A 57671-nucleotide genomic window follows, 5' to 3' on the forward strand; every position below is an offset into this window, starting at 1 on the left:
CGGACCTGCGCGGCCTGCTGGCTCCCGCACGCCGCGTCGAGGAACACGCCGGAGGCTACCGGTGCGGCGGCTGGCGAGGCAGCGTGCGCGGGCGCGAACTGCTGCTGACGGGGCAGGGCGACGCCGAGGACGCCCTGTGGGCGGCGTGCCGGGCGGCGTGGTCGGCGCCCGGCCCCACTTCGGCGGACAGGGTCCTCGCGGTCCTGGCCCGGTGCGTACGGACGTGACACCGGCCGGTCACCGGTCCCGCGCCCGGAGGTCAGCGCGGCGGCTCGCCCACGCGCCCGGGAGGGCCGTCACCGAGCCCCGCCCGGTGCCGCACGTGGTCGGCGACCTGCGCGTGCGTCGCGTACCAGACGTCGGCGCGCCCGCAGACGTGCTCCATCAGCTGCTCCAGGAGCACGATGCGTGAGCGGTGGCCGATGACATGGGGGTGCAGGGTGATCTGGAAAAGACCGCCCTCGGCGTAGGCGGCGTCGAACTCGTCCCGCCACAGCGCCAGTACGTGCCGCGGCATCGTGTACGGGCGCACGGCGCTGTAGCGGTCCATGTTGAAGTAGACGGCGTCGTCCCGGATCCACTCGGGCGGGATCTCCACCAGACCCGTCGGTTCGCCGTAGGCGAGGATCTCGTACGGGTCGTCGTCGGCCATCAACGACGAGTCGTAGGACAGGCCGAGTTCCAGGGTGATGTCGAGCGTGTGCTCGCTGAAGTCCCAGGAGGGCGTGCGGATGCCCACCGGTCGCCGGCCGGTGAGCTGTTCGAGGACCTCCGCGCAGCGGAAGGCCAGCTCCCGCTCGTCCCGCCGGCCGAGTTCCATGTTGCGCTCGTGGATCCAGCCGTGGAGGGCGACCTCGTGACCGCTTTCCACATAGCCCCTGGCCTCCTCGGGGCGGAGCAGCGCGGACACGGCCGGCATGAAGAACGTCGCGGGCAGGGCGTGCCGGTCGAGCAGCCGGAGGATGCGCGGCACGCCCACCCGGGCCCCGTACTCGCCCTGCGACAGCTTCCCCGGCATCACCTCCCCGTCCCGCAGCGGAATCGTCTCGTGGTCGGGGTCGAAGGAGAACGCCACCGCGGCCCTGGCGCCGTGCGGCCACCGGTCCGGTGTGAGGCTGCGGCCCGCGCGCACCCGCTCGACGTGCCGGCGCCATTCCTCCTCCCGCCACTGCCAGGGAGCCCGTGGTGCCTCTCCGGTGTCCGCGCCCGACTGGGTCATAGGCGTCCCTCGCTCCTTCTGCGGCTCGACGGGTGAACCCCATGAGTGGGCCCACGAGCATGCCAGGGCCCCGAAGCGGGGACAGGAGCGCGAACAGGACAACGCCGCGCGGCAACACGCTGACCGAAACGCGGCCCCCGGTGCCGAGGCCGTCTGCCCGGCACCCGGGCACTTTCCCTACTGTGGTGCCGTCGACACTGTGGTGACGTCGCCGCTGTGAAGGGGAGTCAGCATGATCCTGGGCGAAGCCCGGCGGTACCTGCCCGACGCGGTGGCGCTGCGCCGCGCCCTGCACGCCTGGCCGGAGACCGGCCTCGACCTGCCGAAGACCCAGCAGCGCGTGCTGGAGGCGCTGGACGGCCTGGGCCTTGACCTGCGCACCGGCCGACGGCTGTCGTCGGTGACCGCGACGCTCGACGGGGACCGGGAGGGCCCGGTGGTCCTGCTGCGCGCGGACATGGACGCGCTGCCGGTGACCGAGGCCACCGGCCTCGGCTTCGCCTCGCGGGTCCCCGGGGCCATGCACGCCTGCGGGCACGACGCCCACATGGCCATGCTGGTCGCCGCGGCCCGGCTGCTCGCCACGCGCCGCGCAGAGCTCGCCGGCCGCGTGGTGTTCATGTTCCAGCCCGGCGAGGAGGGCCACCACGGCGCCCGTCACATGATCGAGGAGGGGCTGCTCCGCCTGGACGGCCGCGAGGTGGACGCCGCGTTCGCCCTGCACGTCATGCCGGGACTGCCGAGCGGCAGCCTGTGGCTGCGGCCCGGCCCGCAGATGGCCGCCTCCGACCGGCTGCGCATCGTGGTCCGCGGCCGTGGCGGGCACGCGTCGTCGCCGCACACGGCGTGTGATCCCGTGCCCGTGGCCTGCGAGGTCGTCCTCGCCCTGCAGACGGCCGTGACCCGGAGTGTCGACGTCGCCGATCCGGCCGTCGTCACGATCAGCTCCCTTGCGGCGGGTTCGCTGCCGGGCATCATCCCGGAGTCGGTCACCCTCGGCGGGACCCTGCGCACGCTGACGCGGGAGACGCGCGCGCAGGTCCACCGAACGGTCGCCCGGGTCGCCCGAGGCGTGGCCGCGGCGCATGGGGCGGCGGCGGAGGTGTCGATCGAAGCGGGGTATCCAGTGACGCGCAACGACCCGGCGTTCACCGATCTCGTGCTGCGTACGGCGGCGGAGGTGCTCGGCGCCGAGCACGTCGACGTGCTGCCCGCACCCGCGATGACCGCCGAGGACTTCTCCTACGTCCTGGACGCCGTACCGGGTGCCCTGGCCTTCCTGGGCGCGTGCCCGCCCGGCCTCGAACCCGGGCGCGCGCCCGCCCTGCACTCCGAGCGCGCGGACATCGACGAGGACGCCCTCGCGGCCGGCATCGCCTGTCACGCGGCCGTCGCCCTGCGCCGCTTGGGCGCCGGTGCGAAGGCGGACGCGTCTTGAGCGGCCTGCGGATCCGCCCCGCGCGCCACGACGAGCTGGACCGCGTGGAGGGCCTTTGGCTGGAGGCGAGCCGCTGGCTCGCCTCCCGAGGGATCGACCAGTGGCAGTACCCGCCCCGGCGCCGGCGCATGGCGCAGGCCGTCGGCGCGGGTGACTGCCACCTCGCGTTCCGGGACGGCCGGCTGGTGGGGATGGTGACCGTGCAGCGTCACGCCGATCCCGAATGGTGGGCGGACGACGACCCCGACTCGGCCCTGTACGTCCACGACCTGGCGGTGAGCAGAGCGGCCGCCGGGCAGTCCGTGGGCGCGCGGTTGCTGGACTGGGCGGGTCGGGTGGCGGCCCGGGGGGAGAAGCCCTGGCTCAGGCTGGAGGCGTGGAAGACCAACCACGTGTTGCACCGTTACTACCTCAACCAGGGGTTCGAGCTGCTGCGGATCGTCGACCTGCCGCACCGCAATTCCGGTGCGCTGTTCCAACGGCCCTCGGGCATCACCGTCGCGCCGGGCGCCGCCGACACGTGACGGCTCTTCGTACTGTCCCACTTGGTCACCCGTACTGATTCATCCGCGAGTTGACGGAGGGACGGAGTCAGGCTGAGTGGAGCTAGGTTTGTTCGCGGTCGCAATTCTCCGCCGTGTCCGGAGGTTCGGCCTCCGTCCGGCGAGCGCGGTGCGCTCCACCAGAAGGAGCCGTCTCATGAGGCGTGGACATCTCGACCGGCGGGCCGTGGTGTCAGACGGACGCGGTGACTTTGCGGACCCGATGGCGGTCGGTCTCCGCGATGAGGAGGTCGCCGCCCGCCGTCACGCGCACGGCCCGCGGATAGCGCAGCAGCGCCCCGGTGGCCGGGCCGCTCTCCCGGTCGTCACCGGGAGGCCCGCCGGCCACCGTCACGAGGCGCCCGTCGGGCAGGACGAGGTGGACGCATTCATTGAGGGAATCGGCCACGTAGAGGCGGCCCGCGCCATCCAGGTCGACGCCGCGTGGCTGGTGGAGCGGGCTCTTGGTGGCCGGCAGGCAGCCGTCGTCGTAACCGGGCTCCCCGGTCCCCGCCACGGTCGTGATCAGTCCGTCGGGCGACACCACGCGCACCCGGTGGGACCAGCAGTCGGCGATGTACACGCGGCCGACGGCGTCTGTGACGAGGTCGATGGGGTGGTGCAGGTCGCTGTCGAGGGCCGGCACGCCGTCCGCCCCGGAGCCGGGCTCTCCGGTGCCCGCGACGGTGGTGATGCGGCCGTCGGCGCCGATGGCACGGACCCGGTGCCCCTTCCACTCGGCGACATACAGGGTGCCGGCGCCGTCCAGGGCCAGCCCTCTGGGCTCGTTGAGGACGGCGCGGGTCGCGGGCCCGCCGTCCCCGCCGTATCCCGGTTCGCCGGTGCCGGCGACGGTCGTGATGGAGCCGTCCGGCGCGATCCTGCGCACCCGGTGGTTCCAGTAGTCGGCGACGTACAGATGCCCCACGGCGTCGCGGACCAGGCCGCCGGGTTCGTTGAGCGCCGCCTCGGTGGCCGGCCCGCCGTCCCCGCCGAACCCGGGTTCGCCGGTGCCCGCGACGGTCGTGATGGAGCCGTCCGGCGCGATCCTGCGCACCCGGTGCCCCTTCCACTCGGCGATGTACACAGCGCCCGCCGCGGCGACCGCCAGGGCCCGGGGCTGGTTCAGCGCCGCCCGCACGGCGGGGCCGCCGTCTCCTCGTGAGCCGGCCTCGCCGGTGCCGGCGACGGTGAGGATGACACGGTCCGCCGCGAGGTGCACGGCCCCGGTGCCCGAACTCGTCCTACCCGTCATACCCGCCTCCTGGCCAAGGGTCGGAGCGCAATGCAGCCGTGGAAATCGAGCGATTTCGCGCATCGCCGACCCACCGTAGAGACCGTTCGCGGACCTGGGTAGAGAGCCCCCGGCCGGTGCCGGGCACTTTCCGGTCACCGGCCGCTCGACGGCCGCCGTCCGGTTCCCACGCAACCGCGGGGACAACAAAAACACTCTGGTGCGACCGAGGGGCCGTCGTTAGAATCGGGAAACTCGTGCATTCGCGCAGAGGCCATCTCAGGGATCATTGGTGACGCCTCGGAAGATATGCCCTACCGCTCTCCCCCATCGGCGGGGGTGGTCGGCGGCATGACATCGCAGTGGATATGGGTATCCGGCTGAGCATGCCTGATCACCCCTAGGTACTCGGCCCCCGAATGCCACACGCTCGCGGGCCATTCCCTGGGGTCGGCATGGAAACTCTCCGCGCATACCGCAGCTGTCGGCTCGCGGTACGGCTGCGGTACTGGTGATCGGGGCGCTGGCCAACATGGTCTGGCAGCTGCGCCTCACCCGGGCGCCGGCCCGGCGCGGCGGCGGCTCGGTGCGGGATCGCCCGCGGCGTCGCCCTGACGGCCTTCGGATTCGTGCCGCCCCTCCTGGTGTGCGGTTCCGGCACGCCGGGCGGCTGGGGCGCGGCCGCGCGCAATGCCTGCCCGCGCCCTGGTGGCGGCCGATGGCCCGGCGGATCGGCCTGCGCGCCGGATGCGGGTGCTGTCGCGCGTACGTCCCCACCCGTTGTCAGTCAGGGCGCGGCCTGGGCGCCCACTGCTCCGCAGTGCGCACAAGCCTCAGGAAAAACAGGCGCCACAAGGGCATCTTCACCGGCCTGCGCCGTCAATGAATGGCCGTGCATTCGGATGTGGCGCATTCCCTTCCTTGTGCTGCCTGTTACGGAACCCTAGCCTGGGTGCTGGAGCAGTTCCGTGCGCCACAGCAGTTCTCAAGGATCCGGTCCCGGCGAGACAGCGTCACGGAGGCGTCTTGGAAACTTTTCCGGATCGGTTTCCTGACGGCTCCCCACCATCGCACAGCTCTTGGCCTCCCAGCCCGGTGGTGCCGCTGCACATCGTGTACGACGACGTACCGAGAACGCTCTGGCTGAAACTCGAAGCACATAACCTCTACGGTTCCATAAAGGGGCGCACCGCATTCTCTCTCTGGCAGAGCGTGAAAGACCGCATAGACCCCCGCATCGGATTGATAGAATCCACGTCGGGAAATCTCGGTCTCGCCCTGGCCGGTCTGGCCGCCGCCCTGCACGTGCCTTTCACCGCCGTCGTGGACCCCCGGGTCAGTCCCTCGGTGCAGAACGCCATGCGCGCGACGGGTGCCCGCGTCGTCATGGTCGATCAGCCGGACGGAGCCGGCGGATTCCTGCTCAACCGCCTCGCCGACGTCGCGCGGCGGGTGGACCGCGAACCGGGGCTCGTCTGGCCGAACCAGTACACCAATCCGGCCAACCCCGCCGTACACGCCCGGTGGACGGCGCCGGAGCTGTCCACCCAGCTGCCCGCCACGCCGATGAGCGTCCTGGTGGCGGTGTCCACCGGGGGCACCCTGGCGGGTTTCCGCGACTACGTCCTCGCCCACGGGCCGGCCTGGGAGCTGATAGGGGTGGACGTCGTCGGCTCGATGGCCCTGGGCGAGGCGCACGGCGAACGTGTGCTTTCGGGAATCGGGGCGAGCCGCCGGTCGACGTTCCTGCCGGACGGATACCGGCCCGCCGTGCACATCGACGCGCCGGAAGCGGTCAGCGCCTGCCTATGGCTTAAGGAGGCGACCGCTATCGCCGTGGGCTCCAGCTCCGGTGCGCTCGTCGCGGCGGCTCTGCGGCTCTTTCGCGAGAGCCCCGAGCGCACGGATGTCGTCTGCCTGTGTCCGGACGGCGGAGACCACTACCTCGACACCGTCTACTCACCACTGTGGCGCTCCCGGCACGCCCTGGCCCCGGTCGACGTAGCCGACGGGGTCACGTGGGACCGGTCCGGCGCGCAGGGCCCCGCCCGAGGCGAGGTGACGCGGAGTTGAGCGCGCAGGAACGGGACTGGTACCAGCGTGCCGGGGTCCGCAGCGGTCCCCGGCGTCAGTTGCGGGACGAACTGGAGACCGGGCGCGCCTTCTTCCCTCCGGCCCTGGTGCCCTACCTCGACCATCCCCTGGTGGCGCGGCTCGGCGAGAGCGGCCGCAGCCAGCTCCTGGCCCGGCACCTCTTCCAGTACCTCGACTTCACGGCCCAGTTCGAGACGCGGGTGGTCAACCGTGCCACGGAACGCATCGCGGGCAACCGGTGCGGAGTCGAGACGGACGACGCCGTCCGACTGGACGCCTACCGCATCTACTGCGACGAGGGGTACCACTCCCTCTACAGCTTCGACGTCGTCCAGCAGGTCTCCCGCGCTTCGGGAGTGACGCCGTTGGCCTACGACTTCGGCCCGTTCCTGCGACGGCTCGACGCGGTCGGCACCGAGGCCCTGCCGTACGAGCCGGCCCTGGCCCAGCTGCTGCAGGTCGTGGTCTTCGAAACGCTGATCACAGCGGTGCTCAACGACATACCCAAGGATCCCGACGTGCTGGGCGTCGTCCGGGACATCGTCCGGGACCACGCCAAGGACGAAGGCTGGCACCACGCCTTCTTCTCCCAATTCTTCCGGGAGTTGTGGACGCGCGAGACCGTCCGCTCGCGTGGCCGCATCGCCCGCTGCCTGCCCGATCTGGTCCGGTGCAGCCTGCTCCCCGATCTGCGGCCCGTACGCGCGTCGTTGGCCGCCGCCGGACTCGCTCCCTCGGCCGTCGAGGACGTCGTACGCGACTCCTACCCGGCGGCCTCGGTCGGCGAAGGCATCCGCAGGGCGTCCCGGCACGCCGTGCGGCTCTTCGAGGAAGTCGGGGCCATGGCCGTGCCGGGCGGCGCCGAGGCGTTCGCGGCCGCCGGTCTGCTGCCGTGAACCCGTTCGGGCCGAGGACCACGCAGACCGAGAGGTGACGATGTCGGAGCAACTCCTCTTTCTGGACAGGGAAGCGGTGCTCGCCTGTCTCGCGCGGGTGGATGTGTGCGCGGAGACCGCGAAGGTGCTGTGCCGGCATGCCGAGGGCCGGGTGGAGCTGCCCCCCGAGGGCTATCTGCCCTGGGTCAACGGTGAGGGCGCCTACTGCCGTTCCCTGGCCATGCTCGGCGCGGTGGAGACCGACGGCGGACCGCCGTTGCGGGGGATGAAGCTCATCAACGCCGCGACGAGCAATCCGTCGCACGGGCGGGAGCGGGCGGCGGGCCTGATGATGCTGTTCGACCCGGACACCGCCCGGCCCCGGGTGCTGGCCGAGGCCGGCTGGCTGAGCGCGACCCGGACGGCCGCCTACACGATGGTCAGCCTGCGCCACCTCGGCCCGGAGCGGTGGGGGACGACGGCGTTCCTCGGCTGCGGGATGCTCGCCCGTGTCCATGTCGGGCTGCTCGCCACGACGTTCCCCCACGCCACCCGCGTACACCTGTACGACACCGAGCCACGGCGTGCCGAGGAGCTGGCCGGCTGGGTCCGGGAGCGGCACCCGGACCTCACCGTCCGGGTGGAGCCGGACGCCCGGCAGGCGGTGGCCGCGGCGCGGGTGGTGGTGACGACGACCACCGCCGACCGCGGCTACCTTCCGGCGGCGTGGCTCGCGCCCGGCACCTTCGTCGCCCACGTGTCGCTGGCCGACCTGCTGCCCGACGCGTTCCTCGAGGCCCAGGCCGTGTTCGTGGACGACGTCGCCCTGGTCGCCGACAACCCCCGCAGAGTCCTCGGGCGCCTCATGCGCGAGGGGCGGATCACGGACCGACCGGCAAAGGACGGCGACCCGGCCCGCGTCCTGAACGGCACCCTCGGCCAGGTACTCGTCGGCGAGCGGCCGCCCGTGCGGCCCACCACGTCCCATGTCATCAGCAACCCCTTCGGCATGGCCGTCCTGGACGTCGGGCTGCTCGGCGCGGTGCACGACGCCGCCGTCGGCCTGGGGCTCGGCCGGTCACTGACTCTCTACTGACCATTGGCCCTCTACTGAACCGGGACAGCATGGACAATCACTTCTCCTGGGCCGGCCCCACGCCCGCACGCGGCCTGTTCTCCCTCGCCGAGCCGGAACCCGCCGTGATCAGGAAACTCGCCGTGCGGTCGGTGGAACTGTTCCGGGACCCGCGCGCGCACGACCGGCCCCTGTCGGGCAGCGTCGCCGGTGTGCTGTTCACCAGGACCTCGACCCGCACGCGTACGGCCTTCACCGCCGGCGCCATCAGGTTGGGCGCGGCCCCTGTCACGTACGGCCCGCGGGACCTCCAGTTGAACACCGGCGAGTCACTGGCCGACACGGGGCGGGTCCTCGGCAGCATGCTCGACCTCCTGGTCGCGCGCACCTCCGGCCCGCTGGACGAACTGCGGGAACTGTCCCGCCAGGGCGGCCTGCCGGTGATCAACGCGATGGCGGCCGAGGAGCACCCCACCCAGGCGGTGACCGACCTGGCCACCCTGCACCTGGCGCTCGGGGATCCGTCCGGAGTGAGCGTGCTCTACGTGGGCGAGGGCAACAACACGGCGGTGGCCCTGGCCCACGCCCTGGCGGCCGTGCCGGGGGCGCGCGCCACCTTCAGCACTCCGCCCGGCTACGGGCTGCCGGAGGCGGAGTTGACGCGGGCGTCGCGGCGGGCCGAGGAGGTGGGTGCCTCGCTGGCAGAGGTGCATGATCTGGCACGTCTGCCCGATCGGGTGGACGTCGTGTACACCACCCGCTGGCAGACGACGGGCACCGCGAAACCCGACGCCGACTGGCGTGAGACGTTCCGCCCGTTCCATGTGGACGCCGCCTTGCTGGCCCGCTGGCCGCAGGCCCTGTTCATGCACGATCTGCCCGCCCACCGGGGCGACGAGGTCACTGGTGAAGTCCTGGACGGGCCACGGTCGTTGGCCTGGACCCAGGCGGCCATGAAGCTCCCCGCGGCCATGGCCGTCCTGGAGTGGGTGGGCGGACAGCACCCCGACACGAGCTGACGCGCCGCGCACCGCACCGTCCCCCGCCCGCCTCCCCATGGATCGAGGCCCGCCCGTGAGACCGGCCCGTGTCACCGCCTACCGCCATCTGACCCCCCGCGACCTGACGCCGCCCTCGTCGCCGCAGGTCTTCTTCGAACCGGCCGACACCGAGATCGGCGTGTGGGTCGCGCAGGACCTCATCGGCGAGGGCTGCGCCGTCCTCGACCTGGGGTCCGGCAGCGGCGCCGCCGCCGCTGCCATGGCCCGCGCGGGGGCGGCCCGGGTGCACGGCGTCGACTCGGGAGCGGACACCGTGGCCTGGGCGCGCGGGCACTACGCCTCGTGCGACGGCGACCGTCCCGTCACCTTCTCGCACGGCGACTTCACCGCGCTCTCCCCCGCCGAGCTGCTGGCGACCGCGCCCGCCCCGCTCCCCCGCCCCCTGGTCGTCACCAGCAATCCGCCCTACGTCCCGCTCTCCCCCCGGGTCGACGCCCTGCGCCGGTCCGTCGGCGGGGGCCCGGACGGTCTGAAACTGATCCCCGCCGTCATCGCGCACGGCCGTGCGCTCGGAGAGGGCCTGGGCATCACCATCGGAAGCTACTCCAGTCCCCAAAAGGCCGTCGCGATGCTGGAAGCGGCCGGCTTCGCGGTGCACGCGGTCACCTTGTGCCCGCTGCCCTTCGGGGACTTCACCCGCGACCACCCCGATCAGGTCTTCCTCCTCGAGGAGCGGGGTGAGGCGGTGATCTGGCGCTCGGGCCCGTATCCACCGGCGTACTTCATCGTCGGCCTGGCCTGCCACAAGACCACCGGGGGCGAGGTCCGGCCGGGCCATGTGGCCGGTCGGCCCGGGGACGCGGACGCGGCGCCGCGAAGGGGCCGGCTGACCGGCGAGGGGCTGATGGGGCTGCTGCGTGCCGCCGCCCGCTCCCGCACCACCCGGTTGGAGGCCCTGGACGAGGAGGCCTCGCACCCCGGGGAGGTTCTTGTGCGCGTCGTGGATCTGCCCCAGCCCGCCCTCCGTCGGCACTGGTGACCCGCGCCCACCGGCCGGTGGGCATCTCGTCCCGTCGAGCAGAAAGGCCGTTCATGGACACCGCTCGGTTCGTGCCCGTCTCCCCCGTCAGCGTCACCACCGGCGCTGTCGAACACAGCGTCGACTTCATCCGCCCACGGCTGCTGGCGACCGGGCACGACCGGGTGTCCCTGTACGCCGGTGTCCAGATCAACGGCGCCCCGCACCTGGGCACCAGCGTCATGCAGACCTCCGCGTTCCTGCTCGCCCGGACGGCGCGGGAGAGGTTCGGCGTCGACGTCGGCCTGCGGTTCGGCGCCCTGGACAACGCCGGCTGCGAGACACGCCGGTGCCCGCGGACCGGGACCCTGTACGAGCGTTCCTTCCACCACGCGTTGGGCGCCGAGCGGATAGCGGAACTGACCCGGACCTACTACGGCGGTTTCTTCGACGCACTGTCCGCGGCCACGGGCGTCGCCTACGAGATCGAGACCTACACGCGGCAGCAGGGCCGGTGGGACTTCCGGCAGGAGTTCCTCGACTCGCTGACCCGGATGGACACCCTGCGGTGGGTGCTCGCGCCGTCGCACGGCCAGGTGCCCCTGAGCCCTCCCTGCCCGCGGTGCGGCTGGGCGCAGAAGCGGGGCGAGCACACCGAGGTGGGCACGGCCGGGCCCGACCAGGCGGAGCTGGCGGCGGTCTGCCTGGACCACGGCCGATACGTCGTGCGGATCCGGGCCGACGAGGCGGCCGGGGCGTACATCGGCTCGGGCACGCTCCACCGCAACCTCCTCAAGGAGCGGGTGGCGGCGCGGGAGGACGCGCTCGCCGTGGTGGTCAAGGGCGCCGACTGGGCCGCGGGGTGCCGTCTGCTCGACGAGGCGTTCCTGTGCTGTGCGGGGGCGGCGCTCCCGGTGCGCGTGTTCACCCCCGTGGTGCTCTCCGCGTCCGGGGCCAAGCTCTCCAAGTCGCTGATCCGGGCGGGCGGGGCGGAGGCGTCGGCGGGCAGTGAGCCCTGGATGCTCGACGCGAGCGCCTGGCCGGGAACGGTCGAGGAGTACGCCCGGCTGCTGCTGGGGCTGGTCTCTTTGATGCTGTCCGAGCCGTGCCACTTCGAGCGCGGCTACACCACGCTCGAAGTGGCACGGCTCATCGACGCGGCCGGTCTGCGGATCGGGGCAGCGGCGTGAACTCCCGGTCGGCGAGGTATCCCGGCCGTTGCTGCGGCGCGGCGTACGGCGTGGTCAGCGGGTTCTCGACGCTGTTGTAGACGACGAAGAGGTTGGTCCTGGGGAACGGTGAAACGTTTCCTCCGGAGGCGTGCAGGCAGTTGCAGTCGAACATGACGGCAGAGCCGGCCGCTCCCGTGAACTGCCGGATGCCGTGCCGTTCGGCCAGTGCCGTCACGGCGGGACGGTCGGCCGGCCCGGCGGGCAGGTTCTTGCCCAGCAGCGAAAGCCGGTGATAGCCGGGAGGGGTCCGGCCGACCGAGGGCACGAAGGTCCGCTGGGAGCCGGGGATGATCATGAGGGGGCCGTTGAACGGGAGGTTGTCCGTGAGGGCCACGGAGAAGCTGAGCGCGCGGGGCGCGGGCATGCCGTCCTCGGAGTGCCAGGTCTCGAAGTCCGAGTGCCAGCCGAACTTCGAGCCGTCGAAGGCGGCCTTGTAGTTGATCCTGCTCTGGTGGACGTAGACGTCCGAGCCGAGGACCTGCCGGGCGCGGTCGGCGAGGCGGCCGGACCGCACCAGGTGCTCGAAGACCTGGCTGAGCCGGTGCACCTCGAAGACGGAACGGATCTCGTCGGAGTCCGGTTCGCGGACCACTCGCCCGGAGGAACGCACGGCGGCATCGGAGGCCATGCGCCGCATTTCCTCCCGGCACTCCCGCACTTCGGCGCGCTCCAGCAGGGCGCCGAAGGCGAGGAAGCCGTCCCGGTCGTAGGCCGCCACCTCCTCGGCGGACAGCGGGCCTTCCGTGCCGTCGCCCCACACCACGGGATGACGGCGCCCGAAGGGCACCGACTCGGTCACGAAACGGGTCGGATAGAGATCTTCCCTGAATTCCCCGGACTCGACGCATTCCCTGGACTCGACGGATTCGACGGACTCGGCCATATTGATTTCCTCCGCGGCGGGCAGTGGACATTTTTCCCCTGCCCGCAGTCATGTCCGGAGAAACTTTCGCCGGAACACGTCCGTCGAGTCCTCGCCATTTCCTTCACGCGGAATGTGTCGCAATTCGACGGGCGACATACGAAAGGAGGAGGCACGTGATGATGTACAGGGAACCGACCACGGAGAGAACGGGTAGATAGGGGTAGCCGTAAGGAGTCGCCGTGTTCTGTGCCAGGAGTTTTCCGGCGTAGAGGAGTTCTTCGTACATGATGAAGAAGCCGAGTGAGGTGTCCTTCAGCGTCACGACCATTTGGCTGATTATGCTCGGCAGCATGGTCCGCACCGCCTGAGGCATGACCACCGCCGTCATCACCTGTGCCTTGCGCATCCCCAGCGCGTATCCGGCCTCGAACTGCCCCTTGGGGACGGCGCCGACCCCCGCCCGCAGGATCTCCGCCTGTGCCGCGCCGTTGTACAGGGCGATGCCGATGGCCAGGGCCCACAGGGTCGGGCTCGTGAAGTTCGCCGCCACCCATTCCCCGGGGCTGCCCAGGTACTCGCGCAGCAGATCGGCGACGGCCGTGGTGGAGGTGCGCAGCAGGTCGGTGGCGTACAGGGCGAAGACCGTGATGATCACCGGCACGGCGCGGAAGAACTCCACCAGCGCCCCGGCCGGCCCGCGCACGAGGCGGTGCGAAGAGAGCCGGCCCGCGGCGAAGAGGAAGCCCAGGAGCAGGGAGAGCACCACCGCGAGGACGAACGCCTTGAAGGTGTCCACCATGCCGGTGAGGACGCGCACCTGCACCCCGCGGTACTCGAACGCCTCCCACATCCGCGCGTCGAACTGCCCTGCGTCGGAAAGCCGCAGCAGGATCCAGCAGAGCGCGCCCCCGGTCACCGCGGCCACCGCCAGCGCGTACCAGCCGTGGCGACGGCGGGCACGCGGGCCCGGGGCCTCGAACAGGGCCGACTTCATCCGGGCACCGCCAGACGCCTTTCCAGCAGCCGGAACGCGGTGCTGATGATCGCGATCAGCACCAGGTAGGCGACGGTCACCCAGAGGAAGACGACCGCCACCGCGTAACCGCGCTCCACCAAGGTCTTCTCCGTGCTGAACAGTTCGTAGACGCTGAAGCCGCCGGCGAGCGCGGAGTTCTTGACCAGAGTGATCATGACGTTGCCCAGTGGGGGGACCGCCGCCCGCCCGGCCTGGGGAAAGACGATCAGCACGGTCGTCTGCGCCGTGGACATGCCGAGGCTGCGGGCGGCTTCCGCCTGACCGATCTCCACCGTGTTGATGCCCGAGCGCAGCGCCTCGCACACGAACGCCGACGCGTAGGCCCCCATCACCAGCACGGCGAGCGTGAAGTAGTCCGCTCCGGTGAGGCCGAGCATGGGCAGCCCGAGCGTCACCCCGAAGAACAGGACGGTGAGCGGGGTGTTGCAGAGCACCGTCACGACCGTCGCCCCCAGCGCGCGGCACAGCGGCACCGGGCCGACGCGCAGGGAGACGAGCAGGACTCCCAGGGCGAACGCGAGCAGGGTGCTCAGGCACATCAGCCGAATGGTGCCCAGGAACCCCTGCCAGAAGAGATCGGCATTCTCGGTCAACACCTCCATGGGCGCCTCCATGCTGACGCGGTGGCGACGGTGAACGGCCCGGCCAGACGCCGTCGAGGGCGGACGACCGTCACGGGTCAGTACCGCTGTACCGGTGGCGGCGTCGGTGCCGCGACGCCGGAACGGCCGAGGGTGGCGCGGTACGCCCGGAGCCAGTCGCCGTTGCGGACGTGGTGTTCGAGAGCGTCGTTGACGGCGTCGCGGAGGACCGCGTCCCCGCGTGCGAGGCCCACGCCGTAGGGCTCCTTCGAGAAGGGTCTGCCGAGGACCCGCAGACGGCCCTGGTTCTGCGCCGCGTAACCCTTCAGGATCGTGTCGTCGGCGGTGACGGCGTCCACCACGTTCATGATGAGGTCCTGTACGCAGTGCGCGTAGCTGTCGTGGGAGACGACGGCCACCCCGAATTCCGGCCGGCGGATCCGCTCGAAGGGCGTGGACCCGGTGACCGTGCAGACCCTCTTGCCGCGCAGTTCCCTCGGGCCCCGGATGTCCCGGTTCTCCTTCGCGACCAGCAGATCCTGCCCGCCCAGGTAGTAGGGACCCGCGAAGGAGACCTGCTTCTTTCTCTCCTCGTTGATCGTGTAGGCGCCCACGTACAGGTCGACGTCACCTTTGGATATCGAGATCTCCCGCACCTGCGGAGCCACGGTCTTCCATTCGATCTCGTCCGGACCGAACCCCAGATACGCGGCGACCATGGTCGCGATCTCCACGTCGAATCCCGAGCGCTGTCCGGTCACCGGATCCTCGAACCCCATGAACGGGTGGTCGGACTTCACCCCGATGGTTATGGTCTTCTTCGCGACGGCACGCGAGAGGCCCGCGGAACCGACGGCGTCGGGCTTCATCCGGACGGGATATTCGAGGCGGGGGGCGTCGGCCGTCAGCGCTCCGACACTCCCCGGGACACTTCCTTGCCTGCCGCACCCGCTCAGAACCGGAAATAACAGCAGCACCAGGAAACCCAGCCGACGAACCCGTGCTCGCATCTTCCCTCCTCAGGGCGATGGCACCGCCGGTACGAGGACCCGAAAGGACATGCGTCGAAATGGAGTGGCGTCCGCCCAGTATCAGTGACACCGATGTGCCGCGCTACCGATTCGGCGCCGGAGGACCGGAACGCCCCGGCATCAGTGACGGCTCACCGGCGTCACCGCGGGCAACAGCCCGTCCGCCTCGCGGAGCGGACGGGCCGTACCGGTCCCGTCAGGTGCGGTACGCGAAGTAACGCGCGTCGGGGTACGACGCGAGGACGCTCGCGAGCGACCTTCGGTAGGTGTCGGTGGAGTGGTAGGTGAGGTACGGCATGCCCCGCCGGTTGTCGCGGTACGTCACCAGCATGGAGTGGTCCTTGGACCCGTTCTTGTCGAAGTCCACCTGGAGGACGTCACCGACGTCCAGCTTGTAGACGCTCGACAGGTTGGGGGCCCGCCGGTTGGACAGCGTGAACCACGCGAACTCGTTCACGCCGACCCAGGAGGTGCTCTGCTTCGTGCCGTCGTACCACCAGTTCCGGTAGTCGGAGGCGGAGCCCGGGACGGACTTCCAGCCGCCCGCCTTCAGCGCCTGGCTGACGAAGTTGGTGCAGTCACCGCCGGCTCCGTTGAACTTCCGGTACGCCGGGTTGTAGCTGTACCAGTACTTCTCCGCGTACCGCGCCATGGCGGAGTAGTCATAGGTACCGGCCGTCTTGCCCGAGGGCAGCGGCGAGGAGGGGTACTTGGTGGACGCCGGCGTACCGTCCGGGTACTGGTTGCCGTCGTCGACGGTGTTCACGCGGGCCACCGACGGTTCGGCGACCGCGACGGGGCCGTCGTCGCGGGAGGTGATCGCCGTCAGCTTCCAGCCGCCGTCCTTCGTGCCGGCGAGCTTCAGCTCCTGCCGCGTCGAGAACGCGGTGGTGTCCGGTTCGTCCCCGCGCAGCTTCTTGTACGTGAGCGTCGATTCCGCGGTGACCTGGACGGTCGCCGTGCCACCGGTGATCGTGGCGCGCTCCACGACGACGCGGGTGTCCGCCTTGGTGTAGGCCTCGCCGAGCTTCGCCAGTCGCGACTTGCGGGCGCGCAACGACCGCAGCGCGGCGTCCTCGTCCTTCTTCAGCCGGCCGGACATGCGCGTCGCGGAAGCGTCGGTACCGGAGTCGCCGCGTCCCGCGTGCTTCTCCACCAGGGCCCCGGTGCGCCGGGAGAGGACGTCGTCGGCGATGCGGGCGAAGGTGGCGACCGTCTCGCGGTCGGCCTTGCGGGGCTGTTCGCCGGCGGTGTCCGCGTGCGCGGGGGACGCGAGCAGGGAGCCGGACGCCACGGCCGCGGCCAGACTTGCGACGGCGGCGGGTCTGTATCTCTTGGGTATCACTGTGTTTCCTCATTTGTCGCCTGATCACCCCGGTTGGGGGACGGAATCTTCGCACAACTCCGCGCCGTCCCCGCGCCGTTCGTTTCGCGCGGGGCCAGGAGGGCGACGTACCGGCCCGCGAGAGCCCCGGCGGCGGCGCCCCGGGTACCTCTAGGGTGTGCGGCAGAGCGCAGCAGAGGAGGCACACGGGGTGGGTGGGCGCAGGATAGCCGCAGGTGAGGGATCCGTGGAACGCCGGGCTGCACCGGGGGGCCGCCGCGCGGCGACCGGCCGGCGCAGGAAGGCCGCGGAGCGGCGCGGGGCGTGGTCGGACGGCACCATGTCCAGTGCCCTCGCCGGGGTGCGCGGCCGGCTCCGATGGCTGCGCCCCGCCTACCCCCGGCCGGGCCGTGCCGGATGGCGGCGGTGGATACCGTCGTGGCGTCAGTGGCTGGGCGCCTTCCTGTACTTGGTCCTCGGTGTGACCGGCTTCGTCACGATCGCGTACGCCGCCACGGACATACCGGATGATCTCAACTCGTTCGCCACGCAACAGGACAACGTGTACTACTGGTCCGACGGCACCGTCATGGCCCGCACCGGCTGGGTCATCAGGCAGGAGATACCGCTGGACAAGGTGCCGCCGAAGGTCCGGGGGGCCGTCCTCGCGGCCGAGAACGCGAGCTTCTACTCGGATTCCGGCGTCTCGCCGAGCGGCGTGCTGCGGGCCGCGGGCGCCGCGCTCACCGGAGGGGAGACCCAGGGCGGGTCGACCATCACCCAGCAGTACGTGAAGAACGTCTACCTCAGCCAGGACCGCACGCTGTCCCGGAAGTTCACCGAGGCGCTGATCGCCGTGAAGCTGGACAACCGGACGAGCAAGGACAAGATCTTCCAGGACTACCTGAACACGAGCTGGTTCGGGCGTGGCACCTACGGCATCCAGCGCGCCTCGCACGCCTACTACGGCAAGGACGTCTCGCGGCTCAACGCCAGCGAGGGCGCCTTCCTCGCCTCGCTCCTGAAGGGCGCGGGGCTCTACGACCCGGCCCTCGGCAAGGAGAACCACGAGCGGGCCGTCGAGCGGTGGAACTGGATCCTGGACCGCATGGTCGAGACGGGCCATCTCACGCAGGCCGAGCGTGCCACGTACAAGAAGTTCCCGGAGCCCACGAAGTCGGGCTCCGGCACCACCCCCGGCGCGCAGACCGGCTACCTGGTGGAGCTGGCCAAGCGGAACGCGATCAAGGCCGGGCACATCAAGGCCGCCGACTACGACCTCGGCGGCTACCAGATCCGCACGACCTTCGACCGGGGCCGCACGAAGGCGCTGACCGCCGCCGTCCGGGAGGCCGAGAAGGACTTCGACGCCAAGCGGCGGCCCGAGAACGACACGTACGCGAGGATCGGCGCGGCGAGCGTGGCCCCGGACGGCCGGCTGCTCGCCGTGTACGGCGGCCACGACTTCCTGAAGCAGGGCTTCAACCAGTCGAACGCGACGACCATTCCGGCCGGCTCGGCGTTCACCCCCTTCGTCTACGCCGCCGCGCTGGAGGACGGTGTGCGGCGCACCCGGGAGGGGGGCCGCACACCGGTCTCCCCGGCCAGCGTCTACGACGGCGACGACGGGATCGCCGTACGGACGCCGGAGGGGCCGTACTGGGACCGCAGCGGCAAGGTGGTGAAGGGACAGAACGAAGGCGGCCGCGACTGGGGCGAGGTGACGCTGCGGCGGGCCGTCGCCGACTCGGTCAACACGCCCATGCTCCAACTCGGTCTCGACGTCGGCCTCGACCGGGTGGAGAAGTACGCCCTGCGATCCGGGCTGCTCGAATCGAGCCTCGGGGAGCGGATCCCCGCCTTCGCGCTCGGGGAGAACTCCACGCCCAGCGCCATCCGGATGGCCGGCGCCTACCGGACCTTCGCCGACGACGGCATGCACACCGACCCCTACTCGGTGCGCTCGGTCACCCGGGCCGGGGACGCGGTGCCGCTCACCAGGCCGAGGCCCGCCCGCGCGATGTCGAAGGAGACCGCCCGGGCGGTCACGGACGCCCTGCGGACCACCATGACCGACGGGTCGGCCGAGGCGGCGGGCGGGGCGCACGCCGGCGCCGTGGGCAAGACCGGGACGACCACCGCGAACACGGCGGGCTGGTTCGTGGGGGGCACCGAGGACGAGACGACGGCCGTGGTCGTCTACCGCATGTCGCTGAAGAACCTGGTGCCGCTCCCGCTGACGGGGCTCGGCGGCGACGCCCCCGGGACGCTCGGCAGCGAGCGGGCGGTGCGCCTGTGGGCCGACTACGTCAAGGCGGCCAAGTAGCGTCGGGCGACCCCGGCGGCACTACTTCACCAGTGACTTCCAGTCAGGCGCCTGCGCGGGGTCGAGCAGCCGCAGCCGGTCCAGGACCTTCGGGTCCTGGACGTCGAGCCAGTCCGCCAGCTCCCGGAAGGACACGCAGCGGACGCCCTTGCGCGGGCAGACCTCCCGCATCACGTCCTCGACGGCGTTCATGTAGATGCCGCCGTTCCAGTCCTCGAAGTGGTTGCCGACGAACATCGGCGCCCGGCTGCCGTTGTAGACGCGGTTGAAGCCGTTCATGTACGACTTGCGGACCTGCGCCTCCCAGGCCGGGTACTTCGCCGGGTCGCCCTGGGTGCTGTCGCCGGACTGGTGGTAGAGGAAGTTGAAGTCCATGGAGAGGACCTGCACCTCTTTGCCCTCCATGGGCAGGAGTTGGAGGGGGAAGTTCCAGATGGAGTCGACCTTGGACGGCCAGATCTGGAAGTCCCCCGAGGAACTCGCGTCGTAGCGCCAGCCGAACGGCTTGATCGCGGCCAGCAGGTTCTTCTGCCCCTCCAGACAGGGCGCGCGGCCACCGACCACCTCCCGGTCGGGGTCGAAGGGCAGGGGTGCCTCCTGGGTGAAGCCGGTGTTGGTCTTCCACTCCTTCATGAACGCGTACGTCTGCTCGATCTCGCTCTTCCACTCCCCGGTGCTCCAGTCACCGCCGCCCTTGGGGCCGCAGAAGTGGCCGTTGAAGTGCGAGCCGATCTCGTTGCCGTCCTTCCAGGCGCCGCGCAGCTGCTCCAGCGTGGTCTGGATGTGCGGGACGGTGGGGTACGAGATGGCGGCCGACCCCGGGTTGTGCTGCGGCGGGCGGTAGAGCGATTTCTTGCTCTCCGGCAGGAGGTAGATGCCGGTGAGGAAGAACGTCATGTGGGCCTTGCTCTCCCGCGCCACCTGGCGGAAGTGGGAGAAGCGGTGGTCGTCGCCCTCCAGCGCGCCGTCCCAGGAGAAGACCACGAACTGCGGCGGCTTCTCACCGGGCTGCAGCTTCTTGGGCTTGAGCTGCCCGGGCTGCGGCCCGGCGTACGAGGTGGAGCCGTCGCCCAGCACCCGGACCTTGCCGTCCCACTTCTCCTCGTTCTTCTTCGCGCGCTTGGCGGCCCGCGCCTTCTCCGCCGCGTCGCCCGAAGAGGTGGCCGGGGTGTGCCGGGCATCGCCCCGGCTCCCGGAGGAGTCCCCGAAGGCGAGAACGCACGTGGTGGCCACCCCGCCCAGGCCGAGCACGGCCGCCACCACGGCCATGCGCCTGCGCTTGCGCGCCTTCTCGCGCGCCTTGCGGGCGGCGCGGGACTCGGTCCAGGCGGGTTCAGTGCCGGCGGGTTCGCTCACTGCGGTCCTACCCCGTGTTCATCGCAGCAGGGCCGCGCGTGAATTGTTTGTATGAATATAGGACCGACCGAGTGGTCTTCAGTACCCCGATCCGCTCACACCGCCCTTTCGGGACCGTGACACGGAGGCGAACACCGGGAGCAACGGTGCCAATGGGGCTGGTTTGTTCCGGTATGCACGGCGCATCGCATGTGCGTGTGAACGCCCCGTGAGCACGCTGTGCGCCCTTACGGTTCCTAGGGGTGACGTAAATGCTGGGCACACCGCACATGACTCAGGTGACCCCCGATCCCCCGGCCCCCGCGGCCGGGCGGATCGGCGGCGGAAGGAGTGCACGGTGTTGCTTCTCATCTCCCCGGACAGCGTCGAGGAGGCCCTCGACTGCGCGAAGGCGGCGGAGCACCTCGACATCGTCGACGTCAAGAAGCCCGATGAGGGCTCCCTCGGCGCCAACTTCCCGTGGGTCATCCGGGAGATCCGCGCCACCGTTCCGGCCGACAAGCCGGTGTCCGCCACCGTGGGGGACGTGCCGTACAAGCCGGGCACGGTGGCGCAGGCCGCGCTCGGCGCGGTGGTCTCCGGCGCGACGTACATCAAGGTAGGCCTCTACGGATGCACGACGCCCGAGCAGGGCATCGACGTCATGCGCGCGGTCGTCAGGGCGGTGAAGGACCACCGGCCCGACGCACTCGTCGTCGCCTCCGGTTACGCCGACGCGCACCGCGTCGGCTGCGTCAATCCGCTCGCCCTGCCCGACATCGCCGCCCGCTCCGGAGCCGACGCGGCCATGCTGGACACCGCGATCAAGGACGGGACGCGGCTCTTCGACCACGTTCCGGCGGACGCCTGCGCCGAGTTCGTCCGCCGCGCGCACGCGTCCGGCCTGCTCGCCGCCCTCGCGGGCAGCGTCAAGCAGGCCGACCTCGGTCCGCTGACCCGCGCCGGGACGGACATCGTGGGGGTGCGGGGAGCGGTCTGCGCGGGCGGTGACCGCAATGCCGGACGGATCCGGCCGCAGCTGATCGCCGCCTTCCGGGCGGAGATGGACCGGCAGGCCAGGGAGTACGCCGCCGACGTCCCGGCCACGAACTGACCACCGGGATGCGGAGAGCCGAAGTCGGCCGCGCCCCGCGCGCCGGGGCCGGATGGCCCGGCGGCCCGGCCGCCCGCACCACCGGGACGCGCGCCACGGCCGATGTCGTCGGGGCTCTCGGAGACGGTCTCGCACCCCGGACCCGGCAGTTCGGTTCCGTCCTTGCCACCGTCCCACCCGCACACGTCCCGGCCCTCGTCACCCACCGTGGCCCCCGAGGCGGTTGTGACCTGGGCGGACGCGCCGGGCCGTACCTCGCCCGCTGCCTGCGGCAGGCGTGGCGATGAGGTGCCGGGCAGCCGTACTGCGCGCGTACGACGCCCCGTTCACGGTCGAGGACGTGGTCCTGAGCAGCGAGCCGGCCCCCGGCGAGCTCCTGGTCGAGATCGCGGGCTGCGGGATGTGCCGGACGGATCTCGCGGTCCGGCGGTCCGGCGGCCGCAGCCCGCTGCCGGCCGTCCTCGGCCACGAGGGCGCCGGGGTCGTCGTGGGGGCGGGGAGCGGCCCTGACGCCGCATTCGACGTGGGCGACCACGTCGTGCTGAGCTTCGACTCCTGCGGGCACTGCCGCAACTGCCTGGCCGCGGCCCCCGCCTACTGTGACTCCTTCGCCTCCCTCAACCTCTTCGGAGGGCGCGAGGAGCGACCCCCGCGGCTCAGCGACGCGGCCGGTGCGGCGCTGGCCCCCCGCTGGTTCGGGCAGTCCTCGTTCGCCGAGTACGCGCTCGTCCCGGCTCGCAACGCCGTCCGGGTCGACCCCGCCCTGCCGCTCGAACTGCTCGGGCCCCTCGGCTGCGGCTTCCTCACGGGCGCCGGAGCCGTCCTGAACACCTTCCGCGCGGGTCCCGGCGACACCCTCGTCATCCTCGGCGCGGGGGCGGTGGGCCTGGCCGCGGTGATGGCGGCCACCGCCGCCGGCGCGCTGACCGTGGCCGTCGACCGGCGGCCCGGGCGACTGGCCCTGGCCGAACGGTTCGGCGCGATCCCGCTGCCCGCCGCGACGGCCGCGCTGCCCGAACGGATCCGCCGGCTGACCGACGGCGGCGCGCGGTACGCCCTGGACACCACGGCCTCGGGCCCGCTCATCAACGCCGCGCTGCACGCGCTGTGCCCCACCGGCAACCTCGGCCTGGTGGCACGCCTGCACACACCCCTGGCCCTCGAACCGGGCACGCTCGACCGGGGTCGCGGCGTCCGCCACATCTGCGAGGGGGACGCCGTGCCCGCGCTGTTGATCCCGCGGCTGACCGGCATGTGGCAGGCCGGTCGCTTCCCCTTCGACCAGCTGATCCGCACCTACCCGCTGGCCGACATCAACGAGGCCGAACGCGACTGCGACGCGGGCCGCGTGGTCAAGCCCGTCCTCCTCCCGGAGGGAACGAGATGAGGCGCGGCACGCGGAACCACGGCTTCCCCTCATGGCACACACAGACACCCCAGCCCTCACTCCCGTCAACGGAGGAACCATGGCCGGCACGGCGCCGCAGCGGACCGACGCGGAAGGTGTGGACGGAGGTGTGGGTCTGACCGCCCTCCTGGTCGCCGCCGCACGGGCGATCGAGACCCACCGCCACGACAGCCTCGCCCAGGACCCCTACGCGGAGCACTTCGTGCGCGCCGCCGCCGCCTGTGCGCGCTGGCCGGTGCGCATCGAGCAGGTTCCCGAGGGAGACGGCGACCCGCTGTGGGGGCGCTTCGCCCGCTACTTCGGCCTGCGCACCAGGGTCCTCGACGACTTCCTCCTGCGGTCGGCCCGCGCGGACGCCCGCCAGGTGGTCCTGCTGGGGGCCGGGTTGGACACCCGGGCCTTCCGGCTGGACCTGCCGTCCGATTGCGTCGTGTTCGAGATCGACAGGGCGGGCGTCCTCGCCTTCAAGCAGCGGGTGCTCACGGACCTGTCGGCCGCCCCGAGGGTGAAGCGCGTCGCCGTACCGGCCGACCTGCGCGCGGACTGGGTCAGCGCGCTGACCACCGCCGGCTTCGACCCCGCCGCACCGAGCGTCTGGCTGGCCGAGGGCCTCCTCTTCTATCTGCCGGGCCCCACCGAGACGTACCTCGTCGACACGGTGGACAGGCTCACCACCCCGGGCAGTGCTCTTGCCTTCGAGGCCAAACTGGAGAAGGACCTGCTGGCGTACCGCGACAGCCCGATCTACGTGGCGACGCGCGAACAGATCGGCATCGACCTGCTCCACCTCTTCGACGAGGGGCCACGGCCCGACTCCGCGGGCGACCTGACGGGCAAGGGCTGGTCCACCTCGATGCACACGCCGTTCGAATTCACCCGACGGCACCGGCGTGGCCCCCTCCCCGAGCCGAACGACGCGCTGGAGGGGAACCGGTGGGTGTTCGCGCACAAGCGTCGGCCGAACCGCTGACGGGCCGGCTCGGACGTGCCGGGCGGCCGACTCCCACGTAACCGTGCGGGAGGACAGGCGCGCGGGTGAAGCGCGTTTCCGCACCGGAAAAGGTGAGTTCACCGGCCGGGCGCCGGCACACCGAGGCCCTTGCTGCGGGTGGCCGTCACCGCGGCGAGGGCCACCAGGGCGGGGAAGACCAGCATGGCCGGTGCCGGATCGAAGCGGGCCAGGAGGGCACCGGCCAGGGCGGGGGCGAGCGCGGCGGCGGACCCCGCGGCGAACAGCACGCCGCTGACCACGCGCCCTTGCAGGTGGTCCGGTGTGACGGCGGCTTGGTGGGCGAAGAGCGCCGCGTTCGCCGTGGGCCCGAGGAACACGGCAGCGGCCAGCGGGACGGCGGCCAGCACGCTGCCGGCCAGCAGTGTGCTCACCGCCATCAGCGCGGCGGTCGTCCAGCACAGCACCCTCATCAGGACGGGCAGCCGCAACCGGCGTTGCAGCGCGGGGGCCACGAGGGCGCCGAGGAAGCCGCCCAACGCGAAGATCGTGCCGGCGAGTCCGACCAGGGCCGGGGGGACGCCCGCGTCGAGCAGGGCGAGCGTCATCGCGAAGATCATGCCGGTGAAGGCCATGTTCAGCGGCGCGGCGATCACCAGCAGGGCGCGCAGGAAGGGATGGCCGAGGAGGAAGCGCAGGCCCTGCGCCGCGGAGACGGCGGCGGGCCGGGCCGCCTCCTGCCGGGCCTCCTGGAGCGGCCGCCGGATGCAGGTGACGGCCACGAGGGAGAGCAGATGGCTCAGCGCGTTCCCGAGGAAGGGCAGGGCGCGGCCGAGCCCGAACAGCAGGCCGCCCAGCGGTGGACCGGTCAGCGAGACGGCGTACGCGCGCGCCTCGTTGCGGGCGACGGCGGCGGTGAGTTGCTCGGGGCGGACGAGGTTGCGCACCGAGGCGTGCTCGGCGGTGCTGAAGACGGCCGTGGCGGCGGCGCCGGCGATCACCACCGCGACGATCACCGGCAGGCTCGCGGCGCCCGTGGCCACCGCCCAGCCGAGCAGCGCGTACCCCGCGAGCCGCAGCACATCGCAGACGATCATCAGGCGGCGCCGGTCGACGCGGTCGGCGAGGACCCCGGCCGGCAGCCGGCACACCAGGGTGGTGACGAGACCGGCGGTGCCGACGAGCCCGGCCTGCGCGGGGGACCCGGTCTGCTGGAGCACCAGCAGCGGCAGCGCCAGTTCCACCATGGCGCCACCCAGGTCGGACAGGCACTGCCCGCTCCACAGCAGGTTGAAGTCGCGGTTGCGCCACAGCCCCGGCGGCCGGTCGCCGTCCGCCGTCCCGACGGTGCCCTCACCGACGGACGGTCGGCTCACACCGGGTCCCCGGCGGACGCGGTCCCGGGTGTCCCGGCGGCGCCCTCCGTGACCGGGATGACCATCATCTTCGTGACGGAGCCGTCGTCGCCGACGACATCCCGGACGTGGCGGAAGCCCATGCGGCGGCACAGGGCGAGGCTGGCGGTGTTCTCGGCGCCGACCATGCCGTAGGCCTCGCTGAGCCCGAGGGTGTCGCCGGCGTACCGGAGCAGGCCCCGTACGGTCTCGCCGCCGAGGCCGCGCCCCCAGTAGGCGGGGGCGAGCGCGGTGATGAGTTCATGGCCGTCGACGTTGCCGGTGGGTTTCACCTCGGCGTGACCGACGTAGGCGTCCGCGAGCCACAGGCCCCACACGTCGAACCGGTGCTGGGGGTAGACATCGGTGAGGATGGCGCGGAACACCTCGCGCAGTTGTGCTTCGGGCGCACGGTCCTGGCCCATCCAGCGGCACACCTCCTCGTCCCGCAGCAGCGCGACGAAGTGGTCCTCGTGTTCGGGTCGGTAGGGGACGAATTCCAGGCGTTCGGTACGCAGGACGGGGGTCATGGCGGCTCCTCGGGGGTGTTGCCGTGCGGTGGTGGGCCGAGGGCGGTGGGGCGCCGGAACGGCACTGGGCGGGGGGCGGGCGCCGGGCCGGCGCGGGTGCGGCCGGCCCGGCGGGTGGAGCGACGGGCGGTCAGGCCCCGGCGTTCTCCATGCGCTCGCGCAGGCTCTTGGGCCGCATGTCGGTCCAGACCTCGTCGACGTAGGCGGAGCACTCGGCCTCGGTGCCCTCCTTCCCGACGGGCTGCCAGCCCGCGGGCACCTCGATGTCGGCGGGCCAGAGCGAGTACTGCTCCTCGTCGTTGCGCAGCACCTGGTAGCGGGTGTTCTCGTCCATGTCGCCTTCTCTCATTGCCGGTTCGGGTGGTCGCTGGGGTTCGGGTGGTTGGTGGGGGCCGGTCGGGGCGCGGGGTGCGCGAGGGCCGTGCCGGGCGGTGCGCCGGGGCGGTACCTCGCGGGACCGGAGTGGGGTCACCGGCCTCCCCGGGCGTGCCGGGCGAGGTGGCGCAGGGCCTCGGCGAAGTCCTCGGCCGCCCGGCGCACGGCCGCCGTGTCGTGCAGGCCGGGCCGGTGGTGCCAGGTGAAGGCGAGCCGGCCGTGCTGCACCGCGCCCACCACCTCCACCGGGTGCGAGCCGGGGTCCCTCGGGTCGTGGTCCTGTCCGAAGGAGCCGTGTTCGGCGCGGACGAGGCCGCCGTCCGCCGTCTCGGGGCGCGCGTCCCACTGGCCGAGGTAGTTGAACACCACCTGGCTGTGGGCCTGGGCGCCGAGGCGTTCACGGACCTCGGCCGGGCCGAAGGTGCGCAGGGCGCCGTAGCCGATGCCGTTGCCGGGCACGGCGCGCAGCTGGCGGCGGACCGCCTTGACCAGGGACCGCCAGTCGCGGTCGGGGCCGAGGTCGCCGGGTCCCGGCACCTGGATGGCGACCGGGTAGACGGTGGTGAACCAGCCGACGGTGCGCGAGAGGTCGACGCCGTCGAGCAGGTCCTCCCGGCCGTGGCCCTCCAGGTCCAGGCGGACCCGGTCGTGGCCGGTCCAGCGGGCCAACGCGAGGGCGAGCGCGGCGAGCAGGACGTCGTTGACCCGGGTGCGGTAGGCGGTGGGCGCGGAGCGCAGCAGGGCCGTGGTGTCGTCCTCGTCGAGTTCCACGCTCACCGTGGCGGCCGGTCCGCCGCCGCTCGCCGTGGCCGGGTCCGCCGGGGCGGGCTCGGCGCCCACCGTCTGCTCCCAGTGCGGCAGTTCGCTGTCCAGGCCGCCCTCGGCGACGTGCGCGGCCAGGCGCCGGGACCACTCGCGGAAGCTGGTGCCGCGCTCGCCGAGCGCGACCGGATCGCCCTGGCGGGCCTGTCGGTAGGCGCTCTCCAGGTCGTCGCGCAGGACGCGCCAGGAGACGGCGTCCACCACCAGGTGGTGGGCGACGAGCAGGAGGTACGCGGGCCGCTCCGGGTCCCCGGTGAACAGGGCCGCCCGCAGGTGCGGGCCGCGGGCCAGGTCGAAGCCCGCGTGGAGTTCGTCGGCGGCCTTGGCCATCGCCGCGTCGGCGTCCTCGGTGGACAGGCCGGTCAGGTCGTGGCGCACGAGGATGTCGGCGCCGGGGGCGGGCGGCGGGTTGAACTGCCGCCAGCCGTGCTCGTCCCGGGTGAAGCGCATGCGCAGGGCGTCGTGGTGTTCAAGGAGGGCGTCGAGCGCGGCGCGCAGCGCCCGGGGCTCGGGGAGACCGTCGAGTTCGAGGAGCGCCGACTGGTTGAAGTGGTGGTGGGCCGCGCGGGGTGTGGTCAGGAACCACTCCTGGATCGGGGTGAGCGGCACCTCGCCGGTGACCGGGCCGTCGGCGGAGGGCCGGGGCGCGGCGCGGACCACGGTGGCGAGTTCGGCGACGGTCTGGTGCGTGAACAGGTCCCGGGTCGCGACGTGCAGTCCGTCGCGGCGCATCCGGGAGACGACCTGCATGCTGAGGATGGAGTCGCCGCCGAGCGCGAAGAAGTTGCCGTCGGCGCCGACCTCCTCGATGCCGAGCACATCGGCCCAGATACGGGCGATACGGCGTTCGGTGTCGGTGCGCGGCGCGGTCCGCGGGCCGTCCACGGCCTGGGCGGGCCCGGGTGCGGGCAGCGCCCGCCGGTCCGTCTTGCCGCTCGGGGTGAGCGGCAGCCGGTCGAGCGGTACGAAGACGGAGGGCACCATGTGCGGGGGCAGCGTCCCGGCCAGGTGCAGCCGCAGTTCCCCGACGGGCAGCGCGGTCCCGGCCGCTCCGCTGGCCAAGGGGCCGGTGCCGGACGGTTCGGGGTCGGCGGGTGCGGGGGCGGGGGCGGTCGGCGGGGCCGGTACGACGTAGGCGACGAGCCGGGCCGGTGCGCCGGGCCCGTCCCCGGCGCGGACGACCACGGCCGCGTCCCGCACCAGTGGACTGCGCCGCAGGGCGCTCTCGATCTCCCCGGGTTCGATCCGGAAGCCGCGCAGTTTGACCTGGTCGTCGGCGCGGCCGGCGAACCGCAGCCGGCCGTCGGCGGTCCAGCGCACCAGGTCCCCGGTGCGGTACATCCGCTCCCCCGGCGTGCCGAACGGGTCGGGCAGGAACCGCTGGGCGGTGAGTCGCGGTCGGCCCAGGTAGCCGCGGGCGAGGCCGGGCCCGGCGAGGTACAGCTCGCCGGTCACGCCGGGCGGTACGGGACGCAGAGCGGCGTCGAGCACGTACACGCGGGTGGCGCCGGACGGGCGGCCGATGGTCGGCGTGCCGGTGCCCGCGGTCAGCGGGCCGGTCCAGGAGGCGACCACGGTGGCCTCGGTGGGGCCGTAGGAGTTGACCATGCGGCGGCCGGCCGCCCAGGTGTCGACCAGGTCGGCCGGGCAGGCCTCGGCGCCGACGATGAGGGTGCGCAGGTGGGGCAGGTCGGCGGCGGTCTCCGGCGCCAGGGTGGCCAGCGCCGCCGGCGGGACCAGCGTGTGGCTGATCCGCCGGTCGGCGAGCACCTGCGCCAGCCGTTCGCCGACCAGGGGCCCTTCCTCGCCCGTGACCAGCGCGGCCCCGCTGAGCAGGGAGACGCACAGTTCCAGTACGGACGCGTCGAAGCTCGGGGAGGCGAATTGGAGCACCCGGTCGCCGGGTCCCGCCGCGTACTGTTCGGCGGCCGCCGCGGCGAAGGAGGCGAGGCCCCGGTGGGTGACCACGACGCCCTTGGGCGTGCCCGTCGAGCCGGAGGTGTAGATGACGTAGGCGGGGTGGGCGGGGGTGAGCGCGGTGGTGCGGTCGGCATCGGTGAGCGGCGTGTCCGGCCCGTCGGTGGACCACACCTCGGCCGGGTCGTCGATCACCAGGTGGGCGCCCGCGTCCTTGCTCATGAACTCCCGCCGGTGCGGCGGGTAGTCGGGGTCCACGGGCAGGAAGGCCCCGCCGGCCTTGGCGACGGCGAGCTGCGCCACCACGGCGGCCGCCGAGCGCGGCAGGGCGAGGGCGACCACGCGCTCCGGTCCGACGCCGTCGCGGACGAGTCGGTGGGCCAGCCGGTCGGCGGCCCGGTCCACGTCGGCGTAGGTCATCTCCCGGTCGCCGTCGATCAGTGCCGGGGCCTCCGGGGTGCGTGCCGCCTGCTGTGCGAACAGGGCGGGGAGGGTGGTCTCGGCCACCGGGCGGAAGGTGCCCCGGCCCTGCGCCAGCAGGTTCTCTCGTTCGTCGTCGGAGGCGAGCGGGAGCGCGCCGAGCGGGCGGCGGGGGTCCTCGGCGACGGCGTGCAGCAGGGCGCCGAGCTGTCCCGCCATGCGTTCGGCCGTGGCCGCGTCGAACAGGTCGGTGTTGTAGGTGAGCAGGGCGTGCAGTTCGCCCGAGTCGGTCTCGGCGAACTCCAGGGTGAGGTCGAACGCGGTCTGCTCCGAGTCCGGTTCGACGTCGGCGACGTCCAGGCCGGGCAGGTCGAGGGCGACGGCCGGGGTGTTCTGGAGGACGACCATGACCTGGAAGAGCGGGCTGCGGCTGGTGTCGCGGACGGGCTGCACCTCGTCCACGACGCGTTCGAACGGTACGTCCTGATGGGCGAAGGCGTCCTGGACGGTCTGCCGTACGTCGCCGAGGAACGCGGTGAAGGGCCGGTCGGCCTCGGCCCGGGAGCGCAGCACGAGGGTGTTGACGAAGAAGCCGACGAGGGCCTGCGTCTCGGGCCGGTCGCGGCCGGCGTTGACGGTGCCGACGGTGATGTCCTCGGCGCCCGACAGCCGGGCGAGGTAGGTCTGGGCGGCGGCCACGAGTGTGGTGAACAGGGTGGTGCCGTGGTCCCGGGCGAGCCGGGTGAGCCGCCGGGCGGTCGTGGCGGGCACCACCAGGCGGGCGGTCGCGCCGGAGCTGGTGCGCACCGCGGGCCGGGTCCGGTCGGTGGGCAGCTCCAGCGGTGCGGTGTCGGCCAGTTGCTCCTTCCAGTAGGCGAGATGCTCGGCGGTCTCGGTGTCGCCGGCGGTGCGCTGCCAGTGGGCGTAGTCGGCGTACTGCACCGGCAGCGGCGCCAACTCGGTTTGCACGGCGCCCAGTTCGGCGCGGTAGAAGTGCGCGAGGTCGCCGAGCAGGACGGAGGTGGACCAGCCGTCGGTGACGATGTGGTGCAGGGTGAGGGCGAGTACGTGCTCGTGCTCGGCGAGCCGGAGCAGGCCGGCGCGCAGCAGCGGTCCCTCGCGCAGGTCGAAGGGGCTCAGGCGTTCCTCGGTGAGCAGACGGCGCAGGGCCGGTTCCCGCTCCCCCGCGTCGAGCCGGGACAGGTCCCGCAGGGGCAGGGGTACGTCGTGGGGCGGGTGGACGCGCTGGATGCCGTGTCCGTCGACGCTGTCGAAGGTGGTGCGCAGCGACTCGTGCCGGGCGACCACGGCGCCGAGGGCGGCGCGCAGTGCCCCGGTGTCCAGGGTGCCGCGCAGCCGCAGGGCGAGCGTGGTGACGTACTCGGCGCCCTCGGGCTCGAACTCGTGCAGGAACCACAGGCGTTGCTGGGCGTGTGACATCGGTGCGACCGCGTCACGGGCGACCGGGACGAGTCCCGGGCGACCGGTGCCGCGCCGCTCGCCGAGCAGGCCGGCCAGGGCGGCCGGCGTCGGGTGCGTGAAGACGGCGCGCGGGGTGACGTCGGCGTCGAAGGCCTCGGCGAGGCGGGAGGCGAGCCGGATGCTGAGGATCGAGTCGCCGCCGAGCTGGAAGAAGTCGTCCTCCACTCCGGGCGGTTCGCTGCCGAGGACCTCGCCGAAGACGTCCGCCGTGCGGCGCTCGGCCTCGGTGCGGGGCTCGACCCGTTCGCGGCCCGGCACGGCGTCCGGGGCGGGCAGGGCGGCCCGATCGACCTTGCCGTTGCGGCTGAGCGGCAGCGCGGCGAGCGGGACGACGGCGGTGGGCACGAGGTAGTCGGGCAGGATGCGGGCGGCGAACGTCCGCAGCTCCTCGGCGTCCTCGCCGGCCGGTCCGACGACGTAGGCGACGAGCCGCTTGGCGCCTGGGCGGTCCTCGCGGGCGAGGACGGCCACGTCGACGACATCCGGGTGGGCGGCGAGCGCGGCCTCGACCTCGCCGGGCTCCACCCGGAAGCCCCGGATCTTGACCTGGTCGTCGGCGCGGCCGAGGAACTCGACGGTGCCGTCCGGGCGCCGCCTGGCCAGGTCGCCGGTGCGGTACATGCGGGCGCCGGGCGGGCCGAGCGGGTCGGCGAGGAAGCGGGCGGCGGTGTCGCCGGGGCGGCCGAGGTAGCCCCGGGCGACGCCCTCGCCCGCCAGGTACAGCTCGCCCGGGCAGCCCGGCGGTACGGGCCGCAGCCGGGTGTCGAGGACGAGTGCCCGCATGTCGTCCAGCGGCCGCCCGATGGGGATCGTGCCGGGCACCGCCGCCGGGTCGCCAAGGGCGTACGAGGTCGCGAAGGTGGTGGTCTCGGTGGGGCCGTAGCCGTCCACGACGGTCAGGCCGGGGCAGGCGTCGAGGACGCGGCGCACGGCCTGTGCCGGTACGACGTCACCGCCGGTCCACAACTGGGCGAGGCCGCGGAAGCAGTCGGGCGCGTCCTGGGCGAGCAGCCGGAACAGTCCGGCGGTCAGCCACAGCGCGGTCGGTCCGCCGTCTGCGGCGGCGAGTCGGCGCAGCGTGGCCGCGTCGAGGCTGTCGCCCGGGGCCACGACCACGCAGCCGCCGTTGAGGAGTGGCGCCCACACCTCGAAGGTCGCGGCGTCGAACGCCACCGGTGAGTGCAACAGCACGCGGTCGCACACCCCGCCGGCGAACCGGCTGTCGGTGGCCAGCGCCGCCACGTCCCGGTGCCGTACCGCGACCGCCTTGGGCAGTCCGGTGGAGCCGGAGGTGAACATCACGTAGGCGAGCCGGTCGGGATCGGCGGACGGCAGAGGGCCCGTCCCGGCGGGCTGCGCGGGCCGCGTCTGCGGCTCCGGCGTCCCACCGTCCCGCGGCTCCGTGGTTCCGTGGCGGGCCGCCGCCACTTCCGGGGCGGTGAGCCTGCGGGTGGCGCCCGCCTGGGTGAGCAAGGTACGGCGGCGCTCCTCGGGGGCGCGGGTGTCGACAGGGACGTAGGCGCCGCCGGCCAGGAGCACCGCGAGCTGGGCGACGACCAGTTCGGCGGAGCGGTCGAGCAGGAGCGCCACCCGGTCCTCGGGGGCCAGTCCGTCGGCCCGCAGCCGGTCAGCCAGCGCGCTTGCCCAGTCGTAGAGTTGACGGTAGGTCAGGCGGCTCTCGCCGTCGTGGACCGCGGGCGCGTTCGGGGTGCGTCGGGCCTGTTCGGTGAACAGGTCGACGGGGCTGCGCGGCACGGCCCGGCGGGCGGTGGTGTTCCAGGCGGCCAGCAGTGCGCGGTCGGCCGGGGCGAGTACGTCCAGGTCGGTCAGGTCGGTGTCGAACCCGTCGGCGAGGGCGGTGAGCAGTCCGGCAAGCCGGTCCGCGGCGCGCTCGGCGGTGGCGGCGTCGAACAGCTCGGGGTCGTAGGACAGGTCGAAGCCGAGCCGTTCGGCCAGGTGGGCGCGGAGGCACCAGGGGAAGGTGGTGGCGTCGTCGGTGCGGACCTCCTCGACGCGGACGCCGGTGCGGGCCGTCGCCGACTCGTCCACGGGGTAGTTCTCGAACACCAGCATGCTGTCGAACAAAGCCTCGCCGGACGGTACTTCGCTCACGGACTGGATGCGGGGCAGGGCGAGGAAGTCGAAGCGGCGGGCGTCGCTCTGCCGTTCCTGGAGGTCGCGCAGCCAGGGCAGCACCGGCCCGGCGGGTATGCGGACCCGGGTCGGCACCGTGTTGATGAACATGCCGATCATGCCTTCGACGCCGGGCAGTTCGGCCGGGCGGCCGGAGACGGTGGTGCCGAAGACCACGTCGTCGCGTCCGCCGGAGCGGGCCAGGAGCAGCGCCCAGGCGCCCTCCACCACCGTGTTCACGGTGAGTCCGGCGCGGGCGGCGCTCTCCCGCAGTCGCCGCGAGAGGCCGTCGTCCAGCTCGTGGTGGACGGCCGCCGCGGAACGGGCGCGGTGGGCCTCGGCGGGCGTGCGGTCGTAGGGCAGCGGCGTGCGGGCGGTGAACCCGGCGAGGGCGTCGGCCCAGTGCCGCTCGGCCGCCGTCTCGTCCTGCTCCCGCAGCCAGTGCAGGAAGTCCGCGAAGGGCCGTCGGAGGGGGGGTGCCTGGTCCGGGCCGCCGGTGAGCGCGGCGTAGCGCTCGCAGACCTCGGTGAGCAGCTGGCCGGTGCTCCAGCCGTCGAGGACGATGTGGTGGGTGGACCACACCAGGAGCACCTCGTCGCCGGGCAGGGCGGCCAGGGCGAGCCGGGTGAGCGGTGCCGTGCCGAGGTCCATGCCGGCGGCGCGGTCCTCGGCGAGCAGCCGCTCGGTGGCCTCGGTGCGCTCGGCGGGGGTGAGCGCGCGCCAGTCGAGGTGGCGGACGGGCAGTTCCGCGTGGTGGTGGACCACCTGGACGGGGTGCGGCAGGCCGTGCCAGTGGACGCTGGTGCGCAGCGCCGGGGTGCGGTCGGCGACCTGCTGCCAGGCGGCGGCGAAGGCGTCCGGGTCGGCCACGCCGGACAGCCGTACGGCCGTGCGGTCGAAGTAGGCGTGCTCGGTGTCCACGAGGCCGTGGAAGAGCATGCCGGACTGGAGCGGGGTGAGCGGCAGGACGTCCTCGGCGTGCGGGCCGGCGCCCAGGAGCCGGTCGAGCTGTTCCTGGCCGAGGCCGGCGAGGGGGAAGTCGGAGGGGGTGCGGCCGCCCGCCTCGGGGCGGGCGCAGTGCGCCACGATCTCCCGCAGGGCCGCGAGGGTGTCCTGTGCGAGGCGGTGGACGGTGGCCTGGTCGTAGACGGCCGCGGGGTAGGTCCAGCCGAGTTCGAGCCGGCCCTGTTGGACCACGCCGGTGATGTCCAGGAGGTAGGGGCGGGGTTCATCGGGGTCGGTGTCCTGGCCGGCCGGGGGCAGGGCGCCGTGGAACAGGCCGCCGGTGCCGGTGCCGTCCGTGTCCCATTGGCCGTGGTAATTGAAGCCGATCTGCGGGGCGGGGGCGGCGGCGAGCGGGCTGTCGGGCACGAGGTGGCGCAGGGCGCCGTGGCTCAGGCCGTGCAGAGGTACCGCGCGCAGCTGTTCCTTGACCGAGCGGAGGGTGTCGTGCCAGCCGGCGTCCGGGGCGACGCGCAGGGCGAGCGGGAACTCGGCGGTGAACCAGCCGACGGTCCGCGACAGGTCCACGTCCGCGAACAGCTCCTCCCGGCCGTGGCCCTCGACGCCCAGCAGGACGGTGTCGCGTGCGCACCAGCGGGCCAGGGTGCGGCCGAGGGCGCTGAGCAGGACGTCGTTGACCTGGGTGCGGTAGGTGCGGGGGACCTCGCGCAGCAGGGCTTCGGTGGTCCGCGTGTCCAGGGTGACGGTGAGGGTGGCGGCGGTGCCGTGGGTGTTCGGGCCGGGACGGCCGGCGGGCAGGGCGGCCGGCGCCGTGCCGGTGTGTGTCCAGTACGGCAGGTCGGCGTCGAGCGCCCCGGAGCGGGTGTGCCGGTCGAGGCGGGTGGCCCAGCGGCCGTACGACGTGCCGGTGGGGGGCAATTCCGCGGGCCGGCCGAGCGCCGCGGCCCGCTGGGCGGCCTCCAGGTCGGCGAGCAGGATGCGCCAGGAGACGCCGTCGATGACCAGGTGGTGGGCGGTGACCACCAGTTGGCCGGGCCGGCCCGGACCCCGGTCGAAGAACAGGACGCGGACGACCCGCCCGTCGGCGGGGTTCAAGGCGGCCTGCGCCTCCTCCGTCAGCCGCTGGACCTCGGCCTCCAGGGCCGGGTCGGCCAGGCCGGTCGCGTCGTGCCGGGTGAAGACGCCGTCCGGTGCCTCGGGCAGGACGTCCTGGCGCCAGCCGTCGGCGGTGCGGCGGAACCGGGTGCGCAGGGCGGCGTGGTGGCGTACGAGGGCGTCGGTGGCGGCCCGGAGTGTCGTCCCGGTGGTGTCCGGGGCGAGTTCGAGGCGCTGGGTCATGGTGAACCGGAGCCGCTGACCCGGGTCGCGGCCGTCCAGGTACCAGTGCTGGATCGGGGTGAGCGGCGCCTCGCCCGGTTCCTCGGCGGCTTCCTGGTCCGGCGACGACTCCGTTACGCGCAGGGCGAGTTCGGCGACCGTCTGATGGCGGAAGACGTCCTTGGTGGCGAGGGCGAGTCCGGCCTGCCGGGCGCGGGAGACGATCTGGATGCTCAGGATGGAGTCGCCGCCGAGCGTGAAGAAGTTGTCGCGGGCGCCGACCCGTTCGACGCCGAGCACCTGCGCCCAGATCGCGGCCAGGCGTTCCTCCGTGCCGGCCCGGGGAGCGACGTAGGGCGTGTCGCTGTCGGGCTGTGCGGGCGGGGCGGGCAGGGCGCGGCGGTCGGTCTTGCCGCTGGTGGTGCGCGGGATGCGGGCCAGCGGGACGAACGCGGCGGGCACCATGTGGTCGGGCAGGGTGCGGCGCAGCGCGAGGCGCAGGGCGTCCGGGGACGGGACGCGGTCGGTGGCGGGCACGACGTAGCCGACGAGCATGAGGCGGCCGGCGTTCTCGCGGGCGGCGACGGCGGCGTCGGCGATGTCCGGGTGGTCCAGGAGGGCGGCCTCCACCTCGCCGGGTTCGATGCGGAACCCGCGGATCTTGACCTGCTCGTCGGCCCGGCCGAGGAACTCCAGGAGCCCGTCCCGGTCCCAGCGGGCCCGGTCGCCGGTGCGGTACATCCGCTCGCCGGGCGCCGCGAACGGGTCGGCGAGGAAGCGGGCGGCGGTGAGGCCGGGCCGGTGCAGATAGCCGCGGGCCACCTGCGCCCCGGCCAGGTACAGCTCGCCGGGGGTGCCGGGCGGTACCGGGTTCAGGGCGGCGTCGAGGACGTAGGCCCGGAGATTGCCGCCGGGGCGACCGATGACCGGGCGGTCCGGTTGGTCGGCGCAGCGGCCGTAGACCGCGTCCACGGTGGTCTCGGTGGGCCCGTACATGTTGTACACCGCGACGCCGAGGTCGCGTTCGGCGCGCACGAGGTCGCGCCAGCCGGCCGGGGTGACGGCCTCGCCGCCGACGAGGAGCAGGCGCGGGTGGTGGCGGTCGGCGGCGAGCAGCCCGGCGGCGGTGAGTTCGCGCAGGTAGGACGGGGTGACGTTGACCAGGTCGAGGCGGTGTTCGGCGACTTGGTCACAGAAGGCGCGCGGGTCCAGGCGTACGTCCTCGTCGATCAGGTGGACCTCGTGGCCGAGGGCGAGGAGCAGCGGCCCTTCCCAGGAGGTGTCGAAGGAGAAGGAGGCGCTGAGCGCGGCCCGCAGCCGCCGTCCGCCGGCGGTGTGCGGGGCGAGCAGGCCGGCACGGTGGTCGTGGCAGAGGTTGACGAGGTTGCGGTGTTCGACGGCGACGCCCTTGGGGCGGCCGGTGGAGCCCGAGGTGTAGATGAGGTAGGCGGTGTTCTCGGGCCGCAGGGGCCGGACGCGGTCGGCGTCGGTCGGGTCGTGGGCGGGCAACCGGTCCCACGGCACCATGTCGAGGCCGGTCAGGAGGGTGCGCGGGCGGGCGTCGGCGAGGAGGAAGTCCTGCCGTTCGGCGGGGAGCACGGAGTCCAGGCAGAGCAGGGTGGCGCCCGCCTTGAGGACGGCGAGCACCGCCACCATCAGGTCGGAGGTGCGCGGCAGCCGGACGGCGACCACGTCTTCGGGTCCCGCGCCCTGGAGGATGAGGTGGTGGGCGAGCCGGTTGGCGCGCTGGTTCAGCGCGGCGAGGTCCAGCGTGGCGTCGCGGGCGACCAGGGCGGTGTGCTGCGGGGTGCGGGCGGCCTGTGCCTCGAACAGGGCGGGGAAGGTGGTGTGCGGCTCGGGCAGGTGGATGCCCTCCCCGTGGCGCAGTACGCGGTGCCGCTCGTCGTCGGTCATCAGCGGCAGCCGGTCCACGCTCTGCCCGGGGTCCGCCGCGACGGCCTCCAGCAGGACGCGCAGTCGGGCGGCGAGGCGTTGGGCGGTGTCGGTGTCGAAAAGACCGGTGTTGTACTCCAGGTGGCCGGTGAGTCCCTCCTCGCCCTCCACGAAGTCGAAGGCGAGGTCGTAGGTGGCGACGCGCACCGGCGGCGTCACGGGCTCCGCCGTCAGGCCGGGCAGGCGCAGCGGCTCGGCGCCGAGGTTGTGCAGGGCGACCATGACCTGGAACAGCGGGGTGCGGCTGGTGTCCCGTTCGGGTTGGAGGGCGTCCACCACGCGCTCGAAGGGCACCTCCTGGTGGGCGAACGCCTCCAGGGCGGTGTCGCGCACCTCGGCGAGCAGGTCCCGGAAGGGCACACCGGGGCGGACCCGGGCGCGCAGCACCAGGGTGTTGACGAACATGCCGACCAAGTCGTGCAGTTCGGCGCGTTCGCGTCCTGCGGTGACGGTGCCGACGGTGACGTCCTCCTGGCCCGCCCAGCGGGCGAGCAGCGTCTGGCAGGCCGTCACCAGGGTCATGTAGAGGGTGGCGTCGGCCTCCCTGGCCCGTTCGCGCAGCCGCTCGGTGAGCGCGGGGGGCAGGGTGAAGGTCAGCAGGGCGCCGTCGCGGCCGCGGACGGCCGGGCGCGGCCGGTCGGTGGGCAGCTCCAGCGGGCTCACGCCGTCCAGGGCCCGGCGCCAGTAGGCGAGTTCGGCGTCGGCGCGGTCGGCGCGGGAACGCTGCCAGGACGCGTAGTCGGCGTAGCGGACGGGGAGCGCGGGCAGCTGCGGGCGGCGGTCCTCCAGGGCGGCCGCGTACAGCTCGCCCAGGTCCCGGGCGAGCACACCGCTGGACCAGCCGTCGGTGACGATGTGGTGCACGGCCAGGACGAGGACGTGCTCGTCGGGGGCGGACCGGGCCAGGTGGGCGCGGAGCAGGGGGCCCGCGGCCAGGTCGAAGGGAGCGGCGGCGACCCGGTCCACGAGGGCGTCCAGGGCGGCGTCGTCCGGGAGGTCGAGCACGGGCAGGTCCACGGGCCGGGGCGGGTGGACGAGCTGGTGGGCCTGGCCGTCGTGCTCGGTGAACGTGGTGCGCAGCGTCTCGTGCCGGGCGACCAGGCCGTCCAGGGCGGCGCGCAGGGCGGCCGGGTCCAGCGAGCCGCGCAGCCGCAGCACGGACAGGGTCGTGAACTCCGTGCCGCCCGGTTCGAACCGGTCGAGGAACCACAGGCGCTGCTGGGCGTACGACAGGGGCGCCGGGGTGTCCGGGGTGGTGGCCGGGATGGCGTCGGCGGTGTCCGCGCCGCCCGGTTCGCCCAGGGCGGCGGCGAGGTCGCGGAGCGTGGAGTGGGTGAACAGCATGCGGGGCGAGACGTCCGTGCCGAAGGCGGCGCGCAGCCGGGAGGTGACGCGGACGGCGAGGATGGAGTCGCCGCCGAGGGCGAAGAAGTCGTCGTCGGCGCCGGCCTCCTCGATGTCCAGTACGTCCGTCCAGGCGGCGGCGACGAGCCGTTCGGCCGGGGTGCGCGGCGAGGTCCGCGTGCCCTCGGTGGCGAAGCCGTCGGGTCCGGGCGCGGGCAGGGCGCGCCGGTCGAGCTTGCCGTTGGCGGTGAGCGGCAGCGCGGCCATCGGCACGTAGACGGCCGGCACCATGTGCGCGGGCAGCAGCCCTTCGAGGTGGGCGCGGAGTTCGGCGGCGGGCGGCGCGGTGGCGCGCTCCCCGGTGCCTATGCCGGTGCCGCTACCCGTACCGGTTCCGGTGCCGACGACGTGGGCGACCAGGCGGCGGGTCCCCGCGCTGTCCTCGTACACGCCGACGGCGGCCGCGCCGACGCCGGGGTGGGCGTACAGGGCGGCCTCGATCTCGCCGGGTTCGATGCGGTAGCCGCGGATCTTGACCTGCTGGTCGGCGCGGCCCAGATACTCCAGGGTTCCGTCGGCCCGCCAGCGGGCCCGGTCCCCGGTGCGGTACATGCGGGTGCCCGGCCGGCCGAAGGGGTCGGCGAGGAAGCGGGTCGCGGTCAGTCCCGGCCGGTTCAGGTAGCCGCGCGCCAGGCCCTCGCCGGCGACGAAGAGTTCGCCCACGGCGCCCGGGGGCACCGGCTGGAGCGTGTCGTCGAGGACGTAGAGCCGCAGGTCGGGGATGCCGGTGCCGATGGGGCTCGCGGCGCCGGGCCGGGCGGCCGCGCGGTCGAGGCCGGCGTAGGTGACGTGCACGGTGGTCTCGGTGATGCCGTACATGTTCACCAGGCGGGGCGCGGTGTCCGGGTGGCGGGCGTACCAGTCGGCGAGCCTGCCCACGTCCAGTGCCTCGCCGCCGAAGACGACCGTGCGCAGGGCGAGGCGGTCGCCCACGTCGGGGAGTTCGGCGTCGGCGCGGATCAGTGGGTAGAACGCGGACGGCGTCTGGTTGAGGACGGTGACCCGCTCGTCGGCGAGCAGGCGCAGGAAGTCCTCCGGGGAGCGGGCGGTGTCCTCGGGGACGATCACGAGGCGGCCGCCGTGCAGCAGCGGGCCCCACAGCTCCCACACCGAGAAGTCGAAGGCGTAGGAGTGGAAGAGGGTCCACACGTCGTCGGCCCCGAAGCCGAACCAGTGCCGGGTGCGGGTGAAGAGCCGGACCACGTTGGCGTGCGGGACGACGACGCCCTTGGGGCGGCCGGTGGAGCCGGAGGTGTAGATGGCGTAGGCGGGGCTCTCGGGCAGCGCGCGGCCCGCGGGTCCCGCGGCCGGGCGGCGGGCCAGGTCGGCGCGTACCTGCGCGTCGTCGAGCAGCAGGCGGGGTACGTCCGGGCCGGCCGCCGGGGTCTGCCGGGTGGTCACCAGTGTGACCGGCGCGGCATCGGCGAGCAGGTGCCGCACGCGCTCCGCGGGCAGTCGGGGGTCGATGGGCAGGTAGGCGGCGCCGGTCTTGAGGACGGCGAGGACGGCCACGACGAGGTCGGTGGAGCGGGGCAGTGCGAGAGCGACGAACGTCTCGGGCCCGGCGCCGAGTTCGGCGAGGCGGTGGGCGAGACGGCCCGCCCGTGCGTCCAGGCCGGCGTAGTCGAGCCGTTCGTCACCGCAGGTGAGGGCCTCGGCGTCGGGGGTGCGGGCGACCTGGGCGGCGAACAGCGCGTCCAGGGTCTCGGCGGGCCTGCCCTCCTCGGTCCCGTTCCAGTCGGTGAGGAGGCGCCGCCGTTCCTCGGCGGTGGTCCAGGCCAGGCAGCGCACGGGTCGCTCCGGGTCCTCGGCCAGCTCCGTGAGCAGCAGGCAGAGCCGGTCGGCGAGAGAGGTCACGGTCGTGGCGTCGAACAGCCGAGGGTCGTAGGCGAGGTCGAAGCCGAACCGCTCGCCCTGGTAGGCGCGCAGGACCAGCGGGAAGTTGGTGGCGTCCCGGGAGGAGACGTCGGCCAGGCGTATCCCGGTCGTGGCCGAACGCGCCTCGTCGAAGGGGTAGTTCTCGAAGGCCACCATGCTGTCGAAGAGGGGGCTGCCGGCCGGCACCTCGCTCAGCGACGTCAGCTCGGCGAGGGAGACCGCCGCGAACCGCCGTGCCTGCGCCTGCTCTTCCTGGAGGTCCCTGAGCCAGGCGGCGGCGGTGCGGTCGCCGTCGACGTGGACGCGGGTGGGCAGGGTGTTGATGAACATGCCCACCATCGACTCGGCGCCGGGCAGGTCGTCGGGCCGTCCGGAGACGGTGGTCCCGAACAGCACGTCCCGTTCGGCGCTGTAGCGGGACAGGAGCAGCGCCCAGGCGCCCTGCACCACGGTGCCGAGGGTGAGTCCGGCGCTCCGGGCGGTGTGGGCGAGGCGGGCGGAGACCTCGTCGGACAGCGCGGCCGTGTGCACGCCGGCGGACCGGGTCTCGTGGCCGGGGCGCCGGGCGCGGTCGACGGGCAGCGGGGTGGGGGTGGCGAACCCGTCCAGGACGGTCCGCCAATGGGCGTGGGCGGCTTCGGTGTCCCGGTCGGCCAGCCAGCGCACGTAGTCGCCGAACGGCCTGCGGGCGGGCGGCCGGGGCTCGGCGCCGGTGGTGAGCGCCGCGTACTCCTCGGACACGTCGGTGAGCACCTGGGCGAGGCTCCAGCCGTCCAGGATCAGGTGGTGGGAGGTCCACAGGAGGTGCAGCCGGGCGTCGGGGAGCCGGACGAGGGTGAGCCGCATCAGGGGTGCCGTGCCGAGGTCGAGGCCGCGGGCGAGGTCGTCGGCGCGCAGTCGGCCGAGTCGCTCCTCCCGCTGCGCCGCGTCCAGCTCGCGCCAGTCCAACCGGACGACGGGGACCTCGACGCGGCGGTGCACGACCTGGAGCGGCACCGGGACGCCCTCCCACACCACCGAGGTGCGCAGGGCGGGCGTGCGGTCGGTCACCCGCTGCCAGGCCAGGGCGAGGGCGTCCGGGTCGCTGACGCCTTCGAGCAGCAGTGCGGCCTGGTCGACGTACACGTCGTCGGCGCCGCCGACCAGCCGGTGGAAGAGCATGCCTTCCTGGAGCGGGGTGAGCGGCAGCAGGTCCTCGACGTCGCGGCCGTCGCCGGCGAGCCGGTCCACGCCCGCCTGGTCCAGGCGGGCCAGCGGGAAGTCGGAGGGCGTGCGCCCGCCCGCGCCGGGGCGGGCGCAGTGCTCGGCGATGGCGGTGAGCGCCCGTGCCATGCCCGCGGCCAGCTCCCGCACGGTGTCCTCGCGGTGCACCTGGTCGCTGTAGTGCCAGGTGATCTCCAGTTGACCGTCGGTCACCAGGGCGGACACGTCGAGGAGGTGGTCCAGCGGCGCGCCGGGGTCCATGTCCCGGCCGGGTACGTCGGCGGTGGGCGCGAAGTCGCCCCCGGCGGACGCCTCCCACTGCCCGTGGTAGGTGAAGCACACGTCGGGCAGCGGCAACCGGCCGAGCGCGCGGGCCTCGGGCCGGGGCGAGCCGAGGTGGCCGAGCGCCTGGTAGCCGAGGCCGCGGCGGGGCACGGCCCGCAGCTGCTCCTTGACACACTTCAGGGTGGCCGCCCAGTCGTCCGGCCCGGCCGGGGCCAGCGTGACCGGGTACTGGGTGGTGAACCAGCCGACCGTGCGGGACAGGTCGGCGCCCTCGTCCAGTTCCTCCTCCCGGCCGTGGCCCTCCAGGGCGACGGTCACCCGGTCGGCGCCCGTCCAGTCGGCGAGCACCCGGCCGAGCGCGCTCAGCAGCACGTCGTTGACCTGGGTGCGGTACGTGCCCGGCACCCGCCGCAGCAGCGCCTCGGTGGTGTCCCGGTCCACGCGCGTACGGACGGTGCGCACGGACCCGGCGACGGGGGTGCCGGGCAGGTCGACGGGGAGCGGGGTGCGCGGCTGAGCCGCTTCCCGCGTCCAGTGGGGCAGGTCGGCGTCGAGGTCGCCGGCGCGGACCCGTTCGGTCAGGGTCCGCGCCCAGTCGGTGAACGGGGTGTGTTCGGGCGCCGGCCGTGGTTCCTCGCCGGCCGCCGCCTGTCGGTAGGCGTGTTCGAGGTCGGCGAGCAGGACCCGCCAGGAGACGCTGTCGACCGCCAGGTGGTGGGCGGTGAGGAACAGTTGGGGCCGTTCCCCGCCGAGCAGCAGGGCCGCGCGCAGCAGGGCACCGGTCGCCGGGTCCAGGGCCGCGCGGGCCGCTGCCGCGGCCTCGGCGGGTGAGGTGGCGGGGTCGTGGCGGGTGAGCAGTCCGGTCGCCGGGCCGGTGCCGGGGTGCTGCCGCCAGACGCCGTCGGCGTGGGCGAAGCGGGTGCGCAGCGCCGGGTGGCGGGCCACGACGGCGTGCAAGGCCCGGTCCAGGGCCCGCTCGTCGAGGTCGTACGGGAGGTCGAGCAGCATCGACATGGCGAAGTGCCGCAGCGGCCCGTGCGTGGCGAGGAACCACTCCTGTACGGGGGTGAGCGGGGCGGGTCCGTCCTGGTGCGGGCGACGGGGCGCGGGCACGGCGGCGGTGCGGCGGGCCGCGGCGGCGGCCAGGTCGGCGACCGTCTGGTGGCGGAAGACGTCCTGCGAGGCGATGTGCAGGCCCGCGGCGCGGGCACGGGAGACGGCCTGGATGCTCAGGATCGAGTCGCCGCCCAGCTCGAAGAAGTTGTCCGTGACACCGACCCGGGCCGCGCCGAGCACCTCGGCCCAGATGCCGGCCAGGGTCTCCTCGTCGGGGGTGCGCGGGGCGACGAACTCCCGCTCCTCCGCGGTGCTGTCAGGCGTCGGCAGGGCCCGGCGGTCCAGCTTGCCGCTGGTGGTCAGCGGCAGCGCGTCCAGCGAGGTGAAGGAGGACGGCACCAGGGCGTCGGGCAGCACCTCGCGCAGGGCCGTGCGCAGGTCGGCGGGGGCGGGCCGGGGTGCGCCGGGCGCGGGGACGACGTAGGCGGCGAGACGGGTGTGGCCCCGCGGGTCGGGCACGGCGACGACCGCGGCGGCGGCCACGGCGGGCAGCGCGAGCAGGGCGGCCTCGATCTCGCCGGGCTCTATACGGTGGCCGCGCACCTTGACCTGGTCGTCGGCGCGCCCGAGGTAGTCCAGGCGGCCGTCGGCGGTCCAGCGGGCCAGGTCGCCGGTGCGGTACATCCGCTCCCCCGGCCCGCCGAACGGGTCGGGCAGGAAGCGGGCCGCGGTCAGCCCGGGCCGGCCGGCGTAGCCCCGGGCGAGCTGGCCGCCGGCGAGGTACAGCTCGCCACCGACGCCGGGCGGCACCGGGCGGAGCCGGCCGTCCAGGACGTAGGCCCGCACTCCGGGCAGGGGGCGGCCCACCAGCGGGCGGTCGCCGCCGTCGATACGGCAGGACAGCGCGTCGACCGTGCACTCGGTGGGGCCGTAGAAGTTGTGGGCGGCCACGTCGGGGTGGGCGGCCAGCTCGCGCCAGAGCGCGGGGCCGACCGCCTCGCCGCCGAGCATGAGGACCCGGGGGTGGTGCCGGGGGTCGGTGAGCAGTCCGGCGGGCAGCAGCTGCCGCAGGTAGGACGGGGTGACGTCGAGGAAGTCGACGCGGTGTTCGACGACGTACTCCACCAGCGCGGCCGGGTCCATCCGGGTGGTCTCGTCGACCAGGTGCAGTGGGTGGCCGTCGGCCATCAGGAGCACGCCTTCGAGGGAGGTGTCGAAGGAGAAGGACGCGGTGAGCGCGACCCGCAGCGGGCCGCCGCCCGCCTCGGCGACGAAGCCGGCCCGGTGGGCGGCCAGGAGGTGCGCCGCCGCGCGGTGGGTCACGGCGACGCCCTTGGGGCGACCGGTGGAGCCGGAGGTGTAGATGACGTACGCGGTGTTGTCCGCCGTCAGCGGGGCGCGCCGGTCGGCGTCGGTGGGGTCGGTGTCCCGGGTGGTCGCGGGCGTGGCGCGCAGGGCCGGTTCGTCGAGGACCAGGGCCGGGCGGGCGTCGTCCAGGAGGAACCGGACGCGCTCTTCGGGCAGGGCCGGGTCCAGGGGGAGGTAGCCGGCGCCGGACTTCCAGACGGCGAGGATCGCCACGATCATGTCGGCGGTGCGCGGCAGCCGCAGGGCGACCAGCCGTTCGGGGCCGGCGCCGCCGGCGATGAGGTGGTGGGCGAGCCGGTTGGCGCGGGCGTTGAGCGTGGCGTAGTCGAGCCGCTCGCCGCCCGCGACGAGCGCGAGGGCGTCGGGGCCCTGGGCCGCCCGGCGCTCGAACAGCTCGGGGTGGATGGTGTCCGTGACGGGGAGCGGGGCGGGGTTCCAGTCGTGGACGAGGCGCCGGGTCTCCTCCTCGGAGAGCAGGGGCAGACTGCCGAGCGCCCGGTCCGGAGCGGCGCAGGCGCCTTCGAGCAGGCGGATGAGCTGTCCGGCCATCCGCTCGGCCGTGGCCGCGTCGAACAGGTCGGTGCGGTACTCCAGGAGGCCGGTCAGGCCGTCCTCGCCGGGCACGAACTCGATGCTCAGGTCGAAGGTGGCCGCGTGCCGGGGCACGGTCACCGGGGTGGTGGCCAGACCGCGCGGGGCGGTCGCGGCGGGCGGGGCGGGGTGCAGCAGGACCAGCACGTCGAACAGCGGGTTGCGGCCCGCCTCGCGGGGGGCACCCACCGCCTCCACGATCCGCTCGAACGGGGTGTCGCCGTGGGCGAAGGCGTCGCCCACCGTCTCGGCCGCCCGGGCGAGGAGCTCGCGGAAGGACCCGGCCGCGTCCACCGGGGTGCGCAGCACGACGGTGTTCACGAAAAAGCCGACGCTTCGTTCCAGATCGGTGCGGGAGCGGCCGGGCGTGAGGGAACCGACGGTGATGTCGTCCTGCCCGGACCATCGGGCGAGGAGTGCCTGGGCTGCGGCGACCAGGGCGGTGTGCAGGGTGGTGTGCTGCTCTCCGGCGAGGTCGCGCAGGCGTGCGGTCAGGCGGGCCGGGACGGCGAAGGCGCTGACGGCGCCCTCGCCCGCCTCCTCGCCGCGCCGCGGCCGGTCCAGGGGCAGGTCGGGCGCCACCGCACCGGCCAGCCGCTGCTTCCAGTGGGCGAGTTCGCCTTCGAGGCGGGTGCCCGAGAGCCGCTCGCGCTGCCACACCGCGAAGTCCGGGTACTGCGTGGCCACCGGCGGCAGGGCGGGCGCGGCGCCCCGCGCGAGGGCGTCGTAGGCGGTGCACAGCTCGTCCAGGACGATACCCATGGACCAGCCGTCCGTGATGATGTGATGGGCCGTCAGCATCAGGACGTGGGAGGTCGCGGACTCGCGCAGCAGCAGGGCGCGCAGCAGCGGGCCGTGGCGCAGGTCGAAGGGCCGGGAGTACTCCGCCAGGAGGTCCTTGTCCAGGTCACCGGCGTCCCGGACCGGCAAGGGCACCGGCCCCGCCGGGTGGACACGCTGCACGGGGCGGCCGTCGGTCTCCTCGAAGGTGGTGCGCAGCGCCTCGTGCCGGGTCACGACGGCGGTCAGGGCCGCGGCAAGCGCCTGCTGGTCCGGCGCGCCGGTGAGGCGCAGCGCGACCGCGCTGTTGTAGCGGGCGTCGCCGGGCCGCAGCTGGTCCAGGAACCACAGCCGCTGCTGGGCGAAGGACAGTGGCAACGGCTGGTCCCGGTCGGCCCGCGGGATGCCCTGCCGGGCGGCCGAGGCGGAACCGCCGCCGGCCGCGCGGCCGGCGAGCCGCCGCCGCAGCGCCTCCCGCATCTCCTCGGGCAGGGCCTCGGCACGGTCGCGCCGGGAGGGACGGGAGGGACGGGAGGGCCGTGCGGGGGCGGCCGGGTCCGAAGAGGGGTTGCCCGACGAAGGGTTGCCCGGAGCGGGGTTGCCGGAAGAAGAGTTCGCAGGGGTCGAAGACGTCATGGTCGTCGGGTCCTCACCGTTCGTGATCGTGGTCGGGGCCGCCGGACGCGGCGTCTTCGGAGTCGGGGCTGCCGGACGCGGCGTCTTCGTCGTACGCGCTCTGTTCGAGTTCGCTCAGCACCTGGTCCTCCACCAGCTCCGCCAGGGCGGCGACGGTGCGGCAGACCAGGACGTCGCGGGGCGTGAGCGTGACGGCGAAGGCGTCGTTGGCGCGGGAGGCGATGAGCAGGGCACGCAGCGAGTCCCCGCCGAGGGAGAAATAGTCGTCCTCGGCGCCCACGGCCGTCTGGAGGGTCTCCTCCCAGATGGCCGCCACCGCTTCTTCGGTGGGGGTGCGGGGTGCCACGTACTCGGGCCGTGCCCGCTCCTCGGCCGGTGCCGGGGCGGGCAGGGCGGCCCGGTCGGTCTTGCCGTTCTCGGTGAGCGGGAAGCGGTCGAGGACCACGAACGCGGTCGGCACCATGTACTCCGGCAGCGAGCGTGCGGCCAGCTCCCGCAGTTCCGCCGAGCTCGGCGGTTCGGCGTCGGGGGCCGTGAGCAGGTGGGCGACCAGGCGTGGCAGGCCCGGTTCGTCCTCGCGTACGGTCACCACGGCGTCCAGCACGGCCGGGTGAGCGACCAGTGTCGCCTCGACCTCGCCCGCCTCGATGCGGTGGCCGCGCAGTTTGAGCTGGTGGTCCGTGCGGCCCAGGTAGTGCAGTTCGCCGGCGCTGTCGCGGCGCACCAGGTCGCCGGTGCGGTACATGCGGGTGCCGGGCGGCCCGAACGGGTCGGCGGTGAAGCGGGCGGCGGTCAGACCGGGGCGGCCGAGGTAGCCGCGGGCCAGTGCCGGTCCGCTCAGCCACAGTTCGCCGGTGACGCCGGCGGGCACCGGCCGCAGCCGGGCGTCCAGGACGTAGGCGCCGGTGGCGGGCAGGGGGCGGCCGATGGGCGGTGCGCTGCCGTCCGCCGCCAGCGGCGCCGACCAGGTGGCGACGACGGTGGCCTCGGTGGGGCCGTAGGAGTTGACCATGCGGTGGTGCGGCGCCCAGCGGGCGACGAGGTCGGGTCCGCATGCGTCGGCGCCGACGATCAGGGTCGTGAGGTCCGGCAGCGTGCCGGGGGTGTCGGGCGGCAGCGTGGCGAGCGCGGCCGGCGGGAGCAGGGTGTGCGTGATGCGCCCGGCGCGCAGGACGTCGGCGAGTTCGGCGCCGAGCAGCGGTCCCGGCCGGGGCACGACGAGCCCGGCGCCGTGCGGCAGGGACGCGCACAGCTCCAGCACGCAGGCGTCGAAGCTCGGTGTGGCGAAGGCGAGGACCCGGTCCCCCGGGGCGACCTGGTAGTGGGCCGCCTCCGCGGCGCTGAACGCGGCGAGCCCGCGGTGGGTGACGACGACACCCTTGGGCGTGCCGGTGGAGCCGGAGGTGTAGATCACGTACGCCGGGTCGTCCAGGTCGAGCGGGCGGGTCCGGTCGGCGTCGGTGGGCCGGTGTCCGGCCATGCCGTCCGGGGTGGCGGCGAGCAGGTCGGCGACCTCCTGGGCGTCGAGGGTGAGGGTGGGGGCGGCGTCGCGCAGCATCAGCGCGATCCGCTCCTTCGGGTAGGCCGGGTCGACGGGCAGGAACGCGGCGCCCGCCTTCGTCACCGCCAGTTGGGCGAGGACCATGTCCGTCGAGCGGGGCAGCAGCAGTGCGACGAGGTCGCCGGGTCCGGCGCCCCGGGCGATGAGCCGGTGCGCCAGCCGGTTGGCGCGGGCCTCCGCCTCCGCGAAGCTCAGCGGCGCGCCGCCCGTGGCGCCCGGGCCGGAAGCGTCGAGCGTGTCGAGCGCGGTCGCGGTCGGCCATCGGTCGACGGCCGCCTCGACGAGGGCGGGCAGGGTGGCGGCGGGCACGGGGCCGGTCGCGGGCCGGGCCGGGCCGCGCAGCAGCAGTTCGCGCTGTGCGGGCGGCAGGACGTCGATGTCGTCCAGGCGGGCGGTGCCGTCCGAGGCGGCCAGGGCGTCCAGGGCGTGCAGCAGCTGCCCGGCCAGCGACGCGGCGCCGGCCTCCGCGAAGTACCGGGGGTCGTAGCCGAGTTCGACGGTGAGTTGCTCGCCGGGCGAGACGACCACGGTGAGCGGGTAGTTGGTGGCCTCCCGGGCGTCCAGGTCCCGCAGGGCGAGTCCCTGCGCGCCCGCGGTCGCGTCACCGACGGGGTAGTTCTCGAAGACCACCAGGCTGTCGAACAGGGCGGTGGCCGGCGGCAGTTCGCCCAGGGCGTGCAGGGCGGTGAGGGGCAGGTGGTCGTGGCGGCGGTCCTCGGCGCGGGCCTCCTGGAAGGCCCGCAGCCAGGTGCCGCAGCCGGCGTCGCCGTGGACCTCGGTGCGGGCGGGCAGGGTGGTGATGAACAGACCGGTGATGGTGTCGGCGCCGGGCAGGTCGGCGGGCCGTCCGGAGACGGTGGTGCCGAAGCAGACCTCCGCTTCCCCGCTCCAGCGCGCGAGCAGCAGCGCCCAGGCGCCCTGCACCACGGTGTTGAGGGTGAGGCGGTGCCGGCGGGCGAACTCCTGGAGCCGGCTGGTGCGTGCGGTGTCCAGCCGCTGGGACAGCCACGTCCCGGAGCGGGCGGTGGTGTTGGGGGCGGGGCGCCGGTCGTACGGCAGCGGGGTCGGGCCGCTCAGGCCGGCCAGGGCGGCGCGCCAGTGCTCCTGCGCCTGGCGGGTGTCCTGGACGACGAGCCAGCCGGCGTAGTCCGCGAACGGCCTGCGTTCGGGCAGGTGGGGCGGCTCGCCGCGGGTGAGGGCGGCGTGCGCGGCCGTGACGTCGGACAGGACGTGGAAGACGCTCCAGCCGTCCAGCAGGACGTGGTGGAAGGTCCACACGACGCGGACCGCGTCCGGGCCGACCCTGACCAGGGCGAGCCGCAGCAGCGGGGCGCGGTCCAGGGTGAGGCCCCGGGCCCGCTCGTCGGCGAGCAGCCGCTCCAGCTCCGCGTCGTGCCGGTCCTGCGGGAGCGCGCTCCAGTCGTGCTCGGTGATCGGCAGGGTCACGTTCCGGTGGACCACCTGGAGCGGCACGGGTACGCCGCGCAGCGCGACGGAGGTGCGCAGGACGGGGGTGCGGTCGACGACGTGCTGCCAGGCGGCGGCCAGGGTCCGCGGGTCGCGGGCGCCGTCCGCCACGAAGGTGATCTGCTCGACGTACAGGCCGTGTTCCGCCTCGTCCAGGCCGTGCATCACCATGCCGGTCTGGGTGGGGGTGAGCGGGTAGACGTCCGCCACGTCCGTTCCGTCGCCCACCAGCCGGTCGACGCCCGCCTGGTCCAGCGGGGCGAGCGGGAAGTCGGCGGGGGTGCGGCCGCCGGCGCCGGGCGCGGCGCAGTGCCGGACGATCGCGCGCAGCTCGTCGGCCATCTCGCCGGCCAGCCGCTCCACGGTCTCCCGGTCGTGCACCTCGCGGGAGTACGACCAGGTGAACTCCAGCCGCTCCGCGCCGACTTGGCCGAGGACGTCCAGGAGGTGCGGCCGCCGCGCCGAGCGGTCCATGTTGCCGGACAGTGCGCCGTGGGGCTTGTGCAGCAGGCCGCCCGGTGTGCCGGTGCGGTCCTGTCGGCCCAGGTAGTTGAAGCAGACCGGCGGCAGGGCGGGCAGCTCGCGGCCGGCCGTGGGGTGCAGGTGGCGCAGCGCGCCGTAGCCGAGCCCGCCGTGCGGCACGGCCCGTAGGTTCTCCTTGACGGCCTTCAGGACGGTGCCGGTGTCCGCGTCCCGGGGCACGTCCAGGGCAACGGGGTACATGGCCGTGAACCAGCCGACCGTCCGGGCGAGGTCGACGTCCGCGAACAACTCCTCGCGGCCGTGTCCCTCCAGGGTCACCGCCACCCGGTCCTGTCCGCTCCAGCGGGCCAGGACCCGGCCGAGCGCGCACAGCAGGACGTCGTTGACGCGGGTGCGGTACGCGTCCGGCACGTCCTGGAGCAGCCGTCGGGTCTCCTCGGCGTCGAGGCCGACCGTCACGCTCTCCTCGTCGGCGACGGTGTTGGCGCCGCCGGGGCGGTCGGCGGGCAGCGCGGTGGCGGCGTCCAGACCGCGCCAGTGGTCGAGTTCACCGCCGAAACCGCCCGTCTCGGTGTGCTCGGCGAGCCGCCGCGCCCAGGTCCGCAGCGACGTGCTCTTCGGGGCGAGGGCGGGCCGGGCACCGTCCCGCAGCGCCTCGTAGGCGGCTTCCAGGTCCTCCAGGATCAGGCGCCAGGAGACGGCGTCCACGACCAGGTGGTGGGCGGCGAGGAGCAGCACCGGCCGCCCGCCGTCGCCCGGCCGGCACAGCGCGGCCCGCAGCAGCGGTCCGCCGGCCAGGTCGAAGTCGGCGCCCAGGGCATCGGCCACCACTTCGGGGGCCGTCCGGTCGTGCACCTCCAGATGGACGTCACGGTGGTCGCCGGGCGGGGTGCCGTACTGCCGCCGGCTTCCGTCGTCGAGCGGTTCGTAGCGCATCCGCAGTGCGTCGTGGTGTTCCAGTACGGCGGACAGGGCGGCGCGCAGCAGTGCCTCGTCGGGGTCGGTGGCCAGCTCGTAGGAGACGGTCTGGCTGAAGTGGGCGGGCTCGCCCGTGAGGGTGTCCAGGAGCCAGTGCTGTACGGGGGTGAGCGGAACGTCGCCGGTCACCGGCCCCTGTTCGGCGGTGGCTGTGGCGGTGTCGGGCGCCCGCTCGGCCACGGCGGCGAGTTCGGCGAGCGTCTGGTGGGTGAACAGGTGCCGAGGGGTCAGGGCGAGTCCGGCCCGGCGGGCGGCGGAGACGATCTGGATGCCGAGCACCGAGTCGCCGCCGAGCGTGAAGTAGTTGTCGTCCGCGCCGACTTCGGGCACACCGAGCACCTCGCGCCAGACGGCCGCGAGGAGCTGCTCGGCCTCGGTACGCGGTGGCCGGCCTCCCGTGCCGACGGTCGGCGCCCCCCACTCGGGCACGGGCAGCGCCCGGCGGTCCAGCTTGCCGGTGGCACCGAGGGGCAGCCGCTCCAGCGGGACCACGAGGGCGGGCAGCAGGTGGTCGGGAAGACTCCGGGCGAGGAAGGCACGGAGCTCACCGGTGTCGGGCAGAGCGGCGGGGCCGTCCTTCGCGGGACCGCTGGGGGCGGACTGGCTCGCAGGGCCGTCCGCCACGCGCCCGGATATCGGCCGACTCGCCAAGCGGTCCTCCACGGGACCGGACTGGCCCGCCGAGTGCTCCTCCAGGCGCCCGGGTGTCGACTGGCCCACCGGGCCGTCCGCCACACGCCCGGACCTCGGCCCACTCGGCAAGCGATCCTCCACGGGACCGGACTGGCCCGCCGAGTGCTCCTCCAGGCGCCCGGGTGCCGACTGGCCCACCGGGCCGTCGGCCGGGCCGACTCCCCCGTCCCCGGCGGACTGAGGCAGGACCGTCGTGCCGCCGGGCACACCGGCATCCCCGGCCGAGGCAGGCAGCCCTGCCCCATGCGGCACCACGTACCCGATCAGGCGGCGGTGCCCGGCGTGTTCGACGACGCGGGCCGCTGCCGCCGCCACCGCCGGGTGGCGGGCCAGCGCCGCTTCGACCTCGCCGAGTTCGATGCGGAAGCCGCGCACCTTGACCTGGTCGTCGCCGCGCCCGAGATAGACGAGGTCGCCGTCGGCGGTCCAGCGGACCAGGTCACCGGTGCGGTACATGCGGCTGCCCGGCGGGCCGAACGGGTCGGGCAGGAAGCGGGCGGCGGTCAGGCCGGGGCGGCGCAGGTAGCCGCGGGCGACCCCGGTTCCGGCGAGGAACAGCTCGCCGGGCACGCCCACGGGCACCGGCCGCATCCGCTCGTCGAGGACGTGGGCGCGGGCGCCGCCGAGCGGCCTGCCGATCGGCGGGTCGCGGTCGGGGTCGGCGGGGTCGCAGGTGAAGGCGGTGGCGTAGACGGTGGCCTCGGTGGGGCCGTAGATGTTGTGCACCTGGCCGCCGGCCACGGCCTCGCGGACCCGGCCGACGGTCCGGGCGGGCAGCCCCTCCCCCGCGAGGACGACGGTGTCCGCGGTGACGTGGACGGCGTCCTCGGCGAGCAGCCGGTCGAGGGCCGAGGGCACCGCGCTGAGCAGTCCGGCCCGCCAGGGCCCCGGGCGTTCGGCGAGGGCGAGCAGGTCGCGGACGATCTCCACGCAGCCGCCGGACAGGAGCGGCGAGAAGATCTCGAACACCGATACGTCGAAGTTGAGCGAGGTGGACGCCACCACGTGCTCCAGGCCGTGCCCGGCGAACTCCGCCGCCGCCCAGTCGGTCAGGGCGCGCACGGAGGCGTGGCTGACGACCACTCCCTTGGGACGGCCGGTCGAGCCGGAGGTGTGGATGACGTAGGCCGGGTGCGCGGGCAGGAGGGGGGCGTGGCGTTCGGCGTCGCCGACGGGGGTGTCGGGCAGGTCGGTGCCGGGCTCCTCGTCCAGGAGGATCCTGGTGTACGGCCCCTCGGGCAGCCGGCCGGCGGTCTCGGCGGCCGTGATCACGGCGTCCGGCCGTACGTCCTCGAAGAGGAACGCGACGCGCTCGGCGGGGTACTGCGGATCGACCGGCAGATACCCGGCGCCGCTCTTCAGCACCGCGAGGAGCGCCACGATCAGGTCGGCGGTGCGGGGCAGGCAGAGCGCGACGAAGCCCTCGGGTCCGGCACCGGCGGCGATGAGCAGCCGGGCCAGCCGGTTGGAGCGGGCGTCGAGTTCGCGGTAGCCGAGGCAGGTGTCGCCATGACGGACGGCCGGGGCGTCGGGGGTGCGCTCGGCCTGGCGCCGGAACGCCTCGGGCAGGGTGTCGTACGGTGCCTCGGCCACCCGTCCGCCGAACCGGGCCACCAGGTCGCGTGCCTCGGCGGGGTCGAGCAGGGCCAGGTCGCCCAGGCGGCGCTCGGGTGTCTCGGCCATGCCGGTCAGCAGGGCGCGCAGGCTCTCGCCGAGCGCGTGCACCGTGCCGGCGTCGAAGGCGGCCGGGTCGTAGTCCAGGTTCACGGCCAGGCTGTCGCCGGGCGCGACGACCACGCTGAGCGGGTAGTTCGTCGGTTCCAGGTCCCGTTCCTGCTCCATGGCCAGGCCGTGCCGGGCCATGGCGCCTTCGTCGAAGGGGTAGTTCTCGAAGACCACGAGGGAGTCGAACAGGCTGGTGCCGCCGGGTACGTCGCTCCACGACTGCACCTGCGCCAACGGCACGAAGTCGTGGCGCCGGGCCTCCGCCTGGGCGGCCTGCAGTTCGCGCAGCCAGTCGAGCAGCGCGCGCCGCCCGTCGACGCGTGCCCGGACGGGCAGGGTGTTGATGAACAGCCCGACCATCGAGGTGACGCCGGGCATGTCGGCGGGCCGGCCGGAGACGGTGGTGCCGAACACCACGTCCTCGCCGCCGCCGTAGCGGGACAGCAGCAGCGCCCACGCGCCCTGGACGACGGTGTTGAGGGTCAGTCCGGCCTGCTGGGCGGTCTCCCGCAGCCGGGCCGAGACGTCCGCGTCGAGGGCCATCCGCACGGACGCGCAGGAGGAGGCGCGGTGGGCCTCGGCGGGGCGCCGGTCGCGGGGCAGTTCGGTGGGTGCCTGGAAGCCCGCGAGGGTGGTGCGCCAGTAGTGCTCGGCGCGGTCGGTGTCCTGCTCGGCCAGCCAGCGCAGGTAGTCGCCGAAGGGCCGCCGCTCGGGCAGCCGTAGCTGGTGCCCGGCGGTCAGAGAGGCATACCGCTCGCACACCTCTTCGAAGACCTGGGCGGCGCTCCAGCCGTCGAGCAGGACGTGGTGGAAGGTCCACACCAGCCGCACCCGGTCGGCGGTGAGGCGGATCAGGGTCAGCCGCATCAGGGGCGCTACGCCCAGCTCGACGCCGGCCTCCCGGTCCTCGGCGAGCAGGCGGTCCAGCTCGCGTGCGCCGTGCTCGGCGGGCAGGCCGGACCAGTCGTGGTGGGTGACGGGCACGGTGGCCCGGTGCCGGACGACCTGGAGGGGTTCGGCGGTCTCCTGCCAGACCAGGTGGGTGCGCAGCACCGGGTTGGCGTCGGCGGTGTGCTGCCACGCGGTGGCGAGCGCGTGCGGGTCGGTGACGCCGGACAGGACGAACTGCACCTGGTTGACGTACGTGCGGCTGTCGGCGTCGAGCAGGCTGTGGAAGAGCATGCCGGCCTGCATGGGCGTCAGCGGGTAGATGTCGGCGACGTCCCGGCCGTCCCCGGCGATCCGGTCCACGGCGGCCTGGTCGAGCCGGGCCAGCGGGAAGTCGGAGGGGGTGCGGCCGCCCGCGTCCGGCAGGGCGCAGTGCGCGACGATGTCGCCGAGCGCCCGCAGCATCGCGTCGGCCAGCGCGGTAACGGTCTCCTCGTGGTGCCGTCCGGCGCTGTAGTACCAGGTGATCTCCAGCTGGTCGTCCTCGACCCGGGCCACGACATCGATGAGGTGCGGGCGTTCGGTCTCCGGCGCCTCGGCTCCGCCCAGGCCGCCGGGCACCGCCGCGACCAGCGTGCCGGCGTCGGCGGACCAGTCGAAGCGGCCCAGGTAGTTGAAGCTGATGCCGGGTTCGGGCGTCCGGGCGAGCCGCTCCTCGCGGGTGAGGTGGCGCAGCACGCCGTAGCCGAGTCCGCGGTCGGGTACGGCGCGCAGCTGCTCCTTCACCGATTTCAGCGCAGTGCCCCAGGAGCCGGCCGGGACGGACAGGGCGAGGGGGTGGAGCGAGGTGAACCAGCCGACCGTGCGGGACAGGTCGATGTCCTCGAACAGCTGGTCCTCGCGGCCGTGTCCCTCCAGGCCGACGGCGACGGTGTCGCGTCCGGTCCAGTCGCCGAGGACGCGGCCCAGCGCCGTGAGCAGCACGTCGTCGACGCGGGTGCGGTAGACGCCGGGGACGCGGCGCAGGAGGCCGTCGGTGTGCGCGCGGTCGAGGCGGACGGTGACCTCGCGGACGTCGGCCGTGGTGTTGCCGCCGTCGCGGTCCACGGGCAGCGGGTCGGCGCAGGCCCGGGCGGTGCGCTCCCAGTGGCCGAGCCGCGTGGCGAAGCGGTCGTCGGCGCGCAGTCGGGCGGCCCATTCCCGTACGGAGGTGGTGCGGGCGGGCAGCCGTACGGGTTCGCCGGCGGCGGCCTGCCGGTAGGCGGTCTCCAGGTCCTCCAGGAGGATCCGCCAGGAGACGCCGTCGACCACCAGGTGGTGGGCGACGAGCAGCAGCCGGGCGGACCGGGTGCCGTCGGTGAACAGCCGGGCGGTGAACAGCGGGCCGTGGTCCAGGCTCAGTCCGGTGTGCGCCGCCGCGGTGGCGCGTTCCTCGTCCGCCGGGTCGTGGACCTGGAGCAGGTCGGGCACCGGGCCGTCGGCGGCGATGTCCTGCCGCCAGGCGCCCTCGTCGTCGCGGAGGAACCGGGCGCGCAGCGCGTCGTGGTGCGTCCACAGCGCGGTGAGGGCGGTGCGCAGGGCGTCCTGGTCGACGGTGCCGGCCGGCTCGATGACGACGGACTGGTTGAAGAAGGCGGGGTGCGCCGGCCGCGGGTCGAGGAACCAGTGCTGGATCGGCAGGAGGTCCACCGCTCCGGTGACGGGCTCGGTGCCGGCGACGGCGGACGCGGCGCCACCGGTGGCGGCGGCCAGTTCGCCGATGGTGGGGTGGCGGAAGAGGTCGCGGGGGGTGAGCGCGAGTCCCGCGGCGCGGGCCCGGGAGACCACCTGGATGCTGAGGATGGAGTCGCCGCCCAGCATGAAGAAGTTGTCGTCCACGCCGACCCGTGCCACGCCGAGCAGCTCGGCCCAGATCCCGGCGAGGACGCGTTCGGCCTCGGTACGCGGGGCGCGGTGGGCCTGCTCGCTTCCCGCCGCCCAGTCGGGTGCGGGCAGCCGCCGCCGGTCGACCTTGCCGTTGGCCGTCAGGGGCAGCTCGGGCACGGTGACGAACGCGGCGGGCAGCATGTAGTCGGGCAGCCCGGCCGCCAGGTGCGCGCGGAGCGCGGCGGCGGAGGGCGGTTCGGCGGCGGGGGACGGCACGAGGTGGGCGGCGAGGCGCTTGCGTCCGCCGTCCTGGTACAGGGAGACGACGGCCTCGGCGACGGCCGGGTGGGCGGTCAGCCGGGCCTCGATCTCGGCGGGTTCGACGCGGAAGCCGCGGATCTTGATCTGGTCGTCCGCGCGGCCGACGAAGTGCAGTTCGCCGTCGGCGCTCCAGCGCACGATGTCGCCGGTGCGGTACATGCGGGTGCCGGGCGGCCCGTAGGGGTCGGCGAGGTAGCGGGCGGCGGTCGCGCCGGGCCGCCCCGCGTAGCCCCGGGCCAGGCCCGCGCCGGCGATGTACAGCTCGCCGGGGATGCCCGGCGGCTGCGGGTCGAGGGCGCTGTCCAGGACGTAGACGCGGGTGTTGTCGAGCGGGCGTCCGATGGGCAGCACCGCGGGCAGCGCGTCGCCGGCGTGGAAGACGCGGCGGGTGGCGAAGGTGGTGGTCTCGGTGGGGCCGTAGCCGTCGACGACGGTCAGGCCGGGGCAGGCGTCCAGGACCCGGCGCACCACCGCGCCCGGCACGGCCTCGCCGCCCGTCCACACCTCGCGGGCGCCGTGCAGGCAGCCCGGGTCCTCCTGGGCGAGCAGGCGGAACAGGCCGGCGGTCAGCCACAGGCAGCTCACGCGCTGCTCGGTGACGGCGTGGCGGACCTGGGCGGCGTCCAGGTCGGCGGGCGGGGCGAGGACGGCCGTGCCACCGCGCAGCAGCGGCACCCACACCTCGTAGGTGGCGGCGTCGAAGGCGTGCGGCGAGTGGACGAGGACCCGGTCGTGCCCGGCGAAGGCGCGGTCGAGGGCGAGGGCGGCGACGTCCCGCTGGCGTACGGCGACGCCCTTGGGGATGCCGGTGGAGCCCGAGGTGAACATCAGGTACTGGACGTTGTCGGGGTGCACGGCGTGTTCGGGCGCGAGGCCGGTGGGGTCGGCGGGACCGGTGGGTCCAGAGGTGTCGTCGGCTCGCAGGACGGCGTCGTCCGGCAGCACCTCGCGGGCCGTCGCCTCCCAGGCGGCGTCGGTGAGCAGCAGGCCGGCCCCGGCCTCGGCCAGGGTCCGGCGCAGCCGCTCGGCCGGTGCCCGGCCGTCCAGCGGCACGTACACGCCGCCGGTGCGCACGAGTGCCAGCTGGGTGATGATCAGGTCGGCGGATCGGTCCATGAGGACGCCGACCGGGTGTTCCGGGCGTACCCCTGCCGCGGCCAGCCGTGCCGCCGACCGGGCGGCGCGGGCGTCGAGTTCACGGTAGGTGAGGTGCTCGTCCCCGGCTTCCAGGGCGACGGCGTCGGGGGTGCGGCGCACCTGGGCGGCGAAGAGGTCGGCGACGGTGCTGTCGGGCAGGTCGGTGGCGGTGTCGTTCCAGGTGTGCAGGACCTGTTCGCGGCGGTCCGCGCCGAGCAGCGGAAGCCGGGCGGGCGGGAGCGGTGAGCCGGTGGTCATGCCGGTGAGCAGCACGGTGAGGTACTCGGCCATGCGCCCGGCCGTGCCGGCGTCGAACAGCTCGGGGTCGTAGCCGAGGCGCAGGCCCAG

26 protein-coding genes (2 of these 26 cut by a window edge) are annotated in these 57671 nt (G+C 74.0%); 13 read left to right on the plus strand and 13 right to left on the minus strand.

The window, feature by feature from the left end:
* Positions 1-227: the final stretch of an HAD-IIA family hydrolase gene (locus ACZ5GP_RS01905; RefSeq protein ID WP_468748892.1), read on the plus strand. Its footprint begins 799 nt before the window's first position; the window shows 227 of its 1026 coding nt (coding positions 800-1026); its start codon lies off the left edge, out of view; it ends in the stop codon at positions 225-227.
* A gap of 32 nt (positions 228-259) precedes the next feature.
* Here ACZ5GP_RS01905 and ACZ5GP_RS01910 read toward each other — a convergent pair whose 3' ends face one another.
* Positions 260-1219: a polysaccharide deacetylase family protein gene (locus ACZ5GP_RS01910; protein WP_468748893.1), complete on the minus strand. Its 960-nt coding sequence runs from the start codon at positions 1217-1219 to the stop codon at positions 260-262.
* Between the two features lie 232 nt (positions 1220-1451).
* Here ACZ5GP_RS01910 and ACZ5GP_RS01915 point away from each other — a divergent pair, with 232 nt between their 5' ends.
* Positions 1452-2657, plus strand: coding sequence for a M20 metallopeptidase family protein (locus ACZ5GP_RS01915; protein ID WP_468748894.1), 1206 nt, complete (start codon positions 1452-1454; stop codon positions 2655-2657).
* Complete coding sequence (locus ACZ5GP_RS01920) at positions 2654-3181, plus strand: GNAT family N-acetyltransferase (protein WP_468748895.1); 528 nt, start codon at positions 2654-2656, stop codon at positions 3179-3181. Before ACZ5GP_RS01915 ends, ACZ5GP_RS01920 begins: the two co-directional genes overlap by 4 nt.
* A 211-nt stretch (positions 3182-3392) precedes the next feature.
* Here the strand turns inward: ACZ5GP_RS01920 and ACZ5GP_RS01925 are convergent, their stop codons facing one another.
* Positions 3393-4454, minus strand: a complete 1062-nt coding sequence (locus tag ACZ5GP_RS01925; protein WP_468748896.1) for an NHL domain-containing protein — start codon at positions 4452-4454, stop codon at positions 3393-3395.
* Positions 4455-5315: 861 nt separating this feature from the next.
* Here ACZ5GP_RS01925 and ACZ5GP_RS01930 point away from each other — a divergent pair.
* From ACZ5GP_RS01930 to ACZ5GP_RS01955, 6 genes are read left to right on the plus strand one after another with little or no spacing between them, the layout of a single operon-like run.
* On the plus strand, positions 5316-6506 hold the full coding sequence (locus ACZ5GP_RS01930; protein WP_468748897.1) for a pyridoxal-phosphate dependent enzyme: 1191 nt from the start codon (positions 5316-5318) through the stop codon (positions 6504-6506).
* Positions 6503-7423, plus strand: coding sequence for a diiron oxygenase (locus ACZ5GP_RS01935; protein ID WP_468748898.1), 921 nt, complete (start codon positions 6503-6505; stop codon positions 7421-7423). The genes ACZ5GP_RS01930 and ACZ5GP_RS01935 overlap by 4 nt, the downstream gene beginning before the upstream one ends.
* Before the next feature lie 40 nt (positions 7424-7463).
* Complete coding sequence (locus tag ACZ5GP_RS01940) at positions 7464-8498, plus strand: ornithine cyclodeaminase family protein (RefSeq protein ID WP_468748899.1); 1035 nt, start codon at positions 7464-7466, stop codon at positions 8496-8498.
* Positions 8499-8527: 29 nt separating this feature from the next.
* Positions 8528-9496, plus strand: coding sequence for an ornithine carbamoyltransferase (locus ACZ5GP_RS01945; protein ID WP_468748900.1), 969 nt, complete (start codon positions 8528-8530; stop codon positions 9494-9496).
* A gap of 55 nt (positions 9497-9551) precedes the next feature.
* Positions 9552-10517: a methyltransferase domain-containing protein gene (locus tag ACZ5GP_RS01950; RefSeq protein ID WP_468748901.1), complete on the plus strand. Its 966-nt coding sequence runs from the start codon at positions 9552-9554 to the stop codon at positions 10515-10517.
* 53 nt (positions 10518-10570) lie between these two features.
* The gene (locus ACZ5GP_RS01955) at positions 10571-11686 is read left to right on the plus strand and encodes a hypothetical protein (RefSeq protein WP_468748902.1); all 1116 of its coding nucleotides are present in this window, start codon (positions 10571-10573) and stop codon (positions 11684-11686) included.
* On the opposite strand, the gene thpD is transcribed toward ACZ5GP_RS01955, so the two are convergent.
* The 5 genes from thpD to ACZ5GP_RS01980 all read right to left on the minus strand — a co-directional run bounded on the left by thpD (position 11646) and on the right by ACZ5GP_RS01980 (position 16586).
* Entirely contained in the window at positions 11646-12611 is a 966-nt protein-coding gene (gene thpD, locus ACZ5GP_RS01960) for an ectoine hydroxylase (RefSeq protein ID WP_468748903.1), read from the minus strand. The genes ACZ5GP_RS01955 and thpD overlap by 41 nt on opposite strands.
* A 103-nt stretch (positions 12612-12714) precedes the next feature.
* Positions 12715-13587 (minus strand): amino acid ABC transporter permease, encoded by an 873-nt coding sequence (locus ACZ5GP_RS01965; protein WP_468748904.1) that lies wholly within the window; start codon positions 13585-13587, stop codon positions 12715-12717.
* Positions 13584-14231, minus strand: coding sequence for an amino acid ABC transporter permease (locus ACZ5GP_RS01970; protein ID WP_468748905.1), 648 nt, complete (start codon positions 14229-14231; stop codon positions 13584-13586). Before ACZ5GP_RS01970 ends, ACZ5GP_RS01965 begins: the two co-directional genes overlap by 4 nt.
* 77 nt (positions 14232-14308) lie before the next feature.
* Positions 14309-15079, minus strand: a complete 771-nt coding sequence (locus tag ACZ5GP_RS01975; RefSeq protein WP_468748906.1) for a glutamate ABC transporter substrate-binding protein — start codon at positions 15077-15079, stop codon at positions 14309-14311.
* A 358-nt stretch (positions 15080-15437) separates the two neighbouring features.
* Positions 15438-16586: an amidase domain-containing protein gene (locus ACZ5GP_RS01980; RefSeq protein ID WP_468748907.1), complete on the minus strand. Its 1149-nt coding sequence runs from the start codon at positions 16584-16586 to the stop codon at positions 15438-15440.
* 319 nt (positions 16587-16905) lie between these two features.
* On the opposite strand from ACZ5GP_RS01980, the gene ACZ5GP_RS01985 reads away from it, so the two are divergent.
* Positions 16906-18891 (plus strand): transglycosylase domain-containing protein, encoded by a 1986-nt coding sequence (locus ACZ5GP_RS01985; RefSeq protein ID WP_468749067.1) that lies wholly within the window; start codon positions 16906-16908, stop codon positions 18889-18891.
* A gap of 21 nt (positions 18892-18912) precedes the next feature.
* Here ACZ5GP_RS01985 and ACZ5GP_RS01990 read toward each other — a convergent pair whose 3' ends face one another.
* Positions 18913-20247, minus strand: a complete 1335-nt coding sequence (locus ACZ5GP_RS01990; protein ID WP_468748908.1) for a polysaccharide deacetylase family protein — start codon at positions 20245-20247, stop codon at positions 18913-18915.
* Between the two features lie 337 nt (positions 20248-20584).
* On the opposite strand from ACZ5GP_RS01990, the gene ACZ5GP_RS01995 reads away from it, so the two are divergent.
* From ACZ5GP_RS01995 to ACZ5GP_RS02005, 3 genes are all read left to right on the plus strand, one after another.
* Positions 20585-21340 (plus strand): (5-formylfuran-3-yl)methyl phosphate synthase, encoded by a 756-nt coding sequence (locus tag ACZ5GP_RS01995; protein WP_468748909.1) that lies wholly within the window; start codon positions 20585-20587, stop codon positions 21338-21340.
* A gap of 283 nt (positions 21341-21623) precedes the next feature.
* Positions 21624-22727, plus strand: a complete 1104-nt coding sequence (locus tag ACZ5GP_RS02000; protein ID WP_468748910.1) for an NAD(P)-dependent alcohol dehydrogenase — start codon at positions 21624-21626, stop codon at positions 22725-22727.
* Between the two features lie 79 nt (positions 22728-22806).
* Positions 22807-23718 carry a class I SAM-dependent methyltransferase gene (locus ACZ5GP_RS02005; RefSeq protein WP_468748911.1) on the plus strand — a complete coding sequence of 304 codons (912 nt, stop codon included), beginning with the start codon at positions 22807-22809 and terminating at the stop codon, positions 23716-23718.
* 98 nt (positions 23719-23816) lie between these two features.
* On the opposite strand, the gene ACZ5GP_RS02010 is transcribed toward ACZ5GP_RS02005, so the two are convergent.
* The 5 genes from ACZ5GP_RS02010 to ACZ5GP_RS02030 all read right to left on the minus strand — a co-directional run.
* On the minus strand, positions 23817-25073 hold the full coding sequence (locus ACZ5GP_RS02010; protein ID WP_468748912.1) for an MFS transporter: 1257 nt from the start codon (positions 25071-25073) through the stop codon (positions 23817-23819).
* A complete protein-coding gene (locus ACZ5GP_RS02015; RefSeq protein ID WP_468748913.1) occupies positions 25070-25621 on the minus strand; it encodes a GNAT family N-acetyltransferase in 552 nt (183 codons plus the stop codon). The genes ACZ5GP_RS02010 and ACZ5GP_RS02015 overlap by 4 nt, the downstream gene beginning before the upstream one ends.
* Positions 25622-25751: 130 nt before the next feature.
* On the minus strand, positions 25752-25955 hold the full coding sequence (locus ACZ5GP_RS02020; protein ID WP_067045059.1) for an MbtH family protein: 204 nt from the start codon (positions 25953-25955) through the stop codon (positions 25752-25754).
* 134 nt (positions 25956-26089) lie between these two features.
* Positions 26090-46204, minus strand: a complete 20115-nt coding sequence (locus ACZ5GP_RS02025) for a non-ribosomal peptide synthase/polyketide synthase (RefSeq protein ID WP_468748914.1) — start codon at positions 46202-46204, stop codon at positions 26090-26092.
* Between the two features lie 13 nt (positions 46205-46217).
* Positions 46218-57671, minus strand: the 3' portion of a protein-coding gene (locus ACZ5GP_RS02030; protein WP_468748915.1) for a non-ribosomal peptide synthetase. Its footprint extends 7668 nt past the window's final position; only the last 11454 of its 19122 coding nucleotides appear in the window; its start codon lies beyond the right edge, outside the window; it ends in the stop codon at positions 46218-46220.

The organism is Streptomyces sp. NPDC031466, assembly GCF_055581265.1.

Bases quoted from the DNA above. Each gene is read 5' to 3' on its own strand.
- ACZ5GP_RS02000 (WP_468748910.1), top strand. From the start codon at position 21,624: ATGAGGTGCCGGGCAGCCGTACTGCGCGCGTACGACGCCCCGTTCACG.
- ACZ5GP_RS01915 (WP_468748894.1), top strand. From the start codon at position 1,452: ATGATCCTGGGCGAAGCCCGGCGGTACCTGCCCGACGCGGTGGCGCTG.
- ACZ5GP_RS01910 (WP_468748893.1), bottom strand. From the start codon at position 1,219: ATGACCCAGTCGGGCGCGGACACCGGAGAGGCACCACGGGCTCCCTGG.
- ACZ5GP_RS02015 (WP_468748913.1), bottom strand. From the start codon at position 25,621: ATGACCCCCGTCCTGCGTACCGAACGCCTGGAATTCGTCCCCTACCGA.
- ACZ5GP_RS01985 (WP_468749067.1), top strand. From the start codon at position 16,906: ATGTCCAGTGCCCTCGCCGGGGTGCGCGGCCGGCTCCGATGGCTGCGC.
- thpD (WP_468748903.1), bottom strand. From the start codon at position 12,611: ATGGCCGAGTCCGTCGAATCCGTCGAGTCCAGGGAATGCGTCGAGTCC.
- ACZ5GP_RS02005 (WP_468748911.1), top strand. From the start codon at position 22,807: ATGGCCGGCACGGCGCCGCAGCGGACCGACGCGGAAGGTGTGGACGGA.
- ACZ5GP_RS02020 (WP_067045059.1), bottom strand. From the start codon at position 25,955: ATGGACGAGAACACCCGCTACCAGGTGCTGCGCAACGACGAGGAGCAG.
- ACZ5GP_RS01965 (WP_468748904.1), bottom strand. From the start codon at position 13,587: ATGAAGTCGGCCCTGTTCGAGGCCCCGGGCCCGCGTGCCCGCCGTCGC.
- ACZ5GP_RS01940 (WP_468748899.1), top strand. From the start codon at position 7,464: ATGTCGGAGCAACTCCTCTTTCTGGACAGGGAAGCGGTGCTCGCCTGT.
- ACZ5GP_RS01975 (WP_468748906.1), bottom strand. From the start codon at position 15,079: ATGAAGCCCGACGCCGTCGGTTCCGCGGGCCTCTCGCGTGCCGTCGCG.
- ACZ5GP_RS02025 (WP_468748914.1), bottom strand. From the start codon at position 46,204: ATGACGTCTTCGACCCCTGCGAACTCTTCTTCCGGCAACCCCGCTCCG.
- ACZ5GP_RS01930 (WP_468748897.1), top strand. From the start codon at position 5,316: ATGAATGGCCGTGCATTCGGATGTGGCGCATTCCCTTCCTTGTGCTGC.
- ACZ5GP_RS01955 (WP_468748902.1), top strand. From the start codon at position 10,571: ATGGACACCGCTCGGTTCGTGCCCGTCTCCCCCGTCAGCGTCACCACC.
- ACZ5GP_RS01925 (WP_468748896.1), bottom strand. From the start codon at position 4,454: ATGACGGGTAGGACGAGTTCGGGCACCGGGGCCGTGCACCTCGCGGCG.
- ACZ5GP_RS01970 (WP_468748905.1), bottom strand. From the start codon at position 14,231: ATGGAGGTGTTGACCGAGAATGCCGATCTCTTCTGGCAGGGGTTCCTG.
- ACZ5GP_RS01945 (WP_468748900.1), top strand. From the start codon at position 8,528: ATGGACAATCACTTCTCCTGGGCCGGCCCCACGCCCGCACGCGGCCTG.